This is a genomic window from Sulfitobacter sp. TMED3, from assembly GCF_002167505.1.
In the GTDB taxonomy this organism is placed as follows: domain Bacteria; phylum Pseudomonadota; class Alphaproteobacteria; order Rhodobacterales; family Rhodobacteraceae; genus Sulfitobacter; species Sulfitobacter pontiacus.
The window spans coordinates 57,672-115,342 of sequence record NZ_NHBI01000022.1 but is presented as its reverse complement, the minus strand read 5'-3'; the positions used below and the strand labels follow the sequence as shown (position 1 = coordinate 115,342).

Annotated in this window: 45 protein-coding genes, 1 tRNA gene, 1 other RNA gene and 2 pseudogenes (2 of these 49 cut by a window edge); 19 read left to right on the top strand and 30 right to left on the bottom strand. The window is 61.8% G+C overall.

Translation table 11 applies throughout. The annotated features are described in order from the left end of the window. Positions 1–303, bottom strand: partial view of a YebC/PmpR family DNA-binding transcriptional regulator gene (locus tag CBB63_RS06640; protein ID WP_005852303.1) — the start only. It extends 438 nt beyond the left edge of the window; the window shows 303 of its 741 coding nt (coding positions 1–303); it begins with the start codon at positions 301–303; its stop codon lies beyond the left edge, outside the window. Positions 304–465: 162 nt separating this feature from the next. Here CBB63_RS06640 and CBB63_RS06635 point away from each other — a divergent pair, with 162 nt between their 5' ends. Continuing rightward, positions 466–2,238 (top strand): SLC13 family permease, encoded by a 1,773-nt coding sequence (locus CBB63_RS06635; protein ID WP_286698576.1) that lies wholly within the window; start codon positions 466–468, stop codon positions 2,236–2,238. A gap of 82 nt (positions 2,239–2,320) precedes the next feature. Here CBB63_RS06635 and CBB63_RS06630 read toward each other — a convergent pair whose 3' ends face one another. The 4 genes from CBB63_RS06630 to mgtE all read right to left on the bottom strand — a co-directional run bounded on the left by CBB63_RS06630 (position 2,321) and on the right by mgtE (position 7,092). Then, a complete protein-coding gene (locus CBB63_RS06630; RefSeq protein ID WP_286698575.1) occupies positions 2,321–4,090 on the bottom strand; it encodes an SLC13 family permease in 1,770 nt (589 codons plus the stop codon). 151 nt (positions 4,091–4,241) lie between these two features. Continuing rightward, positions 4,242–5,054: a TIGR00282 family metallophosphoesterase gene (locus CBB63_RS06625; protein WP_286698574.1), complete on the bottom strand. Its 813-nt coding sequence runs from the start codon at positions 5,052–5,054 to the stop codon at positions 4,242–4,244. A gap of 77 nt (positions 5,055–5,131) precedes the next feature. Next, a complete protein-coding gene (locus tag CBB63_RS06620; protein ID WP_474177345.1) occupies positions 5,132–5,689 on the bottom strand; it encodes a 5-formyltetrahydrofolate cyclo-ligase in 558 nt (185 codons plus the stop codon). Then, positions 5,689–7,092 carry a magnesium transporter gene (gene mgtE, locus CBB63_RS06615; RefSeq protein ID WP_286698572.1) on the bottom strand — a complete coding sequence of 468 codons (1,404 nt, stop codon included), beginning with the start codon at positions 7,090–7,092 and terminating at the stop codon, positions 5,689–5,691. The genes CBB63_RS06620 and mgtE overlap by 1 nt, the downstream gene beginning before the upstream one ends. A 117-nt stretch (positions 7,093–7,209) precedes the next feature. On the opposite strand from mgtE, the gene guaD reads away from it, so the two are divergent. Continuing rightward, positions 7,210–8,502: a guanine deaminase gene (gene guaD, locus CBB63_RS06610; protein WP_286698571.1), complete on the top strand. Its 1,293-nt coding sequence runs from the start codon at positions 7,210–7,212 to the stop codon at positions 8,500–8,502. Between the two features lie 81 nt (positions 8,503–8,583). Here the strand turns inward: guaD and CBB63_RS06605 are convergent, their stop codons facing one another. From CBB63_RS06605 to CBB63_RS06590, 4 genes are all read right to left on the bottom strand, one after another. Next, the gene (locus tag CBB63_RS06605; RefSeq protein WP_286698570.1) at positions 8,584–9,018 is read right to left on the bottom strand and encodes a CAP domain-containing protein; all 435 of its coding nucleotides are present in this window, start codon (positions 9,016–9,018) and stop codon (positions 8,584–8,586) included. Positions 9,019–9,086: 68 nt separating this feature from the next. Further along, entirely contained in the window at positions 9,087–10,427 is a 1,341-nt protein-coding gene (locus CBB63_RS06600; protein WP_286698569.1) for an 8-oxoguanine deaminase, read from the bottom strand. Further along, entirely contained in the window at positions 10,424–11,218 is a 795-nt protein-coding gene (gene hisN, locus CBB63_RS06595; RefSeq protein ID WP_286698568.1) for a histidinol-phosphatase, read from the bottom strand. Before hisN ends, CBB63_RS06600 begins: the two co-directional genes overlap by 4 nt. Before the next feature lie 69 nt (positions 11,219–11,287). After that, entirely contained in the window at positions 11,288–11,662 is a 375-nt protein-coding gene (locus CBB63_RS06590) for a helix-turn-helix domain-containing protein (protein WP_286698567.1), read from the bottom strand. Positions 11,663–12,521: 859 nt separating this feature from the next. Between CBB63_RS06590 and CBB63_RS06585 the strand changes: the two genes are divergently transcribed. After that, positions 12,522–13,298 carry a Bax inhibitor-1/YccA family protein gene (locus CBB63_RS06585; protein WP_005852283.1) on the top strand — a complete coding sequence of 259 codons (777 nt, stop codon included), beginning with the start codon at positions 12,522–12,524 and terminating at the stop codon, positions 13,296–13,298. Positions 13,299–13,630: 332 nt separating this feature from the next. Here the strand turns inward: CBB63_RS06585 and CBB63_RS06580 are convergent, their stop codons facing one another. The 7 genes from CBB63_RS06580 to gatC all read right to left on the bottom strand — a co-directional run bounded on the left by CBB63_RS06580 (position 13,631) and on the right by gatC (position 18,542). Further along, on the bottom strand, positions 13,631–14,320 hold the full coding sequence (locus CBB63_RS06580; protein ID WP_184582644.1) for a VIT1/CCC1 transporter family protein: 690 nt from the start codon (positions 14,318–14,320) through the stop codon (positions 13,631–13,633). A 127-nt stretch (positions 14,321–14,447) separates the two neighbouring features. Next, positions 14,448–14,615, bottom strand: coding sequence for a 50S ribosomal protein L33 (rpmG, locus tag CBB63_RS06575; protein ID WP_005852281.1), 168 nt, complete (start codon positions 14,613–14,615; stop codon positions 14,448–14,450). Positions 14,616–14,796: 181 nt separating this feature from the next. Beyond that, an RNA gene (gene rnpB / locus CBB63_RS06570) (RNase P RNA component class A) lies at positions 14,797–15,208 on the bottom strand. Positions 15,209–15,308: 100 nt separating this feature from the next. Continuing rightward, complete coding sequence (locus CBB63_RS06565) at positions 15,309–15,977, bottom strand: N-acetylmuramoyl-L-alanine amidase (protein WP_286698566.1); 669 nt, start codon at positions 15,975–15,977, stop codon at positions 15,309–15,311. Positions 15,978–15,982: 5 nt separating this feature from the next. Then, positions 15,983–16,729 (bottom strand): hypothetical protein, encoded by a 747-nt coding sequence (locus CBB63_RS06560; RefSeq protein WP_286698565.1) that lies wholly within the window; start codon positions 16,727–16,729, stop codon positions 15,983–15,985. Between the two features lie 38 nt (positions 16,730–16,767). After that, the gene (gene gatA, locus CBB63_RS06555) at positions 16,768–18,255 is read right to left on the bottom strand and encodes an Asp-tRNA(Asn)/Glu-tRNA(Gln) amidotransferase subunit GatA (RefSeq protein WP_009826480.1); all 1,488 of its coding nucleotides are present in this window, start codon (positions 18,253–18,255) and stop codon (positions 16,768–16,770) included. Further along, a complete protein-coding gene (gatC, locus tag CBB63_RS06550; protein WP_005852277.1) occupies positions 18,255–18,542 on the bottom strand; it encodes an Asp-tRNA(Asn)/Glu-tRNA(Gln) amidotransferase subunit GatC in 288 nt (95 codons plus the stop codon). Before gatC ends, gatA begins: the two co-directional genes overlap by 1 nt. 188 nt (positions 18,543–18,730) lie before the next feature. On the opposite strand from gatC, the gene CBB63_RS06545 reads away from it, so the two are divergent. Next, positions 18,731–19,423, top strand: a complete 693-nt coding sequence (locus CBB63_RS06545) for a metal-dependent hydrolase (protein ID WP_180829052.1) — start codon at positions 18,731–18,733, stop codon at positions 19,421–19,423. 6 nt (positions 19,424–19,429) lie between these two features. Here CBB63_RS06545 and CBB63_RS06540 read toward each other — a convergent pair whose 3' ends face one another. Genes CBB63_RS06540 through CBB63_RS06530 form a run of 3 tightly spaced genes read right to left on the bottom strand, consistent with a single transcriptional unit; the run spans position 19,430 to position 20,943 of the window. Beyond that, positions 19,430–19,864, bottom strand: coding sequence for a hypothetical protein (locus tag CBB63_RS06540; RefSeq protein ID WP_286698564.1), 435 nt, complete (start codon positions 19,862–19,864; stop codon positions 19,430–19,432). Next, entirely contained in the window at positions 19,861–20,481 is a 621-nt protein-coding gene (locus CBB63_RS06535; protein WP_286698563.1) for a DUF5671 domain-containing protein, read from the bottom strand. The genes CBB63_RS06540 and CBB63_RS06535 overlap by 4 nt, the downstream gene beginning before the upstream one ends. Before the next feature lie 6 nt (positions 20,482–20,487). Continuing rightward, positions 20,488–20,943, bottom strand: a complete 456-nt coding sequence (locus CBB63_RS06530; protein WP_286698562.1) for a nucleoside deaminase — start codon at positions 20,941–20,943, stop codon at positions 20,488–20,490. A gap of 64 nt (positions 20,944–21,007) precedes the next feature. Between CBB63_RS06530 and CBB63_RS06525 the strand changes: the two genes are divergently transcribed. The 8 genes and pseudogenes from CBB63_RS06525 to dtd all read left to right on the top strand — a co-directional run bounded on the left by CBB63_RS06525 (position 21,008) and on the right by dtd (position 29,498). Beyond that, a complete protein-coding gene (locus tag CBB63_RS06525) occupies positions 21,008–22,015 on the top strand; it encodes a pseudouridine synthase (protein WP_286698561.1) in 1,008 nt (335 codons plus the stop codon). 331 nt (positions 22,016–22,346) lie between these two features. After that, positions 22,347–23,234, top strand: coding sequence for a 5-bromo-4-chloroindolyl phosphate hydrolysis family protein (locus CBB63_RS06515; RefSeq protein WP_286698560.1), 888 nt, complete (start codon positions 22,347–22,349; stop codon positions 23,232–23,234). A 36-nt stretch (positions 23,235–23,270) separates the two neighbouring features. Further along, positions 23,271–24,446 (top strand): toxic anion resistance protein, encoded by a 1,176-nt coding sequence (locus tag CBB63_RS06510; RefSeq protein ID WP_286698559.1) that lies wholly within the window; start codon positions 23,271–23,273, stop codon positions 24,444–24,446. Between the two features lie 26 nt (positions 24,447–24,472). Continuing rightward, positions 24,473–25,432, top strand: coding sequence for a DUF2927 domain-containing protein (locus CBB63_RS06505; RefSeq protein ID WP_286698558.1), 960 nt, complete (start codon positions 24,473–24,475; stop codon positions 25,430–25,432). Between the two features lie 33 nt (positions 25,433–25,465). Continuing rightward, entirely contained in the window at positions 25,466–26,584 is a 1,119-nt protein-coding gene (locus CBB63_RS06500; RefSeq protein WP_286698557.1) for an SPFH domain-containing protein, read from the top strand. Positions 26,585–27,247: 663 nt separating this feature from the next. Next, positions 27,248–28,378, top strand: a complete 1,131-nt coding sequence (locus tag CBB63_RS06490) for a TFIIB-type zinc ribbon-containing protein (RefSeq protein ID WP_286698555.1) — start codon at positions 27,248–27,250, stop codon at positions 28,376–28,378. Beyond that, positions 28,375–29,049 (top strand): nitroreductase family protein, encoded by a 675-nt coding sequence (locus tag CBB63_RS06485; protein ID WP_286698554.1) that lies wholly within the window; start codon positions 28,375–28,377, stop codon positions 29,047–29,049. The genes CBB63_RS06490 and CBB63_RS06485 overlap by 4 nt, the downstream gene beginning before the upstream one ends. Position 29,050: 1 nt before the next feature. After that, positions 29,051–29,498: pseudogene (gene dtd / locus CBB63_RS06480) on the top strand (D-aminoacyl-tRNA deacylase). Positions 29,499–29,559: 61 nt separating this feature from the next. Here dtd and CBB63_RS06475 read toward each other — a convergent pair. From CBB63_RS06475 to CBB63_RS06460, 3 genes are all read right to left on the bottom strand, one after another. After that, positions 29,560–30,750, bottom strand: coding sequence for an HlyD family type I secretion periplasmic adaptor subunit (locus tag CBB63_RS06475; protein ID WP_286698553.1), 1,191 nt, complete (start codon positions 30,748–30,750; stop codon positions 29,560–29,562). Further along, positions 30,747–32,969, bottom strand: a complete 2,223-nt coding sequence (locus CBB63_RS06470; protein ID WP_286698552.1) for an ATP-binding cassette domain-containing protein — start codon at positions 32,967–32,969, stop codon at positions 30,747–30,749. Before CBB63_RS06470 ends, CBB63_RS06475 begins: the two co-directional genes overlap by 4 nt. 1,440 nt (positions 32,970–34,409) lie before the next feature. Next, positions 34,410–37,883, bottom strand: a complete 3,474-nt coding sequence (locus CBB63_RS06460; protein ID WP_286698550.1) for an Ig-like domain-containing protein — start codon at positions 37,881–37,883, stop codon at positions 34,410–34,412. A gap of 367 nt (positions 37,884–38,250) precedes the next feature. Between CBB63_RS06460 and CBB63_RS06455 the strand changes: the two genes are divergently transcribed. The 6 genes and pseudogenes from CBB63_RS06455 (at position 38,251) to CBB63_RS06430 (ending at position 46,442) form a co-directional block, all read left to right on the top strand. Continuing rightward, a complete protein-coding gene (locus CBB63_RS06455) occupies positions 38,251–40,245 on the top strand; it encodes a CocE/NonD family hydrolase (protein ID WP_286698549.1) in 1,995 nt (664 codons plus the stop codon). 132 nt (positions 40,246–40,377) lie between these two features. Next, complete coding sequence (locus CBB63_RS06450; RefSeq protein ID WP_005852249.1) at positions 40,378–41,982, top strand: ABC transporter substrate-binding protein; 1,605 nt, start codon at positions 40,378–40,380, stop codon at positions 41,980–41,982. A gap of 14 nt (positions 41,983–41,996) precedes the next feature. After that, positions 41,997–42,953 carry an ABC transporter permease gene (locus CBB63_RS06445; protein WP_005852247.1) on the top strand — a complete coding sequence of 319 codons (957 nt, stop codon included), beginning with the start codon at positions 41,997–41,999 and terminating at the stop codon, positions 42,951–42,953. A gap of 133 nt (positions 42,954–43,086) precedes the next feature. Beyond that, positions 43,087–43,902 carry an ABC transporter permease gene (locus tag CBB63_RS06440; protein ID WP_009826461.1) on the top strand — a complete coding sequence of 272 codons (816 nt, stop codon included), beginning with the start codon at positions 43,087–43,089 and terminating at the stop codon, positions 43,900–43,902. Beyond that, positions 43,899–45,533, top strand: a pseudogene (locus CBB63_RS06435) (ABC transporter ATP-binding protein); the annotation flags it as partial. The gene CBB63_RS06440 and the pseudogene CBB63_RS06435, both read left to right, overlap by 4 nt. A 72-nt stretch (positions 45,534–45,605) precedes the next feature. Next, positions 45,606–46,442, top strand: a complete 837-nt coding sequence (locus tag CBB63_RS06430) for an alkaline phosphatase family protein (protein WP_286698635.1) — start codon at positions 45,606–45,608, stop codon at positions 46,440–46,442. 27 nt (positions 46,443–46,469) lie between these two features. On the opposite strand, the gene CBB63_RS06425 is transcribed toward CBB63_RS06430, so the two are convergent. The 5 genes from CBB63_RS06425 to CBB63_RS06405 all read right to left on the bottom strand — a co-directional run bounded on the left by CBB63_RS06425 (position 46,470) and on the right by CBB63_RS06405 (position 52,016). Next, positions 46,470–47,363: an alpha/beta hydrolase gene (locus tag CBB63_RS06425; protein WP_502695876.1), complete on the bottom strand. Its 894-nt coding sequence runs from the start codon at positions 47,361–47,363 to the stop codon at positions 46,470–46,472. Positions 47,364–47,410: 47 nt separating this feature from the next. Continuing rightward, positions 47,411–49,288: an acyl-CoA synthetase gene (locus CBB63_RS06420; RefSeq protein ID WP_286698547.1), complete on the bottom strand. Its 1,878-nt coding sequence runs from the start codon at positions 49,286–49,288 to the stop codon at positions 47,411–47,413. Positions 49,289–49,506: 218 nt separating this feature from the next. Further along, entirely contained in the window at positions 49,507–49,980 is a 474-nt protein-coding gene (gene lysM, locus CBB63_RS06415; protein ID WP_502695870.1) for a peptidoglycan-binding protein LysM, read from the bottom strand. A 25-nt stretch (positions 49,981–50,005) separates the two neighbouring features. Continuing rightward, a complete protein-coding gene (locus CBB63_RS06410; RefSeq protein WP_286698545.1) occupies positions 50,006–51,805 on the bottom strand; it encodes an ABC transporter transmembrane domain-containing protein in 1,800 nt (599 codons plus the stop codon). Between the two features lie 137 nt (positions 51,806–51,942). Continuing rightward, positions 51,943–52,016 (bottom strand) — tRNA-Gly (locus tag CBB63_RS06405). Positions 52,017–52,171: 155 nt separating this feature from the next. Between CBB63_RS06405 and CBB63_RS06400 the strand changes: the two genes are divergently transcribed. Continuing rightward, positions 52,172–53,686 (top strand): malonate--CoA ligase, encoded by a 1,515-nt coding sequence (locus CBB63_RS06400; protein ID WP_286698544.1) that lies wholly within the window; start codon positions 52,172–52,174, stop codon positions 53,684–53,686. 608 nt (positions 53,687–54,294) lie between these two features. Here the strand turns inward: CBB63_RS06400 and CBB63_RS06390 are convergent. The 3 genes from CBB63_RS06390 to CBB63_RS06380 form a co-directional block, all read right to left on the bottom strand. After that, entirely contained in the window at positions 54,295–56,535 is a 2,241-nt protein-coding gene (locus CBB63_RS06390; protein WP_286698542.1) for a xanthine dehydrogenase family protein molybdopterin-binding subunit, read from the bottom strand. A gap of 1 nt (position 56,536) precedes the next feature. After that, complete coding sequence (locus CBB63_RS06385; protein WP_005852225.1) at positions 56,537–56,995, bottom strand: (2Fe-2S)-binding protein; 459 nt, start codon at positions 56,993–56,995, stop codon at positions 56,537–56,539. A gap of 176 nt (positions 56,996–57,171) precedes the next feature. Continuing rightward, on the bottom strand, positions 57,172–57,671 hold the final stretch of the coding sequence (locus CBB63_RS06380; protein ID WP_286698634.1) for an S-(hydroxymethyl)glutathione dehydrogenase/class III alcohol dehydrogenase. Its footprint extends 613 nt past the window's final position; the window shows 500 of its 1,113 coding nt (coding positions 614–1,113); its start codon lies beyond the right edge, outside the window; it ends in the stop codon at positions 57,172–57,174.

Below are 57,671 nucleotides of genomic sequence, written 5' to 3'. Positions count from 1 at the left end.
CATCGCCTCGACGATGACGGCAACACCATTGGGGCCGTAGCCTTCATAGCGGATTTCTTCGTAATCCTCGCCCTCGCCGCCGACGGCTTTCTTGATCGCGCGTTCGATGTTGTCCTTGGGCATGGACTGGCCCTTGGCCTCTTTCACCGCAAGACGCAGACGCGGGTTCTTGTCCGGATCGGGTTCGCCCATCTTCGCCGCGATGGTGATTTCTTTGGAGAGCTTGGAAAACACCTTGGCGCGCAGTTTGTCCTGACGGCCCTTACGGTGCTGGATATTTGCCCATTTTGAGTGACCTGCCATGGTGACCTCATATGCTAAANTTCNNNGTTGGCTCTCTATACGGCAGCCNANGCNCCTGAACAAGCCACCGCGCACGCGCGCGGTATGGCTGGGTTTGGGGCAGACAGGCGNGCGGGCGGCTGCTAGGGCTTTGGTCGCAGTTCACGCAAGGTACGNCNACACATGACCACCGATCAAATCATCCTNTTCACCCTGTTTGCCGCCGTGTTTGGCATGCTCTTGTGGGGGCGGTTCCGCTATGACCTTGTCGCCTTTGCCGCGCTGATGGTTGCCGTGGTCCTGGGTGTGGTCGACAGCGAGGATGCCTTTGCGGGCTTTGGTCACCCTGCGACGCTGGTGGTCGCGCTGGTGCTGATCGTATCGGCGGGGCTGACGCGGTCTGGCGCGGTGTTGCTGATCACGCGCACGCTGGTCGATGCCTCGCGCAGCCTTGGCGGGCATATCACGCTGATGGGGGTCATCGGCGGGGTGCTGTCAGCCTTCATGAACAACGTCGCAGCCCTTGCGCTGCTGATGCCGGTCGACATCCAGACCGCCCGCAAAGCCGGGCGATCCCCGGGATTGAGCCTGATGCCGCTGAGCTTTGCCACGATCCTTGGCGGCATGGCGACGCTCATCGGGACGCCGCCCAATATCATCATCGCCTCGATCCGACAGGAATCCCTTGGCGAACCGTTTCGCATGTTCGATTTCGCCCCTGTGGGCGGGATAGCGGCGGCGGCGGGGCTGGCCTTTGTCGCGCTGATCGGCTGGCGGTTTATCCCGCAGCGCGAGAATAACGTGCTGGGCCCCGAAGACCTGTCCCCCTATCTGGCAGAGCTGACGATCCCCGAAGGCAATGCCCAGATCGGTAAACGTCTGGCAGAGCTTCAGGACGCAGCCGAGAAGGCCGATGTCGCCATGCTGGGGGTGATCCGGGACGGCAAGCGCCGCTACGGCCAGTCACGCAACCTGCCCCTGCGCGCAGGCGACGCGCTGGTGCTTGAGGCGACGCCCGACGCGCTGGACGAATTTCGCAGCACGCTGGACCTGCATGTCGCAGACGCCGACCGCGAAGACCGCCTGCGCGCCGATGGCGAAGGGGTCGAGATCATCGAGGTCGTGGTCACCAGCGATTCCCGGCTGAACGGCCGGTCGGCTCAGGCGGTTGGCCTGTCGTGGCGGCAGCGCTCCGTGCTGCTGGGGGTATCGCGGCGCGGCAAACGCATCACCTCGCAACTGCGCAAGACCGAGCTGCAGGTGGGGGATATTCTGCTGCTGCTCGTGCCGCGCGATACCGCGTCCCATGTGGTCGAATGGCTGGGCGTACTGCCCCTTGCTGACCGCGGGTTGGCAGTGACCGAAAACCACAAGGTCTGGCTGGCGATCGGCCTGTTTGGCGGCGCGGTCACGGCGGCGAGCTTTGGGTTGATCTACTTGCCCGTCGCCCTGGGGCTGGTCGTCATCGCCTATGTGCTGGCGCGGATCGTCCCGCTGTCCGAGCTTTACACCCATATCGAATGGCCTGTCGTCGTCTTGCTGGGGTCGATGATCCCGTTGGGGGCGGCGCTCGAAAGCTCTGGCGGGACGGAGCTGATTGCCGGTGCGCTTGTCGGATTGACCCAAGGGCTGCCCGCATGGGTGGTGCTGACGGTGCTGATGCTGGTCACCATGACCCTGTCGGATGTGCTGAATAACACCGCCACCACCATCGTCGCCGCCCCCGTGGGCATCCAGATGGCGGCAAGCCTTGATGTCTCTCCCGACCCGTTCCTGATGGCGGTCGCCGTCGCCGCATCAAGCGCATTCCTGACGCCCATCGGACATAAGAACAACACGCTGATCCTTGGTCCCGGGGGCTATAGCTTTGGCGATTACTGGCGCATGGGGCTGCCGCTCGAGATCATCGTCGTCGCGGTGTCCATTCCGGCTATTCTGGTCTTCTGGCCGCTTTAGGGGCAGAGCCAAGGGAAGGAGCCGGGGGCCACCCCCCGGACCCCCGGGATTTTTGCCATTTGGAAGCGCAGGTTCGGTGCTATCAGAAGAGCGGGATCATCAGGGAGACGAGCAGCGACATCGACAGATTGAGCGGAATGCCGATGCGCATGAAGTCGGTGAAACGGTAGCCGCCCGGCCCATAGACCAGCGTATTGGTCTGATAGCCGATGGGGGTGGCAAAGGCGCAAGACGCTGCGATCATCACCGCCACGACCAAGGGGCGCGGGTCCATGCCAAGTGCGGACCCGAGGCTGATGGCAATCGGTGTCATGATCACCGCCACCGCGTTGTTCGACACGATCTCTGTCAGGGTTGTCGTCAGCAGGAACACCGCGAAGATCACATAGAAAGGCGACAGCGTGCCGAGGAAGGGTGCGATATTGTCAACTATCAGGCTGATCGCGCCGGAGTTTTGTAACCCTGCCCCGACCGCAAGCATCGAGAAGATCAGTGCCAGCAGCCGGCCATCGACAAAGCTGAAGGCCTCTTCCGCGTCGATACAGCCCGTGACCAGGACCAACGCCACGGCCAGCACCGCCAGCAGCAGGATCGGCGCGACGTTCAGCGCGGCCAAGACCACGATCCCCACCAGCGCCGCGATGGCGATCGGGGCATGGCCACGCCGGAAGGCCCGTGCGGACGGCTGCGAGACGTCGACCATATCCATATCCGAGGCAAGGCGCTGGATATCCTCCATCGCGCCTTCGAGCAGCAGCGTGTCACCGACCTTGACGATGAGGTCGTCAAGCTGACGACCGATGTTCTGGTTCCGCCGGTGTACCGCCAAAGGGTACACCCCATAGCGTCGGCGCAGACGCAGCGCGCCGAGCGTGCGGCCCACCATCTTGCAGCCCGGCGTGATCAGCACCTCTACGGTCGAGGTTTCCACCGCCGAGACCTGATCGACGCGCTTGAGCTCTTTATTCGCCTGAAGGCTGAGCAGTTCCGTCATCTGGGTCCGCAGAACCACACGGTCACCGACCCGCAGTTCGACACTGGCCAGATCGCGGCGCAACGACTGATCGCCGCGCACCACGTCGATCAGCCGCACGCCTTCGCGTTTGAACAGCTGCACGTCAAGCACCTCGCGCCCGATCAGGTTGGAGTCGGGCGGGATCACGGCTTCGGTGAAGAACTTCATCTTGGAGCGGTCGGACAGCATATTCGCCATACTGTCGCGCGCGGGCAGCAGTTTGGGGGCGAAGACGGCCATATAGATCAGGCCCCAGGCGCAGACGACCAGACCGATGGGCAGGATTTCGAAAATGCCAAACGGCTCCAACCCTTGCGACCGTGCGACACCATCCACCAGAAGGTTGGTCGAGGTCCCGATCAGCGTCAGGGAGCCGCCCATGATCGCCGCATAGCTTAGCGGGATCAGCAGTTTGGAGGCTTTGGTGCCAAGCGTCTGGCTAAGCTGCACCACGACCGGAATCATCACCACCACCACGGGCGTGTTGTTCATCACCGCCGAGGCCGCCATAACCGCCACGATCACGCCCACCACCGCCGTTTTCGGATGCGTCTTGGCATAGCGTTCGGCCATGCGCGTCAGCACATCCAGCGCGCCCGTGCGTACCAGCGCGCCCATCACGATGAACATCGCGGCAATGGTCCAGGGGGCAGAGTTCTGCAGCACCGCCTGCGCATCGTCATAGGGCAAGATGCCAAGCGCCAGCATGATGGCCGCCCCTGACAGGGCCACGACCTCGGTCGGGAGGGATTCACGCAGGAACATGACGAACATGATCACAACGACGGTCAATGCCAGGATGGCAGAGGTGCTATCCGACAGGTTTAGAAAGTCCATTCAGGTATATCCGGCCTTGGGCAGATGAAAATCAGACTGCAGTGTCGTTGATTGCAACGTCCACGGCAAGCGTCGCCTTGGGGCAAGCGTCAGATGCGCCTGCCCTGCGCTATTCCGGATACGGGTCTAGATCGTGCCAGCCGCAACGCGGTCAGGGCGCGCTTTGCTGCAGCTTGCCGCCCTGACGCACGGGCACGATACGGGTCGCCTTGCCGGTGCGGTCGTCGGTTTCGATATAGACGCCGGATAGGGTCGCTTCTTCGTTGGCGGGGGTGAAGCGGTCTTTGGGCATGCCGGTAATGAAGCGGCGCAACGGCTCCGTTTTCTCCATGCCGATCACCGAATGGTAATCGCCGCTCATGCCTGCATCTGTCAGATAGGCCGTCCCGCCCGGCAGGATCATCGCGTCAGACGTGGGCACATGGGTATGCGTGCCCACAACAAGGCTGGCGCGGCCATCACACCAATGCCCCATCGCCATCTTTTCCGAAGTCGCCTCGCAGTGCATATCCACAATCACCGCCGATGCCATGCCGCCCAGAGGGTGGGTCTTGAGCACAGGTTCAAGCGCCGAGAACGGATCGTCAAAGGGGCGTTTCATAAAGACCTGACCAAGCGCTTGGGTGACCAGCACCTTGCGCCCGTTCTTGGCGGTGAACAGTCGCGCGCCCTTGCCCGGTGCATTTTTCGAAAAGTTCAGCGGCCGGATGACACGCGGCTCCTGTTCGATAAAGCTCAGCATGTCTTTTTGGTCAAAGGCGTGGTCGCCCAGGGTCAGACAATCGGCCCCTGCGTCCAGCAGCGTTTTGGCGTGGCTGCCAGACAGCCCCATGCCAGAGGTGGCGTTTTCACCGTTCACCACCACAAAATCCAGCTTCCAATCCGTCCGCAGACGGGGAAGGTTTTCGCTGATTGCGCGGCGGCCCGCGCGGCCCATGACATCGCCGAGAAAGAGTATTTTCATGCCCCAAGCGTTAGGCTGCGCAGCGCCCGAGGGCAAGGGGCGGGGCTGCGGTTTTTGCGCGCGGGGTGCAGGCGCGCCTAGGCGATCTCGATCACGCCTGTCTCTGTCACGATCAGATCAAGCGGCTGGTCGGTGGGTTCAAGCGGCAGGTCGTCAACCTCTTGGCCCGCAAAGGCAAAACCGATCGCCAAGGTTGCCCGCCGCTCACGCAGCTGTTCCAGCGTGCGGTCATAAAACCCGCCGCCATACCCCAGACGCCCGCCAGCGCGGTTGAACGCCAGCAGGGGTACGATCACGATTTCCGGGTCAAAGAAATCCTCGGCAGCGGGGATCTGAGCGCCAAAGGCACCGTCCACCAAAGGGGTATCCGGGGTCCAGCGCGAAAACCGCAAAGGCTGCGCCGCGCCCATGATCACCGGCACGCCCACGGGGCCGTGGGCCGACGCCTCGGCCATGGCGGGGCGCGGGTCAATCTCTGTGCGTATGGGCAGAAAACCGGACAGCGGGACGCCGCGATACCCCGCAAGCACTTCGCTCAGATAGCCGGCTTGCGCGGCGTTGGCACCATCAAACAGCGGCTTGCGACGGGCGAAGGCCGCCTTGCGCGCTGCCGCCTTGACCGCCGCCATATCCATCACAGCAAGACCGCCGCCGCCAGCCCCAGAAAGGCGAAGAAGCCCACGACATCCGTCACCGTCGTCACAAAAGCACCAGAGGCAAGGGCCGGATCCACGCCGAAACGTTCCAGCAGGATCGGGATGCCCGTCCCCGCAAGCCCCGCCACGACCATATTGATCACCATCGCCGTGGCGATCACATAGCCAAGCGCGGGTGACCCGAACCACAGGATCCCGACGATCCCCATGATGATCGCGAAAATCAGGCCATTCACCAGCCCCACAAGACATTCACGCCGGATCACGCGCCAGACGTTCGACCCGGTCAAATCCCGGGTCGCGATGGCGCGCACGGCCACGGTCAGACTTTGCGTACCGGCATTCCCCCCCATAGAGGCCACGATGGGCATCAACACCGCCAACGCCACGATCTGCGCGATCGCTGCCTCGAACTGCGAAATCACCATAGAGGCCGCGATGGCCGTCACCAGGTTCACCGCCAGCCAGGGCAATCGCTGCTTGGTTGTCTCGATCACACGGTCAGACAGCGACCCTTCGCCAACACCGGCCAGACGCAGGATGTCTTCTTCGTGTTCCTCGTCCAGCACCGACATGGCGTCATCAATGGTGATCACCCCGATCAAACGCCCCTCGTCATCGACAACGGGCGCAGAGATCAGGTGATACTGGTTGAACGCATAGGCGACATCGCCCTCGTCTCGCAGGGCGGGAATGACCTGAAACGTATCCTCCAGAATATCGCGCATGGGGGTGGCGCGTTTGGACCGTATCAGCTTGCCAAGGGTGACATTGCCCACAGGGTGCAACCGCGGATCGACCATGACAATGTGATAGAACTGGTCCGGCAGGTCTTCCTCGGGCGTGGCGCGCAGGTGATCGATCGCCTCGCCCACGGTCCAGTGTTCGGGGGCCATGACAACTTCGCGNTGCATCAAACGACCAGCGGAATATTCGGGATAGGTCAGCGCCTGTTCGACAGCGACCCGGTCCGCNTCTTCCAGGGCCCCCANAATGGTCTCGGCCTGCGCATCNTCAAGGTCTTCGATCAGATCGACAACATCATCGCTGTCCATGTCGCGCACGGCGTCCGACAGCACCTCGGGCGTCAGNATCGCAACGACTTCCTCGCGGATCGATTCGTCGAGCTCCGACANAATCTCGCCATCGAACTCGCGGTCATACAGCCGGATCAGCTTGGTCCGTTCAAAGGCGCTGATCTGTTCCAGAAGGTCGGCGATGTCGGCCGCGTGCAGCGGCTCCATCAGNTCTGTCAGCTTGGCGGCGTCATCGATTTCCACCGCATAGAGAATGGACGCCACGGCCTTNTTGTTCAGCCGATATGCCTCGCCTTCATCCTCGGCGTCGGGGGAGAGTTCAAGTTCCTGTGCGTCGTCAACCATGGCTGCCCCCACTTGCGATTTTGCGCAGACCATAAGCGTGCCACAGCGCGGATACAATGGCGCGGAACCCTGCGCTATCGGATTGTCGGCACGGCGGGCTGCGGTTAGACAGGCNNCATGAAAACACAAACACTCCTCCTCGGCCAAACGCTCCGGTTTACGGGCAATCCCCTCTCTGACCCGTGGGAGGAGACGGTTCATATCGACAGCGACGGTGGCGTGCTGATTGAAGGCGCGCAGATCAAGGCCGTGGGCCGCGGCGCCGACCTGCGCAAGGCGCACCCGCAGGCGACGGTGCAGGACTATGGCGAGCGGCTGATCTGCCCGGGGTTTGTGGACGCCCATGTGCATTATCCGCAGACCGCCATCATCGCGAGCTGGGGCAAACGGCTGATCGACTGGCTCAACAGCTATACCTTCCCGGAGGAAATGCGCCTGTCAGACCCCGCCTATGCCCGCGACATCGCCGGGCGCTATCTGGATCTGACGCTGGCCAACGGCACGACCACTGTCTGCTCTTTCGCCACCATCGCCCCCACCAGCGTCGACGCGATATTCGACGCGGCAGCAGAGCGTGGTCAGCGGATCGTGGCGGGCAAGACCTGCATGGACCGCAACGCCCCCGACGGGCTGCGCGATACGGCGCAATCGGCCTATGACGACAGCAAGATGCTGATCGACCGCTGGCACGGCAAAGGCCGCGCCAGCTATGCGATTACGCCCCGTTTCACGCCGACCTCGACGCCGGAGCAACTCGCGGCCCTGGGTGCGCTCTGGACCGAGCGCCCCGACTGCCTGATGCAGACGCACCTGAGCGAACAGATCGACGAGATTGCTTGGGTCCAAGACCTTGTGCCCCACGCCCGCGATTATCTGGACACCTACGAGGAACACGGGCTGGTGCGCGATCGCGCCGTCTTTGGCCATGCCATCCACCTGACCCCGCGCGAGATCGACCGACTTGCGGACAGCGGCGCATCGGTGGTGCATTGTCCCACCTCGAACACCTTCATCGGATCGGGACTGTTCGACATGGCGCATATCGCCGCGCAGCAGATACCGATTGGCTTGGCCACGGACACCGGCGGCGGATCGTCGTTCTCGATGCTGCGCACAATGGCTGCGGCCTATGAGATCGGCCAGCTGCGCGGCTCCCCCACCCATGCGGCGCAGTTGATGTGGCTTGCCACCGCCGGCTCTGCCCGCAGCCTGCATCTGCACGAAAAGATCGGCACACTCGCCGAAGGCTTCGAGGCCGACATCACCGTGCTCGACCTCGCCTCCACCCCCGCGATCAAGCAGCGCAGCGACAATGCGCACAGCATATGGGATCAGCTTTTCGCCACAATCATGATGGGCGACGACCGCGCCATCAGCGATGTCTGGGTCAACGGGGTGCGCCGAGGCTGACGCCAGCCTCCTTCATTTTGCCCTTAAACTCCCCGCGGCGCGTCCCGCAGGCGCGCCTTGCGGCACGGCTTCGGGCCCATCCTAACAGGGTGCGGCCAGAACCATTGCCCAAATCCGGTCCGGCCCCTGAAACAGGCCAAAACCCGTGGCATTCCGGTTCATCATATTGCGGTAATGCGGCGCCGACTGCGCCCATCCCCGCATGACCTGCGTCAGATCCCCCTGCCCCTTGGCAAGATTCTCGGCCACATAACACCAGCGATAGCCCTGCGCCCGCACCCGATCGCCGACACCAGACCCATCGCGCCCCGTGTGCGCGAAATACCCGTGCCGCGCCATGTCCAGCGCATGTGCCCGTGCGGCGGCCTCTAGCCGTGGTGCATAGGACAGCGGGGCCACCCCCTGCTGCGCGCGCATGGCATTCAACATCTGAACCGCCTGTGGGTCGGCGCGCAAAGGCGATATCGCGGCAATCAACAGAGCCACGGCCAAAGCCAGCCTTCGCAGAATATTCATACCGTCAACTCCCCCCGCCTTCGCGCTACCCGCGCCTCTACCTCCTCCCGAGATAGAGCTATGCGTGTTTATATCGCGTCCCGCAGCGCCCGCGCGAGCTTGTTTTGCTGCGCGATCTGCGCGGGTAGATCTATGGTCACGACCTGCCCATCCCGCACGACGCTGCGCCCTTCAACAAGCAAATCGCGGACCGTTGTCGGCCCCGCAAGCAACAGTGCNGCAGGATCCCAGCTCCCGGCGCTTTCAATCCCGCTCACGTCCCAGATGGCGATGTCTGCACGCGCCCCCACCTCGATCCGCCCGCATTCGGGGCGGCCCAGGATGTCTGCACCGCCGCGCGTGGCAATCTCGAGCGCTTCGCGGGCGCTCATCGCATCCGCCCCGCCAGCAACGCGCTGCAAAAGCATCGCCTGCCGAGCCTCCGCGACAAGATTACCGGCGTCATTGCTTGCGGATCCATCGACCCCAAGNCCTACGGGAACCCCGGNATCNCGCATCGCACGAAGGGGCGCGATCCCCGAGCCCAAGCGGCAGTTCGAACAGGGGCAATGTGCAACGCCAGTCTTGGTCTGCGCGAATAGCGCGATCTCGCTCGGGTCGAGCTTCACGCAATGGGCATGCCANACATCGGGCCCGACCCAGCCCAGATCCTGCGCNTATTGACCCGGACGACAGCCGAATTGCGCCAATGAATAGGCGATATCCTCGTCGTTCTCGGCAAGATGCGTATGCAGCATCACGCCTTTGTCCCGCGCCAACAGCGCTGCGTCCCGCATCAGGTCCCGACTTACCGAGAAGGGCGAACAGGGCGCGATNCCAACCCGACACATGGAAGAGGCCGATGGNTCATGAAAACCNTCGATCACACGNATGCAATCCTCCAGTATCGCAGCCTCGCGTTCCACCAAAGCNTCAGGTGGCANCCCACCGTCGCTTTCCCCGATGCTCATCGCGCCGCGCGTGGGCTGAAACCGCACGCCGATCTCTGCCGCGGCGNGTATCGTATCCTCCAACCGGCTGCCGTTCGGATACATATACAGGTGGTCCGAGCTTAACGTGCAGCCGGACAAGGCAAGCTCTGCCAACCCCACCTGAGCCGAGACATACATGTGATCCGGCGTAAANCGCGCCCAGATCGGNTAAAGCGTTTTAAGCCAGCCAAACAGCAGCGCGTCCTGCCCCCCCGGCACCGCCCGCGTCAGACTTTGATAAAGGTGGTGATGGGTGTTCACCAACCCTGGCGTCACAACGCACCCTGATGCTTCTATCACCTCCCCTTCAGTTGTCAGNTTTTGNCCCACCGCCACGACAACCCCATCGCGCAGCAAAACATCAGCCGATACCAATTCGCGCCGCGTCTCATCCATCGTCAAAAGATAATCAGCGTTGCGTATCAGCAGTTCGGTCATATCGGACAATTCCTAACAAACTCTAAAGCTTCGGCGTGAATATCGGCATTGGCCGCCGCGATGGCACGTCCCCCATGATGGGCGGGGCCGCCATCCCAGTCGGTAACGANGCCACCGGCGGCATGGACAAGGGCGATTGGCGCTTGAATATCATAGGGTTGCAGGCCCGCTTCGATGACCAGATCGACCTGCCCCGAGGCCACCAAAGCATAAGCATAGCAATCCATCCCAAAGCGCGCCAAACGCGCATGTCGCGCCACCTCGGCAAAGGCGGCACCTTCGGATGTCGTCCCGACTTCTGGGAAAGTAGTGAAAACGGTCGCCTGTGACAGTGCACGCGCCCCACGTGTCCGTAGCGGATGAACGCCAGACGGGCCCGACACCTCGGCTTGGCCGCTGTGCCCNACAAANCGCTCNCGAATATAGGGNTGGTCGATGATCCCGAAAAACGGCCCATCCGCATTGCTGACCGCGATCAANACGCCCCAGGTCGGCGTGCCGGAGACAAAACCNCGCGTGCCGTCAATGGGGTCNAAAACCCAGGTGAGCCCGGANGTNCCTTCCGCNNTNCCATATTCTTCGCCTAGGATGGCGTCGTTGGGGCGTTCGCGTGCCAAGATATCGCGCATGGCCCGTTCGGCCGCACGATCGGCTTCAGTGACGGGATCATAGCCGGACTGGAATTTGTTGTCCGCAATCAGATCTGCTTGACGAAAATGGGGAAGTATCGCGGCACGGGCGGCGTCCGCCAGCAAATGGCCCACACGCAATATATCGGGATCGGAGTGCATATTTGGTATCATAGCTACCGATCTGACACTTTCGCCAGATCCTTGCAAGATAACACTTCCCGCTAAAGGTTAAGCCACATCACTNAGGACACGCGCCAGTTCGAACAGGCGGCGGCGTTGGTTTTCGGGGATCGCGTAGTAAGAGCGGATCAAATCCATCGCCTCTTTATCGCCGCTCAGATCGGCGGGGNTATTGTCCAAGGCTTTTTCGGGCTGCGTTTTTTCGGCTTCCAGACCTTCAAAGAAATGCGAAACGTCCACGTTCAGGGCAAAGGCGATGTCCCAAAGTCTGGACGCGCTGACACGGTTTGCACCGGTTTCATACTTTTGGATTTGCTGGAATTTTATGCCAACAAGTTCTGCTAAGCGCTGCTGTGTCATGCCTGTCAGCCAACGGCGCTGCCGTATTCGCTGACCAACATGAACATCTACTTTATGAGGCATCACGATCTTCTTTCTAACTCAGCGCCCATAATTTCGACGCTTGTATTTGTGGAGAGGAAGTGACCAATTCACGTGGTCATTTCCGACAAAACGTGCTACTTGCAAATATACTCACTATGCGCAAATAAAATGAAAATGGACATACGTTCAGTTATCATTCCAATCAGCGCCAGCACTTAATCAAGCGTTGTTTCCGCGAGAAAAATACCCCTTATACGCGAATTGAACGTAGCAAGCGTTCGGGAACTCGCAAAACTTTTTACCTGAGCCGAGCACCATAAATTCGCCGCAATGCTGTGTGTCAGCATTTCCAACACATTGAGACCTGCTCCTCTCACGCTCAAGAATACCATATTTGTCAGTAAGATAGCCCCGTCCCTCAGCTTCGCCACTACATTCTGCGCGGGTGCGCGATGTTTTGCTCACGGCACCCAAATACCGCCTGATTAGCGCTAATAACGAAAACGTTACGGCACAATTGCGCATATCACAGGGAAGAATCATCCTTTTCATGGGCAAAAGGCTTGCAGTCTAAACCTTAAAATACCGTTCAGAGCCGCGAGAACGGCGCGGCAAAGTGCCGCGACGCAAAATTCGCAAACGCGTTAGGAAAATCTTCATATTTTTTCTTTAGCTCATTCATCACGGACACGCAGATGTGCAACCGAAAGGCTGCGTGTTCCGACGGTAGAAATGCCTATGTTGCGCCACATTTGGCAAAGCAAAACGCCAATAGTGTCCGCTGCGCTAGAATTGGATGCGAAAGCTCTTGAAAACAAAGACGTGTGTGCCGATATTTGACCCAATACCGAGGTCGGAGAACCGACTTTGCAACACGTCTATTATTTGGAGGATATTCATGGCCGACGTGAACACCATCCGGTCTGCGGCCGGATCCCGCGCCGCCGCTATCGATGAAGGGCTGCGCACCCATATGAATAAGGTGTATGGCACCATGTCGATTGGCATGTTGATCACCTTTGCAGCGGCTTGGGCCATTTCCGGCCTGGCCGTGACGACCGATCCTTCGGGCGCGGTTGCGCAGATTGGCACTGACAAATACCTGACCTCCTTCGGTTCCGCGCTGTATATGTCGCCGCTGAAATGGGTTGTGATGTTTGCACCTTTGGCGTTTGTCTTCGGCTTGGGTGCCGCGATGAATAAAATCTCGGCCGCGACTGCGCAGACATTGTTCTATGTTTTCGCTGCCGTCATGGGCGTTTCGATCAGCTCGATCTTTCTGGTCTTTACGGGCTATTCGATCATCCAGATTTTCTTGATCACTTCGATCGCTTTCGCGGGCCTCTCGCTTTGGGGCTACACCACGAAAAAGGACATCTCCGGCTGGGGTAGCTTCCTGATCATGGGCGTCATCGGCCTGGTTGTTGCGTCGATCGTGAACATCTTCCTCGCCTCCCCCGCCCTGGTGTTCGCGATCTCGGCTATCGGCGTTCTGATTTTCGCTGGCCTCACCGCCTATGACACGCAGAACATCAAGAACACTTACTTGGCACATGCACATCACGGTGACCAAGAATGGCTGCAGAAGTCCGGTATCATGGGCGCATTGAGCCTGTACCTGAACTTCATCAACATGTTCATGATGTTGCTGCAATTGTTCGGCAACCGCGAATAACAGACTGCCCCACGACGCGGGGAAATACCTAAGAACGAGCGCCCATCGACATCTGTTCGGTGGGCGCTGTCTTTTGCCCTAGGCGCTATCACAACCGTCGGCCCGTCTACCTAATCTGCCCGCGACGCTTCCGCTTAACTGCAATCCATCTAAGCAGTCTTTTCAGTAACATTCGGTTCAACAAGCGTGCTGGCACGACCTTGCGACTGTACGTCTTCCAGTCGGGCGCGCAGAAAAGCACACCCGCAGAGGAGCGAACCTCCTCTCGAAATGCTCACAGAAGTGATGATTTCGAAGGTCTCAGCTCAGGCGCCAGCTCACCCCCGACCAAGCTAAACCGCAACGTGGAAGGCTTGCCCCAACGCAGCGGTCACGGCCATCGCAAGCGCGCCCCAGACCACCGCACGAATAATCGCCGAACGCATGGGCGCACCGCCAAGCCGCGCACCGCCGCCGCCAAGCAGTGCCAGAGCGAGCACAGCGGTCACGGCAATCGCCATCAAAGCGTACCCGGCAGGGGCGACAAGTGCTGCGATCAACGGAAAGGCCCCACCCAGAGCGAAGGCGAGCGCGGAGGCCCCGGCGGCCTGCAGCGGATTCGCCTGCCCTGCCAGGCCAAACATACCGAGCTCTTCGCGCGCATGCGCACCAAGAGCGTCGTGGTCCGTCATCTGCGTGGCAACCTTGACGGCAAGCGCGGCATCGACGCCGCGGTTCTCCAACCCTTCGGCAAGCTCTTCCAGCTCGTAGTCTGGGTCTTCCTCCAGCGCGATACGCTCACGCTCCAGATCGGCGGCTTCCACATCGGCCTGCGCCGAGACAGAGACATACTCCCCCGCGGCCATGGACAGTGCGCCAGCGGTCAATCCGGCGAAACCGGTCAGGGCGACATTTCCGGTCGCCATCCCCGCCGAGGTAACGCCGACCAGAAGGCTAGAGATGGAAACAATCCCGTCATTCGCCCCCAGTACAGCGGCGCGCAACCAGTTGCTCCGGTTGATGTAATGGCCTTCTTTGGGCATTGCCCGTCTCCTTGCGATCACATCCGGTACTTAGCCGCGACAGCGGGGCTGTTCCCATGTCCGAGGTAGAAAAACGCAAAAGGCCGCGCACGAGGCGCGGCCTTCATATCGCGTCGACGGTAAGATCTTACTTGATCTTGCCTTCTTTGTATTCAACGTGCTTACGAATAACGGGGTCGTACTTTTTGATGACCATTTTCTCGGTCATGGTACGTGCGTTTTTCTTGGTTACGTAGAAATGGCCTGTGCCCGCGGACGAGTTCAGACGGATCTTGATCGTGGTTGGCTTCGCCATAGTCGTTCTCCTGCAACGACGAGCAGGCCGCTGATCGACCGCTCGTGAAATCCTGAGTTTTGGGTTCTAGTCACGCCTGCGCCTGAGTCAACCGCTATTTCCTGCCCATGGCCCAAACGAACCGGAAAAATTGAAGTTTTCCGGACCAAGCCCCCGAAGAACAGGGGTAAAGACCATGATTATGCGCGGAAGGCCTATAAGCCGGATTTTGTCCCCGCCTTGCGACAGGGGATGACCATTCCTCTGACCATGCAGTTGCCTGCACAGCTACAGCTGCCAACCCGGACCTGCTGGGGCAGAAGTGGCCCCGCCTTGCCTGTTGCCAGACGCGGCGCGCGGTCCCTATTTGGCATTGCTCCCGGTGGGGCTTGCCTTGCCAGAGATGTTACCACCTCCGCGGTGCGCTCTTACCGCACCGTTTCACCCTTACCTCCCCGGTGGTATCGGTTGCCCGACCCGTCGAAGCGGCGGTCTGTTTTCTGTGGCGCTTTCCGTCGGGTTACCCCGCCCGGGCGTTACCCGGCACCGTTTCTTCTGGGAGTCCGGACTTTCCTCGACCTTGTTGCCAAGGCCGCGGCCATCCAGCCTTCCGCGCGCTGCACGCCTAGCGCTTAACTTCAGGTGGGGTCAATCAGTTTCACCCGCCGCGATGCCTTCGGCGAGGATTTTAACCATTTGGAAAAGGGTGTGGTGCTAGAGATCATGCCCGAGGGTCATATCCGCGGCGCAGAGCGGCCCCTTGCGCCAGGGGGCATACCGCAGACGCGTGCTGTGCAGCAGGAGATCAATATCATCGGTGGCGGTGTAGCCTGCCGCATGTGCCGCCGCGATAAAGGCGGCCGGCGTGGGGTCGGATCCGGGGGCGTTTTCCGCGTACCGACTACCTTTGCCGGCAAGGTTCTGACGCGCCAGACGTGGCCAGTCGAATCGCGGTCCGGGGTCGATCTTGCGTCCGGGGGCCATATCCGAATGGCCGATGACCCCTTCGGGCGGGATCGACCACCGCTGCATAATCCCGCGCAGCAGGGTTTCAAGCGTGGCCATCTGCGGTTCGGAGAAGGGGTGATTTCCGCGGTTATCCAGCTCTATCCCGATAGAGCGTGAATTGATGTCATCGCGACCCTGCCATCCCCCCGCTCCGGCATGCCAGGCACGCTGGTCTTCCGGGACGAGTGGTACAGTCTCGCCCTTGCCCGTGATCAGGTAGTGGGCGGAGACTTCGGCCGCAGGGTCACAAAGACGTGCGCAGGCCGCTTCTGCACTGTCCATCGCGGTATAGTGGAGCACGATCAAAGAGGGCCGCAACCCGTTGCGGCGCGGCCCATGGTTCGGGGAAAGGTAGCGGTCAGGCGCGTCTGCCATAGGGCCTAGCCCTGCACCCCTTTGCGATAGGGGCTCGGGTCCCAGTTGCAGGCGTATCCGTCGCCGTCAGGGTCCATGCCAGAGCGGTCCTTTTCAGGGCCGCCCGCACTGAGGAAGGCGATCTGCGCCTGATCCGGGTGCGAATACTGGGCGCAGGCCCGTGCGAATTTGCGCTGCTTGTTGAACCCCCGACGGGTGTAAATCGGGGTGCCGACGGCGTGATTGTTCTGCAAAGCATAGGCCACGATATTGGGCCCGGCATCGGCGCGGTCCGGCAGGGCTTCGGGTTGCACCACACGGTATTGCGCGCGGTTGGCCGCGATGCGGGCCGCGTCGCCTTCGATGCTGCGCTCATCAGCCACGGCGTCAAAGTTGTTCTCTTGCGAGATTCCCCCTGCCCCCAGCACCGGTGGCGCAGGGTTGGATGGGCTGGCGTTCACAGGGGCTACGCCCGAATTGGTCGCGGCATCATTGCCAAGCCCACCGGGGCGCGTGGCATCCAGGATACGTGCCGTTTCTGCAGCCGTCGCCGCAGCGGAGCCATCATCGACAGTGTCCAGCGGCGTGGCGTCCACCGTGGCGGGTGCTGGCATCGTTGCCACCGCCCCGCCTGCCAGGGCCGTATCCCGCTGGGATTGCGCGGCGTCGAACGACCCGTCAAAACCGACACCCCGTCCACTGTCGGGGATTACGGGCTGGCAGGCCGCCAGGGCGAGCCCCAAGGCTGCAACAATTGAACAACGTATCATCATCGGACCTGCTTTATCTGCTCTGGTTTATTGGCGGGGGTTTACCACCATTTCTGCGGCTTGGCTACAAAGCCCGCCGCCTGCTCCAGCGCATAGGCGGTAGACAGCAGATCGGCCTCTTCCCATGGGCGGCCGATCAGCTGCAAGCCAAGCGGCAGGCCGGTCTCGCTGGTGCCGGTGGGCAATGCGATACCGGGCAGCCCCGCGAGGTTCACGGTGACCGTGAAGACGTCGTTCAGATACATCGCCACAGGATCCGTATCCGTCATCTCGCCCAGACCGAAGGCCGCCGAGGGCGTGGTCGGGGTCAGGATGCTGTCGATACCGGCCGCAAAGGCGTCTTCGAAGTCTTTCTTGATCAACGTGCGGACCTTGCGCGCCCGGTTGTAGTAGGCGTCGTAGAAGCCCGCGCTTAGCACATAGGTACCGACCATGACACGGCGCTGCACCTCGGCCCCGAAGCCTTCGGCGCGGGTCTTTTCGTACATCTCGGTGATGCCGTCGCCGTGGTCCAGCTTGGCGCGGTGACCATAGCGCACCCCGTCATAGCGGGCGAGGTTCGACGAAGCTTCCGCCGGTGCGATCACGTAATAGGCAGGCAAGGCGTATTTCGTATGCGGAAGAGAGATATCAACGATCTCGGCCCCGGCGTCGCGCAACATGGCGATACCGTCCTGCCACAGCTTGTCGATCTCGGCAGGGATACCGTCGATGCGGTATTCCCGCGGGATGCCGATCTTTTTACCACGGATGTCGCCGGTCAAGGCGGCTTCGAAATCAGGGACCGCCAGCTCGGCAGAGGTGCTGTCCTTGGGGTCATACCCCGCCATGGCACCCAGCATGATCGCCGCATCGCGCACGGTCTTGGTCATCGGGCCCGCCTGATCCAGCGACGAGGCAAAGGCCACGACGCCCCAGCGGGAGCAGCGGCCGTAGGTTGGCTTGATCCCCACGGTGCCGGTAAAGGCCGCAGGCTGGCGGATCGATCCGCCGGTATCGGTGCCGGTGGCCGCAAGACAAAGATCCGCTGCCACAGCCGCCGCCGACCCGCCCGAAGATCCGCCGGGTGTCAGCGCTGTCTCATCGCCCGAACGCCGCCACGGGTTGACGGCATTGCCATACACGGAGGTTTCATTGGACGATCCCATCGCGAATTCATCCATGTTTAGCTTGCCCAGCATGATGGCCCCGCTGTCCAGCAGGTTCTGCGATACGGTGCTTTCATACTCGGGCAAGAAGCCTTCAAGAATACGCGACGCGGCTTGCGATGGCACCCCTTTGGTGCAGAACAGATCCTTGATGCCGATGGGCAGACCGCACATGGCAGGGGCATCGCCGGATTTGATCCGCGCATCGGCTGCCTTGGCCTGATCCATCGCCAGATCACCGGTGTGGTGGACAAAAGCATTCAGCGCGCCCGCGCCCTCGATCGCGCTCAGACATGCCGCCGTCAGCTCGGCCGAGGTCACATCCCCCTTGCGCAGCGCGTCACGTGCATCGGCAAGGCCCAGTTTATTCAGATCAGCCATTATTCAACCACCTTCGGAACCGCAAAAAATCCTTCGCGCGCGTCGGGCGCATTGGCCAGCACCTTGGCCTGTTGGTCGCCATCGCGCACCACGTCCTCGCGCTTTTTCAACACCTGAGGCGTGACCGATGTCATCGGCTCTACCCCGTCGACATCGACTTCGTTCAACTGCTCGATAAAGCCGAGGATATTGTTGAACTCTTGCGCCAGCGCGGGCAAGGCGTCGGGTTCGACCTTGATGCGGGCCAGTTTCGCCACCCGTGCGGCTGTGGACTCGTCAATGGACATGGGCGCTCCTTCATCTGATTGGGTGCCGTTTATCGCCCCCTGCCCGCCCCCGCAAGTCTGGGGGCTGCCTCTGACCCGCAATCGCGCCGGTTGATCCTTCATTTTGCCAAATAAACTCCCGCCGGAGGCTCCCCAAAGCGGCATCACGCGCTACAGTCCGCTAAAGACACGGAATAAGGGAGACCCAAATGGATATCATCTGGCTTGGCCACGGCAGCTTTCGCATCGAGATCGAGGATCAGATTCTGCTGATCGACCCCTGGCTCACCGGCAATCCGATGCTGGACGACGCGCAGCACGAGGCCGCTCTGGCCGGCGTGACGCAAATCCTGGTGACCCACGGGCATTTCGACCACACCCAGGACCTCAAGATGGTGGCCGAGAAAACCGGCGCGCCGGTTGCAGGCATGGTCGAACTGATGGGCTATTTCAGCGCGCAGGGCGTGGAAAACACCACCGGTTTCAACAAAGGCGGCACTATCCGCTGCGGCAAGGTCGATGTAGCAATGGTCCCTGCGTCGCATTCCTCTTCCGTCGATGGGGACGCGGGGCCTGTCTATATGGGGGCCGAGATCGGCTTTATGATCAAGGGCGAAGGCCGCACGATCTATGTCTCGGGCGATACGGATATTATGGCGGATATGGATTGGATGGGCGACTACCACAAACCCGATATCGGCATCCTGAGCGCGGGCGGCCATTTCACTATGGATATGGCCGGTGCGGCCTATGCGGCGAAACGGTATTTTGACTTCAAGACCGTCATCCCCTGCCACTACCGCACCTTCGACGCGCTTGAACAATCGGCACAGGTACTGATCGACGGCTTGCCCGGCGTCGATGTGATCGAGCCCGAGGTGCTTAAACCGATCAGCCTGTAAAACGGCCTAGTTCACAGAACCGGCGCGATCCCCGATGAAACAAAGGGTGTGGTTGGCGCGCAGGGCGATGGTGTCTTGATCAAACGCAGCTTTGCGCGCCTCTGCCGGATCAAGCGCCAGTGTGGCGCAGACCTCGAACGCGGTATCGCTGAGGCGGTGATAGGCGTAAGGCGCGCCCGTTGCAGGGTCGCCTTGGGTCAGCACATCGCGCAGACCGGACCGCGTGCCGGGACAATAGCTGTCATCCGCAAGCGCTTGCGGCAATGGTTTGCGCGGGTGACCAAGGCACATCAGATGCGTGTGCAAGGTCCGCAGATCGCTGAGGCGCTGACTGTCCTGCTGGGCGAGCCTTGCGTGCTGCGGGCCACCCACCACGACCAAGCCGCCGATGATGGCACCGCCGACCAGCACAGACATGCAAATCAGCAGCAACTTGTTCACGCCGGGGCCTCTTCGCGCAGATCGCGCAGATAATAGGCAAAGATGCCCCCGGCGACGACCAGCACCACCAGCGCCTTGAGCAGGAATTGCGCCGTCAGGTCACCGGTCAGCAGCGCATAGATGGTGGCAATCGAGTCCCCTAACATCGTCAGCGCGGCCAAAAGCAGGCCGATGTAGATCATCCATTTGCGGATCGCAGAGCGGTAGAGCGCAGGGTCGCGCGCCAATTTCCGCCGCTCGCGCAAGGTCAGCCACAGATACATCGGTCCGGTCACGATCAACACCGCAACACCCCAGCGGATCGACCGGTCGTTGCCGCCGTCGCCCGTGGCAAAGACCACATCGACCAGCGCCTGTAATACGACAACCAGATTGAACGCGCCAAGGATCAAGACGCAGAACGTCAGCGCATAGGTAAAGAAGTCCCGCGCAGACACCGTCGCCACAGGCCGCGGAATGGGCGGAGAGAACGGCATCTCGTCCCAGCCGTTCAGCGCGTCCTGCACCTCGGCGCTGCGCCAGCCCGCATGGGTCAGTGCGGCTGTGATCTCGGCCCGTGACTTGCCCGCAGCCAAGGCGTCGCGCACGAAAATGCTCAGCTCGTCCCGTTGGGCCATATGGGTCTATCCTTTTCGTTTCTCTGCAAAAAACGCCTTTAGCAGGAGTTCGCTTTCGGGCGCTGCGATGGCGTCATAAACGTCGGGGGCGTGGTGACATTGCGCGTGGGAAAACACCCGCGCCCCCTGCGCCACACCGCCAGACTTGGGGTCTGACGCGCCGTAGTACAAGCGTGCCACCCGCGCGGCAGAGATCGCGGCGGCACACATGGCGCAGGGTTCCAGCGTCACATAAAGCGCATGCCCGCCCAGCCTTTCGGACCCCGCCGCCGCACAGGCAGCACGGATCGCCAGCACCTCGGCATGGGCGGTGGGATCGTTCAGCTCGCGCGTCCGGTTGCCCGCCTGCGCGACGACCTGTCCGTCGGGCGCCACGATGACCGCGCCCACGGGCACTTCACCACGGGCAGCGGCGGCGCGGGCCTCTTCCAGCGCTTGGGACATATAGGACGTAAAGCTCATACACCTCTCTTGCCCGCAAACGCCGCCCTTTCGCAAGCGCGGGAAACAGGGTAAGCGCTGAAGGATGAGCGCAGATACACCCTCCCAGCCCCCGAAATCCGGCACCCCTCCCGGTGACCGCATTGCCAAAGTCCTGTCCCGTGCCGGCATCGCCAGTCGCCGCGAGGCCGAACGCATGATCGAGGCCGGTCGCGTGCGCGTCAACGGTGCGCAGATCGATTCGCCTGCGTTGAACGTGACGCCCTCGGACGCGATCACCGTCGACGGCAAACCGGTGGGCGAGCCCGAACCACCCCGCGTCTGGCTGTTCCACAAGCCCACGGGGCTGGTCACCACCAACCGCGACGAAAAGGGCCGCGGCACGATCTTTGACGATCTGCCCGAAGACATGCCCCGCGTCATGAGCATCGGTCGTCTTGATCTCAACTCCGAAGGGTTGCTGCTGCTCACCAATGATGGCGAGGTCANGCGCCGCCTCGAACTGCCCTCGAACGGCTGGCTGCGCCGNTACCGCGTGCGCGTNAATGGCCGCCCCACCGACGATATGCTNGAACCGCTGCGCAAGGGCATCACCGTNGATGGCGAGGATTTTCAGCCGATGACGGTCACGCTGGACCGGCAACAAGGGGCGAACGCCTGGCTGACCGTCGGGCTGCGCGAAGGCAAGAACCGCGAGATCCGCCGCGCGATGGAGGCGGTGAACCTGTCGGTGAACCGGCTGATCCGCACCAGCTATGGCCCGTTCCAGCTTGGCGAGCTGAAAACCGGCGAGGTCGAGGAGCTCAAGCGCAANGTGGTCCGNGACCAGCTGGGCCTCGAGATTGCCGATACCACCGGCACCGCGGTCAAGAAAAAGCCCGCGCGCATCATCAAGCGCAAGGCCCGCAAACCCGGAGAGCCGGGCCCNGGTCGCCCCGGNCTGCCCAAGGAACCNGGTGACAAGACCGCGACAGGCAAGACCATCCCCGGCAAGCCCAAGCCCGGCTATGGCAAGTCCAAGCCCGCACGCCCCGCGTCCGACCCCGCGCCGCGCAAGTTCGGCACCCGCGTAAAATCCACCCGTAAACCCTGATTTCTGTGGGTTTACGGCCCTTTGGCCGCTACTTTTGCGTGCGTGACCCTAGCGGGTGGCGGGCACTGCGACTATATGTCGTGCAAAGGAAGGTCCGATGGGTCGATTGCTTGTCTTTGTCGCCACGCTGGCGCTGATTGTTGCGTTTGTCGCCGTTTTGGTGACAATCATCGCNAGGATTCTGGACGCGGGCCGTCGTGCATCGACACCAGCGCATGGACAGGAGGTTTATCGCCCCATGGCACCGACACCGTTTCAGAAAATCACCTATGCCGCGCTTGTTGTCTTGCTGTTCGGTGTCTCTACCGGCTGGCTCGGGGGGCTTTGATCCATGGCGCAGCGCTTTGGCGGTAAATACAGCAATCATGACACGAACGGCAGCACGCCGCCTCCGCAGGGCACCCGTGCCAAACGGATAGAGGTCGACCCCGCAAGCGGGCGGGCCAAAATCTTGTTCATCCCCGCCATTCCGCTTGTGTTCATGTCGTTGAACGACGGGGCGCAGGGGCTTGCATTGGGGCTGCTGGCGGCGGCGACGCTGACCGGTGCCGCATGGATGCTGCGCGAGGGGCTGAAAGCCGAAGCCGCCTATACCGCGCGCAAGGTTGCCGAACGNCCCGCCCTGCCGCGCAAGATCATCGCCAGCCTTCTGACCGGTGCCGGCGTGGCGCTTGCNGCCTATAAGAATGACCCCGGACTGGCGGCCCCTGTGCTTTATGCGCTGGCCGCGATGGGGCTGCATGTGTCGGCCTTTGGCATCGATCCGCTGACATCCAAAGGGATGGAGGGCGTGGACAGCTTCCAGAAAGACCGCGTNGCCCGTGTCGTGGACGAGGCGGAAAAACACCTTNCCGCNATGAACACCGCCATTGCACGCGCGGGCGATCGCAAGGCGCGCGACCGGCTGGCGCNGTTTCAGGACACCGCNCGCACNCTGATCCGCACNGTGCAGGATGATCCGCGTGATCTGACCGGTGCGCGTAAATACCTGTCGGTCTATCTGCTGGGCGCGCGTGACGCGACAATCAAGTTTGCGGATATCTACGCCAGCACCGGCGATGCGCAGGCACGCGCCGATTATCTGGCTTTGCTNGATGATCTGGACAAAAACTTTGCCGCGCGCACCCAAAAATCGCTATTGGAAGACAAGACCGACCTGAACATCGAAATCGACGTGCTGCGCGAGCGGCTTTCCCGAGAAGGCGTGCGTCTCGACTGACGCGCCCCGCCCCAAGAGCATAGGAATACTTGAAACATGTCTGATACCGTTCGTGACAAAGCGACCCAATCCGTAGCGNTGGTGGAAGAGGTCAACGCGCAGATCCTGCCCGACCCCGCCCCTGCGGATGCCGTCGTCTCGCTTGAGAAAGCCGATGCGCCACAATCGGCAGAGATCAAAAGCCGCATGGCAGAGATCGACATGGGCGACACGCAGTCGATCATCGGTTTCGGGTCCGGCGCTCAGGCCGAGCTGCAGGAGATCAGTCAGGCGATGTTGCAGGACGTGCGCAACAAGGATGTGGGCCCTGCCGGTGACAGCCTGCGCACGATCGTNACAACCATCCGCGGCTTTTCCGTGTCCGAGCTGGACGTGCGCCGTGANCGCAGCTGGTGGGANCGCCTTTTGGGCCGCGCGGCCCCCTTTGCCAAATTCACCGCCAAGTTCGAAAAGNTACAGGGTCAGATCGACCGCGTCACGGACGAGCTGCTGACCCANGAACATACCCTGCTCAAGGATATCAAATCCCTTGATATGCTGTACGAAAAGACGCTGCAGTTCTATGATGAGCTCGCGCTTTATATCGCCGCNGGCGAGGCCAAGCTGGCAGAGNTNGACGCGACCACAATCCCCGCCAAACAGGCAGAGGTCGACGCCGCACCAGAGGCGGATCAGGTCATGGTCGCNCAGGAACTGCGCGACATCCGCGCCGCGCGGGACGATCTGGAACGCCGTGTGCATGACCTGAAACTGACCCGTCAGGTGACGATGCAATCGCTCCCCTCGATCCGCTTGGTGCAGGAAAACGACAAGTCGCTGGTGACCAAGATCAACTCGACCCTCGTGAACACCGTGCCGCTGTGGGAAACCCAGCTGGCGCAGGCGGTCACCATCCAGCGCAGCGTCGAAGCCGCCGCCGCCGTGCGTGACGCCAATGACCTGACGAACGAGCTGCTGACCTCTAACGCGCAGAACCTGCGCGAAAGCAACAAGGTNATCCGGACCGAGATGGAACGCGGCGTCTTCGACATCGAGGCCGTCAAACAGGCCAATGCCGACCTGATCGGGACCATTCAGGAATCGCTGCAGATCGCCGACGAAGGCAAGGCGCGCCGTGCCTCTGCCGAGAAAGACCTGCAAGAGATGGAGGCCAATCTGCGCGACACGCTGGCCTCTGCCAAAGCGGCCAAGCCCGCGTCCCCTGCGGCATAACCCCGTCACAACCTGGAGCGCGCGATATGGTATGGCAACGGTTGGGGCGAACAGGATGGATCGGCACGGCGGCTGTGGTCGCCGCGCTGGCCGCCTGCACCCCGCAGCCCCCTGTNGAACCGACGCTGAAACCCATCGCGCGCCCCGACACNCCGCCGGCCCCGCCCCCCGTGGTGGCCAAGCCNACGTCGCAAAAAAGCGCCAAGCTGCGCAGCTATTTCAACCAGGTNCAGCAGGCCCAGTTGAGCCANGGNTTGCTGCGCCGGGATGGTGGNGGGCAGGACACGCCCTTTACCGCCGACATGCTGGTGCGCAACTTTGAACAGATCGCTTTTTACAACGAATATAACGCCACCCTGACCGGACGCGGCGATAAGACCCCCATGCGCCGCTGGGAACGCCCCGTCCGGATGGAGGTCGTCTTTGGCGACAGCGTTCCCCCGTCCGAGCGNGACCGCGATGCGGCCTCGATCCGCGACTATGCCACCCGCCTCGCCGCCACGACGCAGCATTCCATCACCGTGGGCGGCAAGCCGAACTTTATGGTGATCATCGCGGGCGAGGATGACCGCCCCGCCGCCCTNGCCCAAGCCGCCGAACGCATCCCCGGTGTGACCGCCGAAAGCCTTGCCGCGCTCAGCGATCTGCGCCGCGATACCTATTGCATCGTCGCCGCCTATGCCGGTGGCGCGGACCCCAGCACCTATACCGCTGCCGTCGCCGTCATCCGTGCCGAGAACCCCTCGCTTATGCGGCTGTCGTGCATCCATGAAGAACTTGCGCAGGGCCTTGGCCTTGCCAACGACAGCCCCACCGCACGCCCGTCGATCTTTAATGATGACGATGAATTCGCGCTGCTCACCCGTCACGACGAGCTGCTGCTGAAAATGCTCTATGANCCGCGCTTGCACGCCGGCATGACCGCCGAAGAGGCAACCCCCGTGGCCCGCAAGATCGCGTTCGAACTGATCGGCGGGCCCGTTTAACCCGCCACCGACCTCCCCCGAAAGGACCAAGACATGGGTATTCTCGATTTTCTCTCTGGCCAATTCATCGACGTTATCCATTGGACGGACGACACCCGCGACACGATGGTGTCCCGGTTCGAGCGCGAAGGCCACGAGATCAAATACGGGGCCAAGCTGACGGTCCGCGAAGGGCAAGCGGCGGTCTTTGTCCACGAAGGTCAACTGGCCGATGTGTTCACGCCCGGCCTTTATATGCTTGAAACCAACAACATGCCGATCATGACATCGCTGCAGCATTGGGATCACGGCTTCAAAAGCCCCTTCAAATCCGAGATCTATTTCGTCAACACCACCCGTTTCAACGATCTGAAATGGGGCACCAAGAACCCGATCATCGTGCGCGACCCCGAGTTCGGCCCCGTGCGCCTGCGTTCATATGGTACCTACTCTGTCAAAGTGTCGGANCCCGCGCGGTTCCTGACCGAAATCGTNGGCACCGATGGTGAATTCACCATGGACGAGATCAGCTATCAGATCCGCAATATCATCGTGCAGGAATTCTCGCGCAGCATCGCGCTGTCCAATATTCCGGTCATGGATATGGCCGCCAACACCCGTGANCTNGGCAAACTGGTGAGCACCGAAATCTCGGCCACCATTGCAGAATACGGGCTGACCATCCCCGAACTTTATATCGAAAACATCTCGCTCCCCCCCGCCGTGGAGGAGGTGATGGACAAACGGTCGTCGATGGGGGTGATCGGGGATTTGAACAAGTTCACGCAGTTCCAGGCGGCAGAGGCATTGGGCCGCGAGGGCGCCGCCGGCGCAGCAATGCAGACCGGTCTGGGNGCCGGATTGGGCATGCAGATGGGCCAGGCCGCNGCCGCGCAGGCAGGCCCGTGGGGCCCGCGCCCCGCGGCTGCGGCCCCCGCTGCACAGACGCCCCCGCCCCCGCCGCANCCTGAAAAGGTCTGGCATCTNGCAGAGAACGGCCAGACCAAGGGCCCGTTTTCAAAGGCCGCATTGGGCCGCATGGCCACGGATGGCGGGNTNACCCGCGANACCTATGTCTGGACCCCCGGTCAGGATGGCTGGCTGAAAGCAGACGATGTGGCCGAGCTGGCGCAGCTCTTTACCGTGCTGCCGCCCCCGCCGCCNCCTGCGTAAGGCTCTGTGAAACTTGGAACGGGCAAGGCGCGTGTCTAGGCTATGACCCCGCGCCGTCGCCCCTTGCTGCCCCACCGTCGGACCCTGATGAAGCTTTTGCATTGGGGCATGGTGCCGCTGTTTATCTGGTTCCTGCTGGTGCAGCCGGCGGATGTGGCGCGGATCGGGCCTGCGGCGGTGCGGTTCCATTCGGTCATGGGCTTGGTCTTTGTCAGCGCGGCCCTGCTGTGGTGGGTGTCNTACATGCAGCGCGGCCTGCTGGGGCGCCCCGGCCCCAAGCTTCGGGGCTGGGCCCGTTGGCTGCATCCGGNGCTGCANAAGACNNTGATCTGGGGTATCTTTGGCGTCGCNCTNACAGGGCTGCTGATCGGGGTGACNTCNACCGTGCAGCTTTGGGCCGGNGGGATNGTCCCGATTGCCGTGCCCCTTGATATGCCGCGCGCCAACGACCTCGTCGGGCTGATNCACAGCATCGAATTCTACNCTCTTGCAGGCATCGCGCTGGCCCATGCCGCATTTCACATCTGGCGTCACCTTCGCCTGCNCGACAACGCCCTGCGCATCATGGCCCCTAAAGTGCTNCACCGTTTTTTGTGACCCTGCTCTGGCGGCAGGGGGCGCACTGCCCTATGTCTGGGGCAGGCCTGACCAAAGGACAGCTCTATGCCCGCCAGCACCGGCTTTGACGACCCCGACCTGCCCCCCACACCGACCGAGGAACACCGGTTCCCCTGTGANACCTGCGGGTCCGATCTGCGGTTTGATCCCGAAAGATATCTGCTGGTCTGCGACCACTGCGGCAATACCGAAGANATTTCNGGCACGCGCGGCCTGCATANCCCNATCGCCGAGCTGGATTTCCAGGCCGCACTGGCCAGCGCTCTCCCCCAATCGCAGATGGANGATACACGGGTCACAACCTGCCCCAACTGCGCCGCACAGGTAGAGTTCGCCCCCGGCAAACACGCCACCGAATGTCCGTTCTGCGCGACCCCTGTGGTGATCGATACCGGNGTGAACCGCCANATCAAACCCCGCGCCGTGCTGCCCTTTGGCCTGACCGANNATACNGCACGCGATGCCATGACCGACTGGNTGGGCAGCCTGTGGTTTGCCCCCAATGGCCTGCAGGAATACGCGCGCAAGGGCCGCAAGATGCAAGGCATCTATGTGCCCTACTGGACCTATGACGCCGACACGCGCTCCAGCTATTCGGGCGAAAGGGGCACGGTCTATTACGTCACCCAGACCGTCATGCGCGACGGCAANCGNGTGCAGCANCAGGTGCCGAAAATCCGCTGGCGGGCGACCTCGGGTCGGGTGGCGCGGTTCTTTGATGATGTGCTGGTGCTGGCGTCGAAATCGCTCCCCAAAAGGTTCACCGATGCGCTGGCCCCGTGGGATCTGGCGGCCCTTGAACCCTATGCCCCGGAATACCTNGCCGGGTTTCGCGCCGAAGCCTATGCGGTGACGCTTGATGAAGGCTATGCACAGGCACGCGAGGTGATGGACGCGATGATCCAGCGCGATGTGCGTTTTGATATCGGCGGCGACCGTCAGCGCATCCACAATATCCAGACGCAGGTCAGCGATGTGACATTCAAACATATCCTGCTGCCGGTCTGGCTGGCAGCTTACAAGTACCGCGGCAAGACCTATCGTTTTGTGGTCAACGGCCGCACAGGCAGCGTACAGGGCGAACGCCCCTATTCCGCTGTGAAAATCACCTTTGCCGTGATCCTTGGCCTGATTGTCGCCGGGGTCGTTGGCTATTTTATGGCGCTCCANAAATGACNCAGATCGATACATTCACCGACATCCTGCGCGCGCGTTCTTCGTGCCGCGCCTTTCGCCCCGATCCGGTCGACGACGCGATCATCACCCGTATCGTNGACGCNGCGCGCCACGTGCCGTCGTGGTGNAATGCGCAGCCTTGGCAGCTGACCGTCACCAAAGGGGCCGCGACCGNCCGCTTCCGCGACGCNTTGGCGCTAGAGATTGCNAANGGCACNCCCCCCGCCCCCGATCTGGACTGGCCGNCCTCTTACAGCGGCGTCTACGGCGACCGGCGGCGGACCTGCGGGTTCCAGCTNTATGACGCCGTCGGGNTCGAGAAATCGGANCATGCGGGCCGCATGGCGCAGATGATGCGGAACTATGCCTTGTTTGACGCGCCCCATGTGGCGATCGTGACCTCCCCTGCTGAGCTTGGGGCCTACGGGGCGATGGACAGCGGCGGCTTTGTCACGGCCTTTACCCTGGCGGCTACGGCGCTTGGNGTGGCCACCATCGCCCAGGCCGCCATCGCTGCCTATGCGCCCACCGTGCGACAGCATTTCGANCTGCCGCAAGACCGCCTGATCCTTTGCGCGATTTCCTTTGGCTATGCGGATGACGCGGCACCGATCAACCGGTTCCGCACGCANCGGGCCACCCCTGAAGACATCATCGATTGGAAATCCTGATATGCGCGCACTNCTACAACGCGTCAGCAACGCCTCCGTCACTGTCGACGGCCAGATCATCGGTCANATCGAACACGGGCTGCTGATCTTCGTCTGCGCCATGCCCGACGATACACATGCGACCGCGCAGANGACTGGCACAAAAGATCGCCAAGCTGCGTCTGTTCAAGGATGATGCTGGCAAAATGAACCGCAGCCTGCCGGATACGGGCGGCAGCGCGCTGATTGTCAGCCAGTTCACCCTTGCCGCCGATACCTCCCGCGGGACCCGCCCCGGTTTCTCGCGCGCCGCCAAGCCCGATCAGGCCAAAACGCTATACGAAGATTTCNTCNCCTGCGTCGACGCCCTNGGCATTCATGTCCAAACCGGTTCATTCGGNGCCGATATGTCCGTCGCGCTCACCAACGACGGCCCCGTCACCCTCTGGCTCGACACAGAAAACCCCTGATCTTCCAAATGGANNAAAANTCCTCGGGGGGTCNGGGGGGCAGACAGCCCCCTTGNCNCGCCTACGGCTCCCGAAACGCCTCTTTGGACTTGTAAAGCGGCTTCAACAGATACTGCAAAACCGTCTTTGATCCTGTGTGCAACTCCACGCTTGCCTGCATGCCGGGTCGGATCTGCAAAGACGCCTGCCGCGGGGTGAGGTGTTCTGTGTCCACCTGCAACGTGACCTTATAGTGCGGATCCCCATCCGGCGCGCGGGATCGTTCGTCCTTGAACGTATCGGCCGAGATCAATTTGACCGTGCCCTTCAACGTGCCGTAAATCGTATAGTCATAGGCCGACAGCTTGACCGTCGCCTCTTGCCCGGGGCGCACGCCGGCGATGTCTTCGGGCTTGACGCGGGCCTCGACGAAAAGCTCTTCGTCCAACGGGATGATCTGCAAAATCTCCTCGCCCGGTCGTACGACGCCGCCGATGGTGGTCACGCTCAGGTTGTTGACGATGCCGCGCAGGGGGCTGACCAGGACGGTGCGGTTCAACTGGTCCGTGCTCGCCTTGAGGTTCTGTTTCAGCGTCGCCAGTTCTTTGAGCACATCGGAATATTCCTGCGCACGCTCCAGTTCTGTGCCGGTGACGATCTCGTCCAGCTTGATCCGCGCATCCGCATGGGTCTTGCGCGCGCGCGTCACCTCGATCAGCGAAACGATCTTTTTCTTGAGCATATTCTCAAGCAGCTCACGCTCTTTCAACGCCTCGGTCAGCACCCGCCCCGCCCCTTCGGAGCGCGAGACAAAGTCCGATTGCCGCGCTTTCAGCAATGCCCGCTCAGAGGCGACGATATCGGGCGTGCGCGTGGCATAGGCGTCGGGCACTTCAAAGTCGTACTGTCCGGCCAGCTCTGCCTCCAGGCGCAGACGGCGTATTTCAAAGGCGCTGATCTGGTCGCGCAGGTCGTCCACTGCGGATTGGAACTGGGTGCCATGCAGACGGGCCAACACGTCGCCCTTCTCCACATGATCGCCCTCGCCCACGGCGAGTTCTGCCAGAATACCACCTTCAAGGTTCTGGATGATCTGGGGTCGCGAGCTGGAAATCATCGATCCTTCGGCACGCACGATTTCATCGACCCATGCAAAGGCAGCCCACAGCAGGAAGACCAGCACCGACGCGCCGCAAAGCCAGATCACCATGGACGGTCCGCGCATCTGCCCCGTCATCTGCGCGCCCAGTGGCGTGGTGCTGAGACTGCTCATGCGACGTGCCCCTTCTGTCCCGCCAGATGGGCAAGCACTTTTTCCTTGGGCCCGTCGATGGTCATGCGGCCATCCTGCAGCACCAGCGTGCGTTCGGTCAGCGCAAGGATCGGGGCGCGGTGGGTTGCGATGATCGCGGTGCGCCCCGCCATCCAGCTTTGCAACCGCGAGACCAGCGTTGCCTCCAACCTTTGGTCCAACGCGGCTGTGGGTTCGTCCAGCAGGCAGATCGCCGGATCCTGCAACCACAGGCGCGCCCAGCCGATGGATTGACGCTGCCCGATGGACAGGCCCGCGCCCGCGTCCTTGATCTCTAGGTCCAGCCCCTTGTGGTGGTTGCGCACGAACGGCCCCAGCCCTGCGAAATCAAGGGCTGCGTGAAGGCGGTCGTCGTCGCGTTCCAGCATGGTGAGGTTCAGGTTGTCGCGCAGCGTGCCCGAGAACAGGCGCACGTCCTGTCCCAGATAGCCGATCAGCCGGCGCAGGTCGCGCGGCTCGATCTGGCCCAGCTCTGTGCCGTCCACCAGAATGCGCCCTTCGGTCGGGGCATAAAGCCCGCTGAGCATCTTCAGCAGTGTCGATTTGCCCGATCCATTGGCCCCCAGCACGGCGACATGCTGCCCCGGCTGGATCAACATGGCTTTGATGTCCACCGTCGGTGCGCCGTCATCTTCGTAGCGGAAGATCACNTCGCGCAGNTCGAACTGGCCTTTCAGCTTTTCACGGCGCAGATAGGTGCGCNCCTCTGCGGTGTCCTGCGGCGCGGCGACAATCGCGTCNAGCCCGTCAAGCGCGCCTTTGACATTGCCCCACCGCGCCATCGTGCCCGACAGCTGCGTCAGCGGCCCCAGCGTCCGGCCCGTCAGGATACCGACCGCGATGATCGACCCCACGGTAAATTCCCCCGCAAACACCAGATAGGTGCCCACGATGACCGCCGCGACATAGGTGGCCTGCTGGACCCCTTGGCTCCAGAACGTGAGGAAGGACGCGAGCTTGCGTTGTTCTGACGATTTGACGGACGACAGGGTGTTCAGCTCGGTCCACAGGCGCAGCACGCGGTCCTCTGCNCTTTGGGTCTTGACCGTATCAAGCTCGAATATCGCCTCGTGCAGCAGCCGCGAGGATTTGGTCGACGCGCCTTGGGTCTCCTGCGTCAGTTGGATCGCTTTCTTTTGCAGAAAGAACCCCGGCACAAGCATCAGGATACCGCCAAGCACCAGCACCCAGACGACATTCCCCGCNATGCTGGCCACGAGGAAGAGGAACACGAAGATAAAGGGNATATCCGCGATCGTGCCAATGGTCGACGCGGTAAAGAATTCACGCACCGACCCGAATTCNCGCATCGCGGAAAACAGCTGGTTCGGGGCTTGGCCGCGCGTGTCGGACCGCATCCCCAGCANCCGGCGCATCAGGATGTCCTGCACCGACAGCTCNATCTGCCGCCCTGCCCCATCCATCAGACGCGCCCGCGCCATCTTNAGGAAAGCTTCCATCAGCAACGCGAGCCCCGCACCGGCGGCGAGCACCCAAAGCGTCGCTTCGGACTGATGCGGGATCACGCGGTCATAGACCTGCAAGGAAAACAGCGCCACAGCGACGGCCAGCAGGTTGGCCACNAANGACCCCGTCGCGACCTCTATCAGCTGGCGNCGAAAGCGCGGAAACTGCCCCCAGAACCAATGCGCAGGCGCGCCATCGGTCTTATGGGTTTCGGCCACCGTTTTCAGGGAGGCTTCGGCCCGCAGNATCAGCCCCGCAAAGAAGGGTTTGAANTCGCTGATCGGCACCATCGCGCGATTGTCGGTGCANGTNGTGTCATACANGATCAGATCGCCACGCTGCTGCCCCATGACAAGCAAGACCTGCCCCGAGGTCATATAGGCCAGCGCAGGCCACATATCTTTCGATATCCCCCGCGCCCGGCTGACTTGTGTCACCAGCCCNGCGCTTTCCATCCCGCGGGCCAGTGCTTCGGCCTCTNCCTGCGGATCATTGCCCTGCAAGGGGGCCGTGGCGACGATNTCAAAGATGTCGCGTGGCGCGGTGGTGACGCCCAGCANTCCGGCATAGGTCGCGGCCAGTTTGGNCCGCGCCATCAGACGGTCTTCGGGGCGGTTGGCGTTCTCTGCCTTGGGCCGGGCTGCATCCGCCGCCGCCATCCGACCCTGATTGCCGTTGGTGATTGTCAGCGTAAAGGTCGGCTTCTGGGTCAAATCGCGCTCCCGTCCGCCAACACGCCCTGTATCTGCGCCATCTCGATCTTCAGACGNACGGCCTCGTACTTGAGGCTGATCTGCGACTGCTGCTGANGCGAATAGGTNTCGTAGACGCCGACNACATCCATGACCTGACGCTGACCGGCGTCATATTGTTCCTGAAACAGGTCAAGGTTGCGTTTGGCCTGTGCCGCAAGGGTCGCGGCCTCGGTGGCCTGACGAGTCTTGGCGGCAAGCTGTTTCTCCAGACGGCGCAGCGCGCGGTTGGCATCCTCGACCGATTGCCGGACCTTGCGGGTCGCGGTTTCCTCGGCCATGGCCGANGCATCAAGCGAGGCTTTNGTGCCCAGACCCAGNAGCTGATCCGATTCAAGGNTCAGCCCTGCGCCGCCCCCTTCACCGATGGTCGCACCCGCCGACAGCCCCGGCAGCAATCCGGCGCGTTCCACCTTGGCGGCGGCGATGGCGCGGGTCTTTTCGGCCTCGGCACGCACCACGGACAAAGGCGCACCGGCAAAGCTGTTCACGGGCACTTCGGGCAAGCCGTGCAGCGTATCCAGCGGGCGGATCGACATGGCGTTCAGCTCGGACATNGACGTGGCTTCGCGTTCGACGGAGGCATCAAGCGTGGCGCGGATCTCAAGGAGNTTCTGGCGCAGGATCGTCAGGTCGGACACATCGGACACGCCGCCTTTGACCCGTTCCTGCATCACCCATTCGAAATGCGTCATATCCTTAAGCGCGACACGGTTCAGCGCGGCGGTATCGCGCGCCTCGATCGCATTGGTGTAGAGCTTCAGCGCGGTCGCCACGCGGTCGTTCGTATCTTGCGCCAGCGACACGGCAGCGACCTCGACATCGGCCACGGCAAAGGCGCGTTCACCCGCTCGGCGGCCATTGTCAAACAGCACCTGATCCACCACCAGATTGGCCGCCAGCGACCCCAAGGATGTCAAGCTGACCTGCGGCCCGATCTTGGGCAACCAGTTCTTGCTGGCGGCTTCCGAGCGGAGGGTGGCGGCGCGCAGCTCTGCCTCGGCGGTACGGCTGTTGGCGGCCAGCACGGCAGAGGCCACCTGATCCGACACGGTGTCATCGGGCAGAACAGAAGACCGCAGCGCCAGACCCTGGATGATCTGGCTGTCTGCGGTGATTTTTTCGGCGTAGGTGGGTTTGATCGCCTGCGAGGCATCGGGGGTGCGGAACCGGGTAACGATGTCAGATTGCATCAGGTCACCGGGCATCATGCCGCTGCCGAAATCCGACATGCAGCCGGATAGGGCCAGCGCTGCTGCGCACATGCCCCCTGCCCGTTTTACACTCTGCCTCATTATCCTGCCCTTAACGTGCCGGTTTTTTTATTCTGGAAACGCCTGCGGTCGTTGCCGCCTGCGTGTGCCAACCGCGCCCCCTTGGACAGAGGGCGCGGTGCAATCTTTAGACGATGACGTTGATATCGTTGTCGATCATCAGCGTGGCTTCGTCGCCCAGAGTATAAATGTCATAGGTTTGATCCCCACGCACCTCTGAACCGCCACGTACCGCGCCTGTGATCGTCACGGTGTCGTCGTTATGCCCGTCGATGATCAGCTCGTTCGTGTTGCTCGACAGGTTGACCAGCGCGGTTTCCGTGATCGTGAGATGTGCCTCTTCGGCGAACTGCAGATCAACGGTTTCGATGTTGTAGTTTCCCAGGTTCGGGTTGGTCAGGCTCAACTGCGTGTTCGCCGCTTCATCATCCAGCGCCAGATACGTCCCGGAAAAGTTTCCCGCAGCGTCAGTGGCCGTGACAATCAGGTCGGACCCGTCTGGCACATTGCTTTCGAACTGGAAGTTCCGCTCGCCAATGGCGTCGATGTCAAAGCTGGTGGATTCCACTTCCGAGATGGAGCGGTCTACGTTCACCTGATGCACCTCAAGCGTATCGGGGCTGATCTCGGTCGAGATGCCACGGATACCGTCGCCGTCGCGGGTATAGGACGCGATGACGGGGCCTTCGGGCGCATAGGTATCGATTGCGAGCGTGTCGGTGATCGACGCGATGTTGCCCACATGGTCCGTGGCGGTGACAGAGATGTCGGCGTCATAGGTGCCCTGACGGATTTCCGAAGGCGGGATCGTGACCGACCAGTTGCCAGCACCGTCCACAAACGCGGTGTAGTTGGTGCCGTCAAAGTTGACCACAACGCTAGATCCCGCCTCGACTTGACCGTTCAGATCAATGCCCGTCTGGGCTTCGCGTGCGCTGACCACAGCGTCGCTGCCGCCCGCTTGGTTCATGTCGAGCGGATCCACGACCGTGTCGATCAGCACCGCGTGGCTTGCCGTGGCAGAGTTGCCCGCGGCATCCGTTGCCTTGACCGAAACGGTGGTGTTGATCGTGCCCTCGGGCACTTGACCTGGCGCAAAGGTGACGGACCAGTTGCCATTCGCATCCACCGCGCCGTTCACCGATGCCGCGCCAAGCGACACGACCACGGACGAGCCGATTTCAGAGGTGCCGGTGACCAGAACGCCGCCATTCGCCAGACGCTCTGCCCCGCTCACGATGTCATCGCCTTCGACGGTGTTCAGCGACAGGTTGTCGACGCGCGTGTCCACGCGCACGCTGTCAGAGGCGCTGCGGCTGTTGCCCGCCGCGTCGGTCGTGGTTGCGGTGATGTCGGCGGTATAGACGCCTTGGGCGACCTCGCCCGCGGCGTAATAGGCGGTCCACTGACCGTTGCCATTTGCCACAACCGTATGGGTGACACCTGCCAGCGTGACCTGCACAACGGCGCCCGCATCGGCGGTGCCCGAGATGGCCACACCGTCGCTTGCCTCGGCCGCGTTCACCACGTCGTCGCCCTCAACGGGCAGCGGGCTGATGGTCAGCGAACCGGCTTCGGTATCGACTGAAACAGACTGCGATACGCTGTCGACGTTACCTGCCGCGTCGGTGGCGGTGGCGGTCATTGTGCTGGTGTAGGTGCCTGCGGGGATGTCGCTGGGTGCGAAGCTGACGGTCCATGTGCCGTCCGCCGCAACCGTGGCCACACGCGACACCTGGCCAAGCTGGACCATAACAGTCGAGCCGGGTTCAACCGTGCCGGTCATCACGATGCCCTGCGCCGCCTCTGCCGCGTTCACGACCCCGTCGCTGCCGCCGGTCTGGCCAGTGAAGGCAAGGTTGTTGACCAAAGTATCGACATCGACTTGGCCGGTTGCGGTGGCCGTGTTGCCCGCCGCATCGGTCGCGACTGCGGTCACTGTCGCCGTTGTCTCGCCCGTCGGGATTTCGGAGGCCGCGAAATCTGCGGACCAGTTGCCGTTTGCGTCAACCACCGCGTCACGGGTCACCCCCCCAAAGGTGACCTGAACGGTCGACCCGGGCTGCGATGTGCCGGTCAGCGTCACGCCGTCGCCACGCTCTGCCGCGTTGATCACGCCGTCAACTTCGACAGTATCCGCNGCNATCGCGACTTCAGAGACGGTATCGACGACCAGCTGCTCNGTCGAGGTGGAGCTGTTGCCGAAAGCGTCGGTGGTCACGATGGTGNCATCGCTGACGTANTCGCCTTCGGGCAAGGTGCCCGCCTGCCATGTCGCGGACCATGTGCCGTTGTCGCCCACAGTTGCGGTGCGGGTGATGCCACCGATGGTCAGCTGCACAGTTGAACCGGGCTCACCCGTGCCGTTCAGGGTGACACCGTTGCCAAANGATGCGGCATTATAGCTGTCGCCCACGGATTGNGTGCCCGATGTNACAGCGACGGTCGGTGCGATGGTATCNACCACCAGCGTTTCGGTGGTGGTGGAGGTATTGCCGTATTGATCGGTGGTCTTGATCAGCACCTCTGTCTCGTATTCNCCCCCCTGCAGCGTGCCGGGTTCGAATGTGACGGACCATGTGCCGTCTTCGCCGACGGTGGTGCTGCGNGTGACATCCGCGACGGTCACGTCAACGGTCGCGCCCGCTTCACCGTTCCCGGTCAGCGTGACGCCATTCGCAAAGGANTCACCGTTAAAGAAGTCGCCGACACTCTGCGTGCCTTCGGACATGGTGACCGTGGGGGCTGTGGTGTCGATGACNAAGCTCGGCCCGTCAAGCACGATCTCATTGCCGTCCGTGGTCACGACGACCTCGGCTTCATAGGTGCCGTCGTCGGGGAAGTTATCGCCTTCGAACACGGCTTCGAATGTGCCGTCGTCNCCAACTGTNGTTGTGACTTCTTTATCGCCGATGGTGACCACGACNTCNGANCCGGGCTCGCCGCCGCCAGTGACAACGACCTGCTCTACCGCGCCGTCGCCGCCGACCGTGCCGGTTGCGTCGGGNTCATTCACGAACGGAGGTGCGACCGAAGGGCTGCCGCCATTGCCNCCNCCNCCGCCGCCACNGATGACNGCNGCNCCNCCGACAACCGCCGCACCGGCTGCTGCCGCGGCACCACCACCGCCAACGACGCCGCCCAGCAAGGGCGCTGCCAACATCGACACTTCGTCGTCACCCGCGCCCGGCATGACACCGCCCGGNACAGACGCCACATCGCTGCGGCCCAGATAGATCAGATCGTCAGAGGGGCTCCATTTGCCCCACTGCTCGGTCGGNCCGTATTGCGCATAAAGCCCGCCNCCTTCGGCCTCGACGAATGCGACTTCGTTCAGATAGCCATCTGACGAAATGAACAGGCGGTTCGCGGCACCGGTTTCGTTAAAGTAATTCTCGATGGTGATGACCGACCCGTCATTCAGCGTNAGCACAAGATCGTTGCCCGANCGCTGNTGCGATTGNAAATCGGTCTGACGNAGGTTCAGCGAGATTTCCTGACCTGATGTCGCTTGGATAACATGGAAGTTTGCGTTTTCCGCAACCGTGCCACGCTGCAATGCGCCCGCTTGATCGCGAACGACGAAATCTATCGTCTTCATAATATCTGCTCCACCTCGGTGCGCATTCTGCGCGCGACACCTGAGAAATTTTATGACCGCCAACGCGTTGATCGCATCGTGCAGCCGCCTGATTATGTCCGTCGTAAAAAACGAAACGTATTATTGAGGCAGAAGGTAGCCGCTTAGACACATAAAAGCCAAGGTTAAAGTGGAACGCCACATTCTTGCCTTATTTCAACAGTGCAACACGGCCACAGTTTCNACTANTGCGGGAAAGCGTTAATAATAGTTAACGTTGCCAGATAATTAACCACCTCATTTCACTCAGGAAAAATCCCCATGGGTGCCACACCGCAAGCCCGTGCAAACGGTTGACAATACTGGGCTCCCCCCTGACCTTTGCGGCATGGATACCGCCCAGAACACCCCGCTATCACTGATCGAAGACCCCGACATGGGCATCACCCTCTCGGATGGATGCCGGCTTTCCGCTCGAGTCTGGCGGCCTGAAAATTCCGATACCGCNCCNGTGCCCGTGATTCTGGAATACCTNCCCTACCGCAAACGNGACGGCACCACCGCACGGGATGCGCTGACCCACCCTTGGTTTGCCGAACGCGGATATGCCTGCGTGCGGGTCGATATGCGNGGCAATGGCGANAGCTATGGCGTGATGGAGGATGAATACACNCCNCANGAACAGGCCGACTGNATAGAGGTGATCAACTGGCTTGCCGCGCAACCNTGGTGCAGNGGGACGGTGGGCATGATGGGCATCAGCTGGGGCGGNTTTAACGGGCTGCAGGTCGCNGCCCATGCGCCAGAGCCGCTTAAGGCGGTGATAACGCTATGTTCCACCGTCGACCGCTTTGCCGATGACATCCACTANAAGGGCGGGTGCCTGTTGAACGAGAACCTTGGCTGGGGGGCGACGATGTGGGCCTATTCCAGCCGCGCGCCCGATCCCGCCTTGCGCCCNGACTGGCGCGAAATGTGGCTGGAGCGGCTAGAGGCAGAACCGTTTCTNCCCGCGCTTTGGCTGCGCCACCAATCACGCGACGCCTATTGGAAGCAAGGGTCGGTGATCGAGGAGTATAGCGCGCTCAAGGCCAAAGTGCTGGCGATTGGCGGCTGGGGCGATTCCTACAAGAACGCGGTCCCGCAGTTGGTTGAAGCCTTGCCCGGTGCNAAGGGGATCGTTGGNCCNTGGGTGCATAAATACCCGCATTTCGCCATCCCNGAACCCCGTATCGGCTTTCTGCAAGAGGCGCTGCGCTGGTGGGATNGGTGGCTCAAGGGGATCGACACGGGCGTCGANGNCGANCCCGATTATCGNGCNTATCTGATGGACGGCATGCGCCCNGCCACGTGGACNCATGAACGCCCCGGCCGCTGGATCACCGAACCCACAGGCGCGACATCGCATCTGCCCGTCAAGACGTTGCATCTGACGGATGAGGGCCTGCAAGACACCGCGGCCCCGCTGGACCGCAGCGTCGCCTCCCCCGCGCATTGCGGCGCGGATGGCGGGGAATATTGTGCGATCTGGCTTGGCCCCGAAATGCCCGGCGACCAGAGGCAGGACGATGCGCTATCGGTCTGTTTTGACAGTGGCCCCTTGACGCAGCAGATGGATATCCTTGGCGCGCCACGTCTGCGTCTGCGTCTGGCCTGCGACAAACCACAGGGCCAGATCGCGGTGCGGTTGAACCATATCCACCCTGATGGGGCCTCGGCCCGGATTACCTACGGCGTGCTGAACCTGTCCCATCGCGACAGCGCCGAAAATCCGCAGGCGATGGCGCCCGGTGCCATGACCGACATCACGCTGGACCTTGACCACATCGCCTATCGCATCCCCAAGGGGCACCGGCTGCGGGTGTCGATCTCTACCGCCTATTGGCCCCTGCTCTGGCCTGCGCCCGAAGCGGCAGAGGTCACGCTGTCGTCCGGCCAGATCGACCTGCCGCAACGCCCGACCAGCGGCGGGGACGAATACAGCTTTGCCCCGCCCACCTCTGCCGCCCCGTGGGAGACAGAGACCCTGCGCCCCGAAAACCACATTCGCCGCCAAGAGATCGACCGCGTCACCGGCATCGTCTCTCTGATCATCGAGGATGACTTCGGCAAGCTGCGCGATGCCGATCACGGGCTGATCGCGGGCTCTGTCGCGCGGGAGGTGTGGCGCATTCACCCCGACGATCCGCTGTCCGCAAAAGGCACCTGTCACTGGACCGAAGAGCTGGAGCGGGACGACATCATCCTGCGCACAGAAACCCGGTCGCAGATGTGGTCGGACGCGACCCATTTTCATCTGACGGCCCGTCTTGAAGCGTACGAAAACGACAAATTGATCTATGAACGCGACGTGACGGAAGACATTAAGCGACACTTTATGTAACAAACTCGTCACATGGCCGCCGGTATTACCACTTGCGACACGGGCCGAAATGCTTAACGTTGTGCCACCAGTCAATAAAAAAACCTGCGCACCAATGCGCAGAAGTATCACCTAAAACAGGGAGTTCTCATCATGGATGATCAACTGAAACATATGACCGGCCAAGTGGCCAAGGGCACTATGACACGCCGCGAATTCGTCGGGCGTGCCGCTGCTTTGGGCGTAACGGCCGCCGTCGCCAACTCGATGCTGGCGAACCACGCGCAGGCCGCAGCCCACGAAGCACCGATTCGCGGTGGCACACTGAAAATCGGGTCGTCGGGCGGTGAATCCACCAACACGCTTGATCCTGCGCTGACCGCCTCCGAAGTGCCGCTGAACAACCTGCGCCACCTGTACGAAAGCCTTGTAGAGGTCGATCCCAACGGGGAAATCGAAAACCGCATGGCCGAAAGCTACGAGGCCTCGGCCGATGCGAAAACCTGGGCGTTCAAGATCCGCAAGGGCATCCAGTTCCACAACGGCAAGGAAATGACACCCGAAGACGTGCTGAAAACCATGCAGCGCCATTCGGATGAAAACAGCCAATCCGGTGCCTTGGGCATCATGCGCGGTATCGAGAACATGAAGGTCGATGGCGACAACTTCATCGTTGAACTGGGCGTCGGCAACGCTGACCTTCCCTACCTGCTGGCCGACTACCACCTGATGATCCAGCCCGATGGCGGCATGGACAACCCCGGCGCGGGCATCGGCACCGGCCCTTACACGCTGGAAGTTGACGAGCCCGGCGTGCGCCACGGCTTCAAGCGCAACGAAAACTACTGGGACGCCGACAACCGCGGCCACACCGATTATAACGAAGTGCTGGTGCTGAACGATGCCACCGCACGGACGGCGGCGCTGCAGTCGGGTCAGGTCAACATGATCAACCGCGTTGATCCCAAGGTTGCCGCCCTGCTGGACCGCGCGCCCAACCTGACGGTGAAATCCGTTGCCGGTCGGGGCCACTATGTGTTTATCGCCCATGTCGACACCGCACCGTTCGACAACAACGACCTGCGTCTGGCGCTGAAATATGCGATCAACCGCGAGGAAATGGTCGACAAGATCCTGCGCGGCTACGGCACCATCGGGAACGATATGCCGATCAACGCCTCTTATCCGCTGTTCGATGAATCGATCCCGCAGCGTGAACATTCCATCGAGAAGGCGAAAGAGCATTACGCCGCCTCCGGTCACGATGGCAGCCCGATCATCCTGCGCGTTGCAGACGGTGCCTTCCCCGGTGCGGTCGATGCGGCATCCCTGTTCCAGGAATCCGCCAAAGCCGCCGGTATCCCGCTTGAGATCAAACGCGAGCCGAACGATGGCTACTGGTCCGAGGTCTGGAACAAACAGCCGTTCTGCGCCTCTTACTGGGGTGGCCGTCCGGTACAGGACCAGATGTATTCGACCGCCTATCTGTCGACCGCGGACTGGAACGACACCCGCTGGAAACGCCCCGAGTTCGACGAGATGCTGCTGTCGGCCCGCGCCGAACTGGACGAGGCCAAGCGCAAAGAGACCTACTCCAAGATGGGTCAGATGATCCGCGACGAAGGCGGGTTGATCCTGCCGATGTTCAACGACTTTGTGGATGGTGTTGCCAACAATGTCGGCGGCTGGGTCGAAGATCCCAACGCGGAACTGTCCAACAACAAAGCCGGGATCAAATGCTGGGTCAAAGACGCATAAGGTAAACCCAGCTTATGCATCCCATCGTCAAACTGATCGCCCAACGCTTAGCGTTGGGCCTTCTTCTCCTTTTTGCCGCGTCGATCCTGATCTTCGTAGGCACCTCGATTTTGCCCGGCGACGTGGCACAATCCATCCTAGGTCAATCCGCCACGCCCGAAGCGCTTGCGAACCTGCGCCGAGAGCTAGGCATGAACGATCCCGCCATGACCCGCTATTTCGCCTGGCTGGGCGGCGTGCTTCAAGGAGACTTGGGCACCGCGCTGACCAATGGCCGCGACATCGCAGAAAGCCTTGGCGGGCGTCTGAAGAACACGCTTTTCCTCGCCTTCTGGGCAGCTGCAATCTCTGTGCCGCTGGCGATCTTTCTGGGCCTGCTGGCCGTGCGCTACAAAGACCGCTGGCCCGACAAGCTGATTTCGGCCGTCACGCTGACCACGATTTCCATCCCGGAATTCATGATCGGCTATGTGCTGATCTATTGGGTGGCGATCAAATGGCGGCTGTTTCCGTCGGTGGCGATCATCAACGACAGCATGAGCCTCGGGGCCAAGCTGAACGCGATTGCCATTCCGGTGATGGTGCTGACGCTGGTCGTATTGGCGCATATGATGCGCATGACCCGCGCCGCGATCCTGAACGTGATGCAATCGGCCTATATCGAAACAGCCGAGCTTAAAGGCTTGGGCATGCTGAAGATTATCCGCAAGCACGCCTTCCCCAACGCCATCGCCCCGATCGTCAATGTGGTGATGCTGAACCTCGCCTATCTGGTCGTCGGCGTCGTGGTGGTAGAGGTCGTCTTTGCCTATCCCGGCATGGGGCAATATCTGGTCGATCACGTCAGCAAGCGCGACGTGCCCGTGGTGCAAGCCTGCGGTCTGATCTTTGCCGCCGTTTATATCGGGTTGAACCTTGTGGCCGACATCGTGTCGATCCTTGCCAACCCGCGCCTGAGGCATCCCAAATGAGCGCCGCGCATCTCCCCCCGAGGCAATGCGCGACGCACGGGGCCGCAGTTCAGCTTCGCATCAACGCGACCCCCTGCCGCAGGCCCGTATCGCCACCTGACGTTGACCCATTCATTTGTTTGGGAGCGAACCCATGAAAAACATTCCAATCTCCGCCATGATCGGCCTGTTCTTTACCAGCGTCTATTTCATCATGGCCGTCTTTGCCCCTTGGCTCGCCCCCTATGGCATGGCTGAAATCGTCGGCGACGTGTGGGAGCCTTCGTCGTCGGAGTTCCTGCTGGGTACCGACAGCATCGGGCGTGATCTGCTGTCGCGTATGATCTACGGTGGGCGCACCACGATCTTTATCGCCACTGCAGCCACCATCCTCAGCTTTACGCTGGGGTCCATTCTGGGCTTCTTCGCAGCCGTCTCCGGCGGTTGGGTGGACCAAGCCATTTCGCGCTTTGTCGATCTGATCATGTCGATCCCGTCGCTGATCTTTGCGCTTGTCGTGCTGTCGGTGATGCCGACCACCGTGCCGATCCTGATTATCCTGATGGGTCTGCTGGACAGCACCCGTGTCTACCGTCTGGCGCGCGCCGTGGCCGTGGACATCACCGTGATGGACTATGTCGAGGCCGCCCGCCTGCGCGGCGAGAAGATCGGCTGGATCATTTTCCGTGAAACCCTGCCGAACGCGCTGTCGCCGCTGATTGCCGAGATGGGTTTGCGGTTTATCTTTGCGGTGCTCTTTGTGTCGACGCTGTCGTTTCTGGGTCTGGGCGTACAGCCGCCTCAAGCTGACTGGGGCGGTATCGTGAAAGAGAATAAGGAAGGCATCAACTATGGTATTCAGGCGGCGCTCTATCCGGCCTATGCCATCGCCACGCTTTGCATCTCTATCAACCTTGTTGCGGACTGGATTTTGAACCGCACCACATCGCTGAAAGGGGGCCGCGGATGACCGAGCCACTTCTCAAGGTACGCGGCCTGAAAATCGGCGCGACCGCCTATCCGCCCGGCGAAAAGCCGATTGATATCAAAATCGTGCACGGTGTCGACTTTGATCTGCAACCCGGCAAGGTGCTGGGGCTGATCGGGGAATCCGGCGCGGGCAAATCCACCATCGGGCTGGCCGCGATGGCCTATGGCCGCGGCGGGGTAGAGATCACCGGCGGCGAGGTTTGGGTCAACGGGCGCGACATCCTCAAGGAGCGTCTGCGCGCCGTGCGCCGCCTGCGCGGCGCCGAGGTGACCTATGTCTCGCAATCCGCGGCGGCGTCTTTCAACCCCGCGAAAAAGATCATGGATCAGGTGACCGAAGCCGCGATCTATCAGAAAAAGTTTACCAAGGCCGAGGCCGAGGAACGCGCGGTTGANCTGTTCCGCAAGCTTGGTCTGCCGGACCCTGAAACCATCGGTAACCGCTACCCGCACCAGGTGTCTGGCGGGCAGTTGCAGCGCTGCATGACCGCGCTGGCACTGTGTCCGCAGCCCGATCTGGTGGTCTTTGACGAACCCACCACGGCACTGGATGTGACCACGCAGATCGACGTGCTGGCCGCCATCAAAGAAGCCATCGCCGCCACCGGCGTTGCCGCGCTCTATATCACCCATGACCTCGCGGTTGTGGCNCAGGTCAGCGATCATATTATGGTGCTGCAACAAGGGGATATGGTCGAATACGGCACCGTTGANCAGATCATCAACGCNCCCAAGGAAGACTACACCAANGCGCTGGTTTCNGTCCGGTCGATCCGCCACGAGGAAAANACGCCGACNGATACCCCTGTTCTACGGGTCGAAAACGTCACCGCCCGCTATGCCGGCACGGATTTTGACGTNCTCAAGAAGATCAACGTCGATATTCACCCGGGCCAGACATTGGCTGTCGTGGGGGAATCCGGCTCGGGCAAATCCACGCTGGCCCGCGTGATCACNGGCCTGCTGCCCCCAAGCGACGGGACGATCACCTTTGACGGGCGCGAGCTTGCCCCCGCCCTGGCGCAACGCCCCATCGAAGACCTGCGCGAGATGCAGATGATCTACCAGATGGCCGATACCGCGATGAACCCGCGCCAGACCGTGGGCACCATCATCGGNCGCCCGCTCGAGTTTTATTTCGGGCTGAAAGGCAAGGCAAAGCAGAAGCGCATTCAGGAACTGCTGGACGAGATCGAATTGGGCGACGGGTTTCAGGACCGCTATCCNGCAGAGCTGTCGGGCGGGCAGAAACAACGTGTCTGCATCGCCCGTGCGCTGGCCGCCAAGCCCAAGCTGATCATCTGCGACGAGGTGACAAGCGCGCTTGACCCGCTGGTGGCAGATGGCATCCTCAAGCTGCTGTTGAACCTGCAAAAGATCGAGGATGTCGCCTATCTGTTCATCACCCACGATCTGGCGACGGTAAAAGCCATCGCNGACAGTATCGCTGTGATGTATCAGGGCGAAGTNGTGCGGTATGGCACCAAAAGTCAGGTNCTGTCACCGCCCTTTGACGATTATACCGACCTGCTGCTGAGCTCTGTCCCCGAGATGAAGATCGGCTGGCTGGAAGAAACCATCGCACATCGCAAAATGGAAAGTGCTGGCAATTANGCCTGTGGGCAACGNNGCGGNTTGTATCGGACAAATACAAGNNCTGTGGCCCGCCGAAGAGGTATCGACATGAAGAACAAGCTGCTTTTGATCATCCTCGACGGTGTGCCCTACCGCAATTTCCGTCGGCTGTTCGGCAATCTGGAAGGCTGGGTCGANAGTGGCGAGGCGCGGGTCTGGACNCAGCGTGCGGTGCTGCCGTCGATCTCTGCCTCCTGCTATGCCTCGATACACACGGGTGTGGCACCGGCTGAACATGGCTGTACCGGCAACGGCAATGTGTTCCGGNTAAAGCACAAGGATGTCTTCGCCCAGACCCGTGCGGCGGGCGGCGTNACAGGGGCCGTGGCCCATTCTTTCTGGTCGCAATTCTTCAACCGCCACCCCTTCGACTATGTGCGCGANGTGGAATANGANGAACCCGANAGCGACACGATCAACCACGGGCGGTTTCACACGATGACCGGCTACGGGCTGGTGAACCAGATGACCCCTTCGGATGTGGATCTGTTTGGCTCTCTCACCAATCTGGCGCTGCGGTTCGGGCTGAACTACGGGATGNTGCACACCTGCACGCTNGACAGCATGGGGCATCGNTTNTTCCACGACTGTCAGGAAATGGACCACGCCTGCGCCGTCATGGACGAGATGCTGGCCCCCTTCATCCCGAAATGGCGCGCCNTGGGGTATGAGGTGATCGTCACAGCNGATCACGGGCAGGACGAACGCGGNCANCACGGCGGACGCAGTGCNTTNCAGCAGGAAACCGCGCTGTATTACTTTGGCGATGCCGAAGGGCCGTCCGAAGATACGGTGATCGACCAGCTGCAGCTCGCGCCGACGATCCTTGGCCGTCTGGGTGCGCCNGTNGCNGATACNATGAAGGCNCAGTCTTTCNTGAAATGATGCCGTTTCTTAGCCCGTGCTGGATTCTTAGGCAGTGCTGATCGCAGGCCANTNCCCTGCCCCGACAGCNCCGATCGCCGCTGTCACCTGNTCAAAGAACGCCGCCGCCTTGCGTGACATCACCCGCGCGCGCAGACAGCCGTGGACAAGGCCCGCGGCCTCGTGCCAATGGGCCTGCCCGCCNGCCCCGTTGATCGCGGCGGCATAGGCTTCCCCATCGCTCGACAGCGGGTCACAGGCGACCGTGAGGATCACCGTNGGCGGCAGGTNNGTAAAGTCGGTATCGTGCAGCGGGGCGTAGCGTGGATCGTCCACAGGCGGTGCCCCACCGGATCGCACCTGCTGGTAAAACTCCATATCCGCAACCGTCAGCTGCGGCGCGTTGGCGTGGGTGATATAGCTGCCCTTGCTGCGATCCCCGCCCAGTCCGGGATAGATNAGNACCTGACCNGCTATGCGCCCNTNANNAGATGCTCGCGCGGTATGGNCAACGGCAGCAGCAAGATTGCCGCCCGCACTGTCCCCCGCCAATACAATCCCGCCGTCATATGCAGCTGCAATCGCCTGAAACGCGGCCCATGCGTCGTTGAAGCAAGCGGGAAAGACGGCCTCGGGGGCGAGCGCGTAGTCGACAGAGATCACACGGTAGCCGGTCGCGGCGCAAATNTCGGCGCAGACATCATCNTGACTGTCGAGCCCGCCAACAANAAACCCGCCGCCGTGATAGTAGACGACCGTGATNNCGGATGTNTCGNCCTCGTAAACGCGACATGGGACGCCGCCGAAGGCCACGTCCCATGTGCGGACCCCATCAGGGTAGGGTTGGTGAAAAGCAGCGCACATCCGGTTATAGACAGCGCGCTGCTGNTCGATGGTGAGTGACACCGCGTCCGGTGGATAGAAACTGTCCGAGCGGTCCATATAGGCCCAGATTTCCTCATCCAGTAGAACGCGGTAGTCGGGTTGGATCACGCGGCCTCCCAACCGAAGGTAAAGACGTCCAGCGACGCGCCGACATCAGCCTCGCTTGCGCCGTTCATGGCGATTTGCGCAACCAGACCGCGTTTCTTGTCATCGGTGACAGAGGCNACACGCGCGGGCAGACCGGCGGCTTCCAACGTCTCGTCATAGACGCGCGTGATCGCGTTTTTGCGCAGGTCGGGCTTGAAGATNTTACCGACGGCGGTTTTGGGCAGCTCGCTCATGATGGTCATATGCTTGGGCTGCGCCGCGCGTTCCTGCACGTGCTCTTTGCAGAACTCCAGCAGTTCNGCTTCGGTGATCGACGCACCTGCGACCAGTTCGACAAAGGCGCAAGGCACCTCGCCCGCGTGGGCATCGGGCTGACCGATGGCACCGGCAAAGGCGACCGCCTCGTGACCCAGAAGCGCCTCTTCGATCTCGGCGGGGTCGATGTTGTGACCGCCACGGATGATCAGGTCTTTNGCGCGGCCCGTGATCCAGAGGTATTTGTCGCTGTCGATACGGCCCAGATCCCCTGTCCGCAGGTGCGTGCCCTGATAGTAGAGATCCTTGTTCTTATCGGCTTCGGTATAGGTGTTGCCCGCATAGACGCCGGGGTTCGAGATACAGATTTCGCCGATCTCGTCGACCTCTGCCTCGACCAGCCCGTCGCTGGTGCTTTTGACNATCTTCACATCCGTATAGGGGAAGGTGATGCCGATACTGCCCACTTTGCGCACGCCGTCCGTCGGGTTCGACGACACAAGGCAGGTCGCCTCTGTCAGGCCGTAGCCTTCGATCAGCGTGATGCCGGTGGCCTTTTCAAAGCGGCGGAACAGTTCCAGCGGCAAGGGTGCCGAGCCNGAGAAGGCGGTTTTCACGGTCGAGATATCAGCGTTGATCGGGCGCTGCATCTTGGCGGAAATCGCCGTAGGGACAGTGATGATGAAAGTGATTTTCCAGCGCTCGACCAGTTTCCAGAANTTGTCGAACACCCCGTCCCCGCGATAGCCCTGAGGCGTCGGGAAGACCACATGCGCACCGGATTTCACCGCNGCCATAAGGATCACGNGGCAGGCGAANACGTGGAACAACGGCAGCGGACACATGATGTTGTCGTTTTCCGTATACAGCAGCGTGTGCCCAAGCCAGCCGTTATAGACCATGCCGGAATACTTGTGCTGCGCCACTTTCGGCATGCCCGTTGTCCCGCCGGTGTGGAAGTAGAAGGCGACGCGATCCTCTTGCGGATCGTCGAATGTCAGCTCGGCCGGTTGCTTGGCGATTTCGGAATTGAAATTCTTGTAGGTCGCCTGATTGGTGACCTTCAACTTTGGACGGATCAGCGGCACGATCCACGACTTTGGCGCGGTCAGATAGCGGCACAGGTCCACTTCGAGCACGGTCGTGACATTCGGTGCCAGCTTGACCGCCTCGGCGGTTTTCTCGGCCACATCCGTCTTTGGGAAAGGCCGCAGGGTCACAACGACCTTGGCATTGGTTTCACGCAGGATCGATCCGATCTGCTCTGCCTCGAGNAGCGGGTTGATGGGGTTCGCGATCCCTGCGACCGCACCGCCCAGAAGCGTGATGACCGTCTCGTTACAGTTTGGCAGGACATAGGCGACCACATCGGTCGGCCCCACACCCAGCGACCGGAACAGATTGGCCGCACGNCCCACCTGNCCCCGCAGCTGCGACCAGCTTAGGGTNTCCGCGTGATCTTTCGGCCCAGAGAAAATCTGGTAGCTGATTGCGTCGTGGCTTGGAAACTTTCCGGCGGTTTCGCTCAACATGCTCCAAAGTGTTTTGGGCACGTCGCGGTCTGCCCACGGCATTTCTGCTTCGATCGCGTTACGGTCTTCTACACCGGCAAATGACATTATTTTCCTCCCTTNGTGGTGCGGTTTGCCCGCATCCCGTTATTCCCTGTTGTCAAAGATGATTGCTAATTCCAGCTTTCGCAAGCATTTGCAGGCGCTCAAACGCTGCGTTCAAGCCCACTGACCCAACGGAAGGCTNNAAAAANNGCGGCAGACGCCGCCTGCCGCTCTCTTTTATGGGGTAAAAGCGCGTGGCACACCCCTTATGTGTGGTGCGTTTACTTGGCAGGAATACGCAGCATCTGACCGGGATAGATTTTATCGGGGTGGGTCAGCATGGGTTTATTCGCTTCAAAGATTTCTTCATAGCGCGCGCCATTGCCAAGGGTCTTGGCCGCGATNGCCCAAAGCGTGTCGCCTTTTTCAACGGTGTGGAAGGTGCCGTCNCCCTCGCCGCCGTCCATGTCTTCTTCAACCGCGGCAACGCCTTCGACGTTCCCCACGGCCAGAATGACCTTTTCTTTCATCTCTTGGCTCGCNGCCTTGCCCGAGACCTTGACCTTGTCGCCNTCGACAGAAATATCGAGCCCTTCGGCATCAAGCCCGAGGTCTTTCAATTCATCCTGAAGCGCGGCTCCGGTGACTTCGGTATCATCACCGCCGCCAAATACTTTNTTGCCGGCGTCTTTTACGAAACTCCACAAACCCATGTTGTTCTCCTTCTGGATCCATTCGGGTGTGATTGTTTCCATTTAACCGTGAAATTCACAAGGTTTTTTATACGTCCGCGCGCCCATCGGTAAATTGCAGCCGCGCCAGGCGCGCATAGAGCCCCCCCTTGGTGACCAGCTCGTCATGGGTGCCCATATCGACGATCCGCCCTGCTTCCAGCACGACAATGCGATCGGCCTTTTTCACCGTCGCCAGACGGTGCGCGACGATCAGGGTGGTGCGGTCCGCGCTCAACCGATCCACGGCGGCCTGCACGGCGCGTTCGCTTTCGGCATCCAAGGCGCTTGTGGCTTCGTCCAGCAGCAGCACCGGCGCGTCGCGCAGGATGGCGCGGGCGATGGCGATACGCTGCTTTTGCCCGCCCGACAGCATCACCCCGCGTTCGCCCAGATAGCTGTCGTAGCCGTCGGGCAATGCGCTGATGAACCCGTGGGCGGCGGCGGCCTCGGCNGCGGCGTCAATCTCGGCGTCTGTGGCGTCGGGGCGGCCAAAGCGGATATTCTCGCGGGCAGAGGCGGCGAAGATCACCGGATCTTGCGGCACCAAGGCNACCGACCGGCGGAAGGCCGCACGCGAAACATCGCGCAGATCGACCCCGTCAAGGGTGATCCGGCCCGAAGCAGGGTCATAGAACCGCAGAATCAACTGGATGATCGTGGTTTTGCCTGCACCCGAGGGCCCGACGAACGCGACNGTTTCACCGGGGTTGATCGACAGGTTGACCCCGTCCAGTGCCTGNACATCNGGGCGTGCNGGGTATCTGAAATGCACGTCCTCAAANGCAATCCGACCGGCGACAGGGCTGGGTAGATCAATGGCCGCAGCGGGGTCTTGCACGGTGTCTTCGGTCCGCAACAGCTCTACCAGACGTTCGGTGGCACCGGCGGCGCGTTGAAGTTCACCCCAGATCTCGGACAGCGCCGCGACCCCGCCTGCCACCATCACGGCATAAATCACGAATTGCACCAAGGCACCGGGGGTCATCTGGTCGGCACGCACATCCCGCGCGCCCATCCACAAAACGCCCACGACGCCGGCAAATACCAGAAAGATCACAATAATCGTCATCAGCGCGCGGGTCTTGATCCGACGCTGCGCCGCATCATAGGACGCTTCGGTCATCTGCGCGAATTGCGATTGGCTGGCGGCTTCATTGGTAAAGGCCTGCACGGTCTGCACCGCGCCCAAACTCTCGGACGCATTGCCCGAGCTGGCCGCGATCCAGTCCTGGTTTTCGCGGCTCAGCACCCGCAAGCGCCGCCCCAGAACAAGGATCGGCACAATTACCGCCGGTACGATCAACAACACCATCGCCGTCAGCTTGGCCGAGGTGAACAGCATCAGCACCAGCCCACCGGTCACGATCAGCATATTGCGCAGCGCGATGGACACGGACGACCCGATCACCGACAGGATCAGCGTGGTGTCCGTGGTGATCCGGCTCAGCACCTCGCCGGTCATCAGGTTCTCGTAGAACGCCGGGCTCATAGAGATCACGCGATCGAACACCGCCTTGCGGATATCGGCAACGACCCGTTCGCCAAAGCGCGTTACCAGCGCATAGCGCAGCCCCGTGCCTACAGCCAGAAGGGCCGCGATGATCAGGGCGGCAACGAAATACTGGTCCAGCAGTTCGGCCTCGCCGGTGCCGAAAGTATCGATCACGCGGCGCACGGCCAGCGGCAGCGTCAAAGAGATCATCGCCGTGAGCACCAGCGCCAGAATGGCCGCGATCATCAGCCCGCGATAGGGCGCAAGAAATGGCAGCAGCGCGCGCAGGGCCCCCAACTCACGCGATTTTTCGCGTTCTTCGGTGCCGGGGCCGGGCGTCGGGGTACGTGCCATGAGATATCCTTTGGAGTGCTGTCATGTCATCGCCCGCACATCGCGCGGGGTCAAGGGCTGCACCCCTAAGGCGCTTGCGACAAAAGCGCATTGATCCAGCGCAAATAGCCAAAATCAAAAAGATGTCGGGAAAGGAGTGGAGCGGGCGGCGGGAATCGAACCCGCGTCTTCTGCGTGGAAGGCAGAGGTCTTACCATTACACAACGCCCGCGCTACGGGAGGAGGGGTAAGTCATACGCTGCGGGTCGTCAAGGCCGTCTGCACGCGCGAAATGCAGCAAAGATCAAAATGCGCCATTTGCCGCCCTTTACCTGGCCCTGCCGATGGCGCAAATTCCGCGCTACCAAAGGTCAGAAGGAGACGACGATGCCAAACCCGCTTTACGACGCTTTATTCGGTCGCCACATCGGGCAAAACACGCCGTTCCTGATCCTGCCGGACGGGCGCACCATCACCCANGACCAATTCATCCGCTCTGCCGCGCGCTATGCCAATGCGTTTNCNGACAAGGGGCTGACAGCGGGCGACCGTGTCGCGGTGCAGGTCGGCAAATCGCCGGATGCGCTGGCGCTTTATGCCGCTTGCGTGCAGGCAGGGCTGGTGTTNTTNCCGCTCAACCCCGGCTACACCGCGTCCGAGGTGGATTATTTCGTCGGCAACTCGGGCGCGCGGCTGCTGGTTTGCGATCCNGCCGATGTTNCCGAACTCACGCCGGTCGCTGCCGCCGCCGGTGCNNCGGTAGAGACGATGGACAACACCGGCCGCGGCACGCTGCGCGATNTGGCNGCCACCCTGCCCGACACATTCGANACCGTCGACCGAACGGCCGAGGATCTGGCCGCCTTCCTCTATACCTCGGGCACCACGGGCCGATCAAAAGGCGCGATGCTGAGCCAGCGCAACCTGCTGAGCAANGCCGAAACGCTGGTTGAGGTCTGGCAATTCACCAAGGCCGATGTGCTGCTGCATGCGCTGCCGATTTTCCACACACACGGGCTGTTCGTGGCGACCAATATCATGCTGCTNAGCGGTGGCGCGATGGTGTTCCTGCCCAAGCTCGACATCGATCAGTTGATCCGTTTCATGCCGCAGGCCACCGCGTTGATGGGCGTGCCGACNTTCTACACCCGTTTGCTGGGCTCTGATGACTTCACCGCCGGNTTGACGGCGCATATGCGTCTGTTCATCTCGGGNTCTGCCCCCTTGCTGGCCGAAACGCACAAGCAGTTCGAGGAACGCACAGGCCACCGTATTCTGGAACGCTACGGGATGACGGAAACCAATATGAACACCTCGAACCCCTATGACGGGCCGCGGCGCGGCGGTACCGTCGGCACACCCCTGCCGGGGGTCGAGCTCAAGATTTGCGACCCCGATACCGGCGAGACCCTGCCACAGGGAGAGATCGGCGTCGTCGAGGTCCGCGGGCCGAATGTTTTCCAAGGCTATTGGCAGATGCCCGAAAAAACCGCCGCNGAACTGCGTGCGGACGGGTTCTTTATCACCGGTGATCTGGGGNTNATTGACGAANACGGCTATGTGCAGATCGTCGGGCGCGGCAAGGATCTGATCATATCCGGCGGCTATAACATCTATCCCAAAGAGGTCGAACAGGTGCTGGACGATCAACCCGGCGTGCTGGAAAGCGCCGTGATCGGCGTGGCTCATGGGGATCTGGGCGAGGCACCGGTTGGTGTNCTGGTCGCCGATGGCAGCCGTGATCTGGACCTGGAAGCACTGTCGCAGACCGTCGCGCAATCGCTGGCGCGGTTCAAATGTCCGCGCAAGCTGGTGNTGGTTGATGCCNTGCCCCGCAATACGATGGGCAAGGTGCAAAAGAACCTGCTGCGCGANACCTATGCGGATCTGTTCAAGGGCTGACTAGGGGTGCGGGTCGCCCGCACAGGGCGTGCCGCCTGCCACCCAGATCGCCAGCGCCTCTTGCATCTCGGGGAGGCTACCGGGGGCCGCCGCGCGCCCTGCGCCGGGGTCAAAGCCCCATGCAACAAAGGCCGACGTTCGCAGGTGATCGGACAGGTCTTCGGGCGNAAAGGCACCGTTGCTGTCGGGGTCACGCAGTTGNNCNCANATCTCGGCGCTGGTCTTGCCTTTCCACGCCATNTCNATCGGGGGAAGCCGCCATGCGTCCGCAATCATCGGNGGCGCGTGGGGGACGNTNTTTTCCGACGCGGCGCTGATGTGACAAGTGCGGCAAGGCATCGTCTCGGCCCCGATGCGGCTTTCNTCGGCAAGGATGTTCATGCCGTGCACGGGNGCNTGGTCGGCAGCCTCCTCGTGGCCCAACCCNTCCCANAGCGGCACGCCAGCGGGGCCAACGTGGCAATTGGTACAGCGCGGGTGCGAAACGACCGTGTGGATATCATCCCACGCCGCCAGCGCCGCTGCGCGATCGGGTGCTTCTTGCGCAAAAGCACCGCCCGCGTAGGCCAGCGCAATGATCCCGCCGATGATCGCCCCGCGAAGGGAGATCATACAAAATCAATCGACTTGGACAGCGGCAGTTCGCGGATACGCTGCCCCGTCGCAGCAAAGATCGCATTGGCCAAAGCAGGTGCTGCGGGGGGGACGGCGGGTTCACCGATGCCCCTGATCTTGTCGCCATTCTCAAGNCCGCGCACCATGATCAAAGGCGTCTGGTGCAGGCGCATCCCNTCNNAGGCNTGGTAGTTATCCTGCTCTGCCACGCCGTCGCGGTAGGTCAGCTCGCAGTTCATCGCGTGGCCCANGCCAAAGATCACACCGCCTTGCAGCTGCGCCTCAAAGTTCACGGGGTCCAGCACGCGGCCCACATCGGCGGCGACGAACACCTTGTCGATACGGATGCCGTCTGGGGTGTTGGTGACCTCGACCACCTCGGCCACGGGCACGCCAAAGGCCAGCGTAAAGGCCAGCCCCCGGCCCCTGTTCGGCCCCAGTTCGCTGCCCCATTCCGACATCTCGCCCACGGCCTCCAGCACNTTGCGCGATGCGTCGTGCCAGCACAGGCGCAGCCGCTCTTGCAACGGNTCNNCNCCCGCGGCGTGGCACATNTCGTCCATGAAGCTTTCGTGCATGANCCCGTTGCCCGACGCCCCGACCGACCGCCAAGAGCTGATGGGCACCATNGCTGGCGTGCGGTAGCCGGTGACGCGGTAGTTGGGGATCTGGAACGGCTGGTCCNANGCCCCCGCGACAATCGCCACATCAGGGCCGAAGGCGGGCTGGTTCAACCTTGCGAGCGAGGATTCAGCGACCGAAGGGGCCGCGATCGACAGATCAAACGCCGCGATACCGGCATCCGCCACAGCACCGCGCCCGCGCGCAATGGCCAGCGGGCGGGGGAAATCATGGGTNAAGTCTTCCTCGCGCTGCCAGATCATCTTGATCGGCGTGTCAGGCATCTGCATCGCGATCTCGACCGCTTGGGCGATATAATCATCCTCAAGGCGCCGGCCAAAGCTGCCACCGGACATCAGCACATGCACGTGGATGTCATCCCCGTCCAACCCTGTCAGCCGCGCCATATTCGCCTTGACGAAACGGGGGATTTGCGTGCCGGTCCAGATATCCAGCCGCCCCTCGGTCAGCTTGACCACGACGCTCATCGGTTCCATCGGGGCATGGGCCAGATAGGGGATGCGGTATTCCGCCTCGACCACCGAGGCATCTTGCAACGCCTCTTCTACATCGCCGTCGTCCTTGAACCGGCTGTCGCGGTGATCGTCGGTGAAAGAGGCCGCCACAGCGGCAAACTGGTCAGCGCTGTCACCGATATAGGGCGACGGNCCCCAGTCACATTCAACCGCCTGAGCCGCCTGAAACGCGCGCCATGTGTTATCCGCCACCACAGCGATGCCGCCGGTGATGGGCAAGACCGCGCTGACCCCGCGCATCTGGCGTGCCGCCTCGGCGTCAAAACCGTTCAGCCCGCCGCCAATCGCCGGATTGGTGCGGGTCGTGGCGATCACCATANNGTCCATCTGCATGTCGATGCCGTAGATCTGCCGACCGGTGGATTTCGCCACGATGTCGGTCCGCTTCTGCGGCTTGGTCAGATAGCGCCATTCCGACGGATCACGCAGGGTGACATCCTGTACCGGCTCGATCTCGGCGGCGATGCTGGCAAGGTCGATGTATTCGATCTTCAACCCATCGGGCAGCACGATGCAGCCGTTCTCTGTCCCCAGTTGGTCNCGCGGCAGGCCGGTCTGCTTCATCGCGGCCTTNATCANCGTCTCGCGNGCGACGGCACCGGCCATGCGCAGGCGGTCATACATATCAGGCACGGTGGACGAGCCGCCGGTGATATGCAGCCCCATCAGCTTGCCCATGACATCNACCGCACCGCGCCCGCCGCGTGCCAGCATCGTGTCAGAGGTCGCGGCNATCGGCAGCGCCTCTGCCCCGACAACGCCGTTGTAGTAAATCGCATCCGCCGGACCGGGCGACAGCTTGGCGCTGCGNGGGTCAATGTCGAGCTCTTCGGCGATCATATGCGCCTGCATCGACCACGCGCCCTGCCCCACATCCGCGCGCGGCGTGATCAGCGTGATCCCTTGAGCGTCGATNTTNACGTAGGGGGTGATCGCGGTTTCGCCGGGTTTCAACCCNTCNAGCAGCGGGTTCTCNCCCTCGCGTTTGTAAAGATAGGTGCCAAAGACGACGCCGCCTGCAACAGCGGCAGAGCCGATCAGGAAGCTGCGGCGCGCAATGGTTTTCACACGTCCCATATCACACCGCCTTGAGCTTGATCGCGGCGGATTTCACCGCCTCGCGAATACGGGGATAGGTCCCGCAACGACACAGGTTCCCGCTCATCGCGGCGTCAATCTGGTCATCCGTAGGGGTCGGGTTCAGCTCGAGAAAAGAGGCCGCCTGCATGATCTGCCCCGATTGGCAGTAGCCGCATTGCGCGACCTGCAGGTCGATCCAGGCCTCCTGCACCGCATGGCGCACCGCCGGAGAGCCCAACCCTTCGATGGTGGTAATCTCGCCCTCGACATCGCCCGCAGCCAACTGGCACGACCGGACCGCGATCCCGTCCATATGCACGGTGCAGGCCCCGCATTGCGCGATCCCGCAGCCGTATTTCGGGCCGGTGATCCCCAGAACGTCGCGCAAGACCCAGAGCATGGGCATGTCTTCCTCGACGTCCACATCATGGGTCACGCCATTTACTGTAAGTTTCATGCCTTGTCTCCCGACGTTCACTCTATAAATACCAGCGGGATCGGGGTGGTAAACCCACTCTATCCCGCATCCCCTCGTGCCCTCACGTCAAAACATCGTGTCACGAGGGGTTTCAGAAAACATAAAACGCCGCCCCCGTGAGGACGGCGTTTGTCGCAAGTTTTACGAATTCGCGCCTAGAATTCAACGACGGCGCGAATGGATTCACCTTTGTGCATCAATTCGAACCCTTCGTTGATCTGGTCCAGCGTCAGCTTGTGGGTGATCATCGGGTCGATNTCGATCTTGCCGTTCATGTACCAATCCACGATCTTGGGCACATCNGTGCGGCCCTTGGCCCCGCCGAANGCCGTGCCTTTCCAGACGCGGCCCGTGACCAGCTGGAANGGACGGGTCGAGATTTCGGCCCCCGCCGGTGCGACNCCGATAATGATCGACTCCCCCCAGCCCTTATGCGCGGCTTCAAGCGCCTGCCGCATGACCTTGGTATTGCCTGTGGCATCAAAGGTGTAATCCGCNCCGCCTTTGGTCAGNTCGACCANATGCGCGACCATATCGCCCTCGACCTTGGTGGGGTTCACAAAGTCGGTCATGCCGAAGTAGCGGCCTGTCTCTTCCTTGTCGTCGTTCAGATCGACGCCGACGATCTGGTCGGCCCCCGCCATGCGCAGGCCCT

Excerpts from the sequence above, each read along its gene's own strand:
- CBB63_RS06560 (WP_286698565.1), bottom strand. The coding sequence starts at position 16,729 with ATGATGATACGTTGTTCAATTGTTGCAGCCTTGGGGCTCGCCCTGGCG.
- CBB63_RS06620 (WP_474177345.1), bottom strand. The coding sequence starts at position 5,689 with ATGGATATGGCGGCGGTCAAGGCGGCAGCGCGCAAGGCGGCCTTCGCC.
- gatA (WP_009826480.1), bottom strand. The coding sequence starts at position 18,255 with ATGGCTGATCTGAATAAACTGGGCCTTGCCGATGCACGTGACGCGCTG.
- gatC (WP_005852277.1), bottom strand. The coding sequence starts at position 18,542 with ATGTCCATTGACGAGTCCACAGCCGCACGGGTGGCGAAACTGGCCCGC.
- CBB63_RS06605 (WP_286698570.1), bottom strand. The coding sequence starts at position 9,018 with ATGAATATTCTGCGAAGGCTGGCTTTGGCCGTGGCTCTGTTGATTGCC.
- CBB63_RS06445 (WP_005852247.1), top strand. The coding sequence starts at position 41,997 with ATGCATCCCATCGTCAAACTGATCGCCCAACGCTTAGCGTTGGGCCTT.
- CBB63_RS06440 (WP_009826461.1), top strand. The coding sequence starts at position 43,087 with ATGAAAAACATTCCAATCTCCGCCATGATCGGCCTGTTCTTTACCAGC.
- CBB63_RS06580 (WP_184582644.1), bottom strand. The coding sequence starts at position 14,320 with ATGCCCAAAGAAGGCCATTACATCAACCGGAGCAACTGGTTGCGCGCC.
- rpmG (WP_005852281.1), bottom strand. The coding sequence starts at position 14,615 with ATGGCGAAGCCAACCACGATCAAGATCCGTCTGAACTCGTCCGCGGGC.
- CBB63_RS06530 (WP_286698562.1), bottom strand. The coding sequence starts at position 20,943 with ATGAGCTTTACGTCCTATATGTCCCAAGCGCTGGAAGAGGCCCGCGCC.
- CBB63_RS06565 (WP_286698566.1), bottom strand. The coding sequence starts at position 15,977 with ATGGCAGACGCGCCTGACCGCTACCTTTCCCCGAACCATGGGCCGCGC.
- CBB63_RS06475 (WP_286698553.1), bottom strand. The coding sequence starts at position 30,750 with ATGAGCAGTCTCAGCACCACGCCACTGGGCGCGCAGATGACGGGGCAG.
- CBB63_RS06535 (WP_286698563.1), bottom strand. The coding sequence starts at position 20,481 with ATGGCCCAACGGGACGAGCTGAGCATTTTCGTGCGCGACGCCTTGGCT.
- CBB63_RS06625 (WP_286698574.1), bottom strand. The coding sequence starts at position 5,054 with ATGAAAATACTCTTTCTCGGCGATGTCATGGGCCGCGCGGGCCGCCGC.
- CBB63_RS06450 (WP_005852249.1), top strand. The coding sequence starts at position 40,378 with ATGGATGATCAACTGAAACATATGACCGGCCAAGTGGCCAAGGGCACT.
- CBB63_RS06545 (WP_180829052.1), top strand. The coding sequence starts at position 18,731 with ATGGATATCATCTGGCTTGGCCACGGCAGCTTTCGCATCGAGATCGAG.
- CBB63_RS06585 (WP_005852283.1), top strand. The coding sequence starts at position 12,522 with ATGGCCGACGTGAACACCATCCGGTCTGCGGCCGGATCCCGCGCCGCC.
- guaD (WP_286698571.1), top strand. The coding sequence starts at position 7,210 with ATGAAAACACAAACACTCCTCCTCGGCCAAACGCTCCGGTTTACGGGC.
- CBB63_RS06385 (WP_005852225.1), bottom strand. The coding sequence starts at position 56,995 with ATGAAACTTACAGTAAATGGCGTGACCCATGATGTGGACGTCGAGGAA.
- CBB63_RS06630 (WP_286698575.1), bottom strand. The coding sequence starts at position 4,090 with ATGGACTTTCTAAACCTGTCGGATAGCACCTCTGCCATCCTGGCATTG.